This is a genomic window from Kribbella sp. NPDC059898 (assembly GCF_042730855.1).
GTDB lineage: Bacteria > Actinomycetota > Actinomycetes > Propionibacteriales > Kribbellaceae > Kribbella.
In genome coordinates, this window is record NZ_JBHWKR010000028.1 from 1 (window position 1) to 52,218 (window position 52,218).

General features: G+C 69.1%; 49 protein-coding genes. 32 read left to right on the forward strand and 17 right to left on the reverse strand.

Features of this window, described 5'->3' with window-relative positions:
* Positions 1-440 precede the first annotated feature (440 nt).
* Genes ACFV9C_RS43325 through ACFV9C_RS43335 form a run of 3 tightly spaced genes read right to left on the reverse strand, consistent with a single transcriptional unit; the run spans position 441 to position 2,035 of the window.
* Entirely contained in the window at positions 441-887 is a 447-nt protein-coding gene (locus ACFV9C_RS43325) for an Imm1 family immunity protein (RefSeq protein ID WP_380203700.1), read from the reverse strand.
* A gap of 17 nt (positions 888-904) precedes the next feature.
* Entirely contained in the window at positions 905-1,756 is an 852-nt protein-coding gene (locus ACFV9C_RS43330) for a DddA-like double-stranded DNA deaminase toxin (protein ID WP_380203702.1), read from the reverse strand.
* Positions 1,757-1,774: 18 nt separating this feature from the next.
* Positions 1,775-2,035, reverse strand: coding sequence for a hypothetical protein (locus ACFV9C_RS43335; RefSeq protein ID WP_380203705.1), 261 nt, complete (start codon positions 2,033-2,035; stop codon positions 1,775-1,777).
* Positions 2,036-2,672: 637 nt separating this feature from the next.
* On the opposite strand from ACFV9C_RS43335, the gene ACFV9C_RS43340 reads away from it, so the two are divergent.
* Positions 2,673-3,986: a hypothetical protein gene (locus ACFV9C_RS43340; RefSeq protein WP_380203707.1), complete on the forward strand. Its 1,314-nt coding sequence runs from the start codon at positions 2,673-2,675 to the stop codon at positions 3,984-3,986.
* Here ACFV9C_RS43340 and ACFV9C_RS43345 read toward each other — a convergent pair.
* Together ACFV9C_RS43345 and ACFV9C_RS43350 are read right to left on the reverse strand one after the other, a co-directional pair.
* Positions 3,972-5,033, reverse strand: a complete 1,062-nt coding sequence (locus ACFV9C_RS43345; protein ID WP_380203709.1) for a hypothetical protein — start codon at positions 5,031-5,033, stop codon at positions 3,972-3,974. The two genes, ACFV9C_RS43340 and ACFV9C_RS43345, sit on opposite strands and share 15 nt — an antisense overlap.
* A 316-nt stretch (positions 5,034-5,349) precedes the next feature.
* Entirely contained in the window at positions 5,350-5,973 is a 624-nt protein-coding gene (locus ACFV9C_RS43350; protein ID WP_380203711.1) for a hypothetical protein, read from the reverse strand.
* 421 nt (positions 5,974-6,394) lie between these two features.
* On the opposite strand from ACFV9C_RS43350, the gene kdpF reads away from it, so the two are divergent.
* The 9 genes from kdpF (at position 6,395) to ACFV9C_RS43395 (ending at position 16,581) form a co-directional block, all read left to right on the forward strand.
* Positions 6,395-6,475, forward strand: coding sequence for a K(+)-transporting ATPase subunit F (kdpF, locus tag ACFV9C_RS43355; RefSeq protein WP_329006097.1), 81 nt, complete (start codon positions 6,395-6,397; stop codon positions 6,473-6,475).
* Positions 6,475-8,136, forward strand: coding sequence for a potassium-transporting ATPase subunit KdpA (gene kdpA / locus ACFV9C_RS43360; protein WP_380203713.1), 1,662 nt, complete (start codon positions 6,475-6,477; stop codon positions 8,134-8,136). Before kdpF ends, kdpA begins: the two co-directional genes overlap by 1 nt.
* Positions 8,137-8,225: 89 nt before the next feature.
* Complete coding sequence (kdpB, locus tag ACFV9C_RS43365) at positions 8,226-10,226, forward strand: potassium-transporting ATPase subunit KdpB (protein WP_380203795.1); 2,001 nt, start codon at positions 8,226-8,228, stop codon at positions 10,224-10,226.
* A 13-nt stretch (positions 10,227-10,239) separates the two neighbouring features.
* On the forward strand, positions 10,240-10,863 hold the full coding sequence (gene kdpC, locus ACFV9C_RS43370; protein ID WP_380203715.1) for a K(+)-transporting ATPase subunit C: 624 nt from the start codon (positions 10,240-10,242) through the stop codon (positions 10,861-10,863).
* Between the two features lie 7 nt (positions 10,864-10,870).
* Complete coding sequence (locus ACFV9C_RS43375) at positions 10,871-13,429, forward strand: DUF4118 domain-containing protein (RefSeq protein ID WP_380203717.1); 2,559 nt, start codon at positions 10,871-10,873, stop codon at positions 13,427-13,429.
* On the forward strand, positions 13,426-14,103 hold the full coding sequence (locus ACFV9C_RS43380; protein ID WP_380203719.1) for a response regulator: 678 nt from the start codon (positions 13,426-13,428) through the stop codon (positions 14,101-14,103). Before ACFV9C_RS43375 ends, ACFV9C_RS43380 begins: the two co-directional genes overlap by 4 nt.
* 144 nt (positions 14,104-14,247) lie before the next feature.
* Complete coding sequence (locus tag ACFV9C_RS43385) at positions 14,248-15,090, forward strand: hypothetical protein (protein ID WP_380203721.1); 843 nt, start codon at positions 14,248-14,250, stop codon at positions 15,088-15,090.
* A gap of 52 nt (positions 15,091-15,142) precedes the next feature.
* Complete coding sequence (locus ACFV9C_RS43390) at positions 15,143-15,721, forward strand: TetR/AcrR family transcriptional regulator (RefSeq protein ID WP_380203723.1); 579 nt, start codon at positions 15,143-15,145, stop codon at positions 15,719-15,721.
* The gene (locus ACFV9C_RS43395) at positions 15,721-16,581 is read left to right on the forward strand and encodes an alpha/beta fold hydrolase (RefSeq protein ID WP_380203725.1); all 861 of its coding nucleotides are present in this window, start codon (positions 15,721-15,723) and stop codon (positions 16,579-16,581) included. The genes ACFV9C_RS43390 and ACFV9C_RS43395 overlap by 1 nt, the downstream gene beginning before the upstream one ends.
* Here ACFV9C_RS43395 and ACFV9C_RS43400 read toward each other — a convergent pair.
* From ACFV9C_RS43400 to ACFV9C_RS43410, 3 genes are all read right to left on the reverse strand, one after another.
* Positions 16,532-17,953 carry an aromatic amino acid ammonia-lyase gene (locus tag ACFV9C_RS43400; protein ID WP_380203727.1) on the reverse strand — a complete coding sequence of 474 codons (1,422 nt, stop codon included), beginning with the start codon at positions 17,951-17,953 and terminating at the stop codon, positions 16,532-16,534. The genes ACFV9C_RS43395 and ACFV9C_RS43400 overlap by 50 nt on opposite strands.
* 140 nt (positions 17,954-18,093) lie before the next feature.
* Complete coding sequence (locus ACFV9C_RS43405) at positions 18,094-18,339, reverse strand: type B 50S ribosomal protein L31 (protein ID WP_380203729.1); 246 nt, start codon at positions 18,337-18,339, stop codon at positions 18,094-18,096.
* Positions 18,336-19,409 carry a GTP-binding protein gene (locus ACFV9C_RS43410; RefSeq protein WP_380203731.1) on the reverse strand — a complete coding sequence of 358 codons (1,074 nt, stop codon included), beginning with the start codon at positions 19,407-19,409 and terminating at the stop codon, positions 18,336-18,338. Before ACFV9C_RS43410 ends, ACFV9C_RS43405 begins: the two co-directional genes overlap by 4 nt.
* A 54-nt stretch (positions 19,410-19,463) precedes the next feature.
* Here ACFV9C_RS43410 and rpmG point away from each other — a divergent pair, with 54 nt between their 5' ends.
* Together rpmG and rpsN are read left to right on the forward strand one after the other, a co-directional pair.
* Complete coding sequence (gene rpmG / locus ACFV9C_RS43415; protein ID WP_380203734.1) at positions 19,464-19,631, forward strand: 50S ribosomal protein L33; 168 nt, start codon at positions 19,464-19,466, stop codon at positions 19,629-19,631.
* Entirely contained in the window at positions 19,631-19,936 is a 306-nt protein-coding gene (gene rpsN / locus ACFV9C_RS43420) for a 30S ribosomal protein S14 (protein WP_380203736.1), read from the forward strand. Before rpmG ends, rpsN begins: the two co-directional genes overlap by 1 nt.
* Positions 19,937-20,024: 88 nt before the next feature.
* Here the strand turns inward: rpsN and ACFV9C_RS43425 are convergent, their stop codons facing one another.
* From ACFV9C_RS43425 to ACFV9C_RS43435, 3 genes are read right to left on the reverse strand one after another with little or no spacing between them, the layout of a single operon-like run.
* Positions 20,025-20,783: an IclR family transcriptional regulator gene (locus ACFV9C_RS43425; protein ID WP_380203738.1), complete on the reverse strand. Its 759-nt coding sequence runs from the start codon at positions 20,781-20,783 to the stop codon at positions 20,025-20,027.
* A gap of 16 nt (positions 20,784-20,799) precedes the next feature.
* On the reverse strand, positions 20,800-20,991 hold the full coding sequence (locus tag ACFV9C_RS43430) for a hypothetical protein (protein WP_380203740.1): 192 nt from the start codon (positions 20,989-20,991) through the stop codon (positions 20,800-20,802).
* On the reverse strand, positions 20,988-21,878 hold the full coding sequence (locus tag ACFV9C_RS43435) for a GNAT family N-acetyltransferase (RefSeq protein WP_380203742.1): 891 nt from the start codon (positions 21,876-21,878) through the stop codon (positions 20,988-20,990). Before ACFV9C_RS43435 ends, ACFV9C_RS43430 begins: the two co-directional genes overlap by 4 nt.
* A 106-nt stretch (positions 21,879-21,984) precedes the next feature.
* Here ACFV9C_RS43435 and hutH point away from each other — a divergent pair, with 106 nt between their 5' ends.
* The 8 genes from hutH (at position 21,985) to ACFV9C_RS43475 (ending at position 31,136) form a co-directional block, all read left to right on the forward strand.
* Positions 21,985-23,526, forward strand: coding sequence for a histidine ammonia-lyase (gene hutH / locus ACFV9C_RS43440; RefSeq protein ID WP_380203744.1), 1,542 nt, complete (start codon positions 21,985-21,987; stop codon positions 23,524-23,526).
* A gap of 15 nt (positions 23,527-23,541) precedes the next feature.
* Positions 23,542-25,197 (forward strand): urocanate hydratase, encoded by a 1,656-nt coding sequence (gene hutU, locus ACFV9C_RS43445; protein ID WP_380203746.1) that lies wholly within the window; start codon positions 23,542-23,544, stop codon positions 25,195-25,197.
* A 136-nt stretch (positions 25,198-25,333) separates the two neighbouring features.
* Complete coding sequence (locus ACFV9C_RS43450; protein ID WP_380203748.1) at positions 25,334-26,335, forward strand: ABC transporter ATP-binding protein; 1,002 nt, start codon at positions 25,334-25,336, stop codon at positions 26,333-26,335.
* Positions 26,332-26,985 (forward strand): ABC transporter permease, encoded by a 654-nt coding sequence (locus ACFV9C_RS43455; RefSeq protein ID WP_380203751.1) that lies wholly within the window; start codon positions 26,332-26,334, stop codon positions 26,983-26,985. Before ACFV9C_RS43450 ends, ACFV9C_RS43455 begins: the two co-directional genes overlap by 4 nt.
* An 11-nt stretch (positions 26,986-26,996) precedes the next feature.
* On the forward strand, positions 26,997-27,692 hold the full coding sequence (locus ACFV9C_RS43460) for an ABC transporter permease (RefSeq protein WP_380203753.1): 696 nt from the start codon (positions 26,997-26,999) through the stop codon (positions 27,690-27,692).
* Between the two features lie 18 nt (positions 27,693-27,710).
* Positions 27,711-28,643, forward strand: coding sequence for an ABC transporter substrate-binding protein (locus ACFV9C_RS43465; protein WP_380203755.1), 933 nt, complete (start codon positions 27,711-27,713; stop codon positions 28,641-28,643).
* The gene (locus tag ACFV9C_RS43470; RefSeq protein WP_380203757.1) at positions 28,636-29,829 is read left to right on the forward strand and encodes an allantoate amidohydrolase; all 1,194 of its coding nucleotides are present in this window, start codon (positions 28,636-28,638) and stop codon (positions 29,827-29,829) included. Before ACFV9C_RS43465 ends, ACFV9C_RS43470 begins: the two co-directional genes overlap by 8 nt.
* Positions 29,826-31,136, forward strand: coding sequence for a formimidoylglutamate deiminase (locus tag ACFV9C_RS43475; protein ID WP_380203759.1), 1,311 nt, complete (start codon positions 29,826-29,828; stop codon positions 31,134-31,136). Before ACFV9C_RS43470 ends, ACFV9C_RS43475 begins: the two co-directional genes overlap by 4 nt.
* Here the strand turns inward: ACFV9C_RS43475 and ACFV9C_RS43480 are convergent.
* Together ACFV9C_RS43480 and ACFV9C_RS43485 are read right to left on the reverse strand one after the other, a co-directional pair.
* Positions 31,073-31,684, reverse strand: coding sequence for a hypothetical protein (locus ACFV9C_RS43480; RefSeq protein WP_380203761.1), 612 nt, complete (start codon positions 31,682-31,684; stop codon positions 31,073-31,075). The genes ACFV9C_RS43475 and ACFV9C_RS43480 overlap by 64 nt on opposite strands.
* A gap of 12 nt (positions 31,685-31,696) precedes the next feature.
* Complete coding sequence (locus ACFV9C_RS43485; RefSeq protein ID WP_380203763.1) at positions 31,697-32,326, reverse strand: matrixin family metalloprotease; 630 nt, start codon at positions 32,324-32,326, stop codon at positions 31,697-31,699.
* A 110-nt stretch (positions 32,327-32,436) separates the two neighbouring features.
* Here ACFV9C_RS43485 and hutI point away from each other — a divergent pair, with 110 nt between their 5' ends.
* Positions 32,437-33,594, forward strand: a complete 1,158-nt coding sequence (gene hutI / locus ACFV9C_RS43490; protein WP_380203765.1) for an imidazolonepropionase — start codon at positions 32,437-32,439, stop codon at positions 33,592-33,594.
* Positions 33,595-33,681: 87 nt separating this feature from the next.
* Here hutI and ACFV9C_RS43495 read toward each other — a convergent pair whose 3' ends face one another.
* Positions 33,682-36,543 carry a helix-turn-helix transcriptional regulator gene (locus ACFV9C_RS43495; RefSeq protein ID WP_380203767.1) on the reverse strand — a complete coding sequence of 954 codons (2,862 nt, stop codon included), beginning with the start codon at positions 36,541-36,543 and terminating at the stop codon, positions 33,682-33,684.
* Positions 36,544-36,661: 118 nt separating this feature from the next.
* On the opposite strand from ACFV9C_RS43495, the gene ACFV9C_RS43500 reads away from it, so the two are divergent.
* From ACFV9C_RS43500 to ACFV9C_RS43510, 3 genes are all read left to right on the forward strand, one after another.
* Complete coding sequence (locus ACFV9C_RS43500; protein WP_380203769.1) at positions 36,662-37,870, forward strand: SGNH/GDSL hydrolase family protein; 1,209 nt, start codon at positions 36,662-36,664, stop codon at positions 37,868-37,870.
* 46 nt (positions 37,871-37,916) lie between these two features.
* Positions 37,917-38,759, forward strand: coding sequence for an NAD(P)H-binding protein (locus tag ACFV9C_RS43505; protein ID WP_380203771.1), 843 nt, complete (start codon positions 37,917-37,919; stop codon positions 38,757-38,759).
* A gap of 247 nt (positions 38,760-39,006) precedes the next feature.
* Positions 39,007-39,396 (forward strand): phosphoribosyltransferase family protein, encoded by a 390-nt coding sequence (locus ACFV9C_RS43510; RefSeq protein WP_380203797.1) that lies wholly within the window; start codon positions 39,007-39,009, stop codon positions 39,394-39,396.
* On the opposite strand, the gene ACFV9C_RS43515 is transcribed toward ACFV9C_RS43510, so the two are convergent.
* Positions 39,393-39,869 carry a GNAT family N-acetyltransferase gene (locus ACFV9C_RS43515; protein WP_380203773.1) on the reverse strand — a complete coding sequence of 159 codons (477 nt, stop codon included), beginning with the start codon at positions 39,867-39,869 and terminating at the stop codon, positions 39,393-39,395. The two genes, ACFV9C_RS43510 and ACFV9C_RS43515, sit on opposite strands and share 4 nt — an antisense overlap.
* A gap of 244 nt (positions 39,870-40,113) precedes the next feature.
* Here ACFV9C_RS43515 and dnaK point away from each other — a divergent pair, with 244 nt between their 5' ends.
* The 5 genes from dnaK to ACFV9C_RS43540 all read left to right on the forward strand — a co-directional run bounded on the left by dnaK (position 40,114) and on the right by ACFV9C_RS43540 (position 45,056).
* Positions 40,114-41,973 (forward strand): molecular chaperone DnaK, encoded by a 1,860-nt coding sequence (dnaK, locus tag ACFV9C_RS43520; protein WP_380203775.1) that lies wholly within the window; start codon positions 40,114-40,116, stop codon positions 41,971-41,973.
* Positions 41,970-42,644, forward strand: a complete 675-nt coding sequence (grpE, locus tag ACFV9C_RS43525) for a nucleotide exchange factor GrpE (RefSeq protein WP_380203777.1) — start codon at positions 41,970-41,972, stop codon at positions 42,642-42,644. The genes dnaK and grpE overlap by 4 nt, the downstream gene beginning before the upstream one ends.
* A 30-nt stretch (positions 42,645-42,674) precedes the next feature.
* Positions 42,675-43,838, forward strand: coding sequence for a molecular chaperone DnaJ (gene dnaJ / locus ACFV9C_RS43530; protein ID WP_380203779.1), 1,164 nt, complete (start codon positions 42,675-42,677; stop codon positions 43,836-43,838).
* Positions 43,838-44,293: a heat shock protein transcriptional repressor HspR gene (locus tag ACFV9C_RS43535; RefSeq protein WP_380203781.1), complete on the forward strand. Its 456-nt coding sequence runs from the start codon at positions 43,838-43,840 to the stop codon at positions 44,291-44,293. The genes dnaJ and ACFV9C_RS43535 overlap by 1 nt, the downstream gene beginning before the upstream one ends.
* A 235-nt stretch (positions 44,294-44,528) precedes the next feature.
* A complete protein-coding gene (locus ACFV9C_RS43540) occupies positions 44,529-45,056 on the forward strand; it encodes a GNAT family N-acetyltransferase (RefSeq protein ID WP_380203799.1) in 528 nt (175 codons plus the stop codon).
* Here the strand turns inward: ACFV9C_RS43540 and ACFV9C_RS43545 are convergent.
* A complete protein-coding gene (locus tag ACFV9C_RS43545; RefSeq protein ID WP_380203784.1) occupies positions 45,002-46,159 on the reverse strand; it encodes a glycosyltransferase 87 family protein in 1,158 nt (385 codons plus the stop codon). The two genes, ACFV9C_RS43540 and ACFV9C_RS43545, sit on opposite strands and share 55 nt — an antisense overlap.
* 167 nt (positions 46,160-46,326) lie before the next feature.
* Between ACFV9C_RS43545 and ACFV9C_RS43550 the strand changes: the two genes are divergently transcribed.
* The 3 genes from ACFV9C_RS43550 (at position 46,327) to clpB (ending at position 51,535) form a co-directional block, all read left to right on the forward strand.
* Positions 46,327-48,138, forward strand: a complete 1,812-nt coding sequence (locus ACFV9C_RS43550) for a sensor histidine kinase (protein ID WP_380203786.1) — start codon at positions 46,327-46,329, stop codon at positions 48,136-48,138.
* Complete coding sequence (locus ACFV9C_RS43555; RefSeq protein WP_380203788.1) at positions 48,135-48,839, forward strand: response regulator; 705 nt, start codon at positions 48,135-48,137, stop codon at positions 48,837-48,839. The genes ACFV9C_RS43550 and ACFV9C_RS43555 overlap by 4 nt, the downstream gene beginning before the upstream one ends.
* Positions 48,840-48,949: 110 nt before the next feature.
* Positions 48,950-51,535 carry an ATP-dependent chaperone ClpB gene (clpB, locus tag ACFV9C_RS43560; RefSeq protein WP_380203790.1) on the forward strand — a complete coding sequence of 862 codons (2,586 nt, stop codon included), beginning with the start codon at positions 48,950-48,952 and terminating at the stop codon, positions 51,533-51,535.
* 33 nt (positions 51,536-51,568) lie between these two features.
* On the opposite strand, the gene ACFV9C_RS43565 is transcribed toward clpB, so the two are convergent.
* Positions 51,569-52,120, reverse strand: coding sequence for a dihydrofolate reductase family protein (locus tag ACFV9C_RS43565; RefSeq protein WP_380203792.1), 552 nt, complete (start codon positions 52,118-52,120; stop codon positions 51,569-51,571).
* Positions 52,121-52,218 lie beyond the last annotated feature (98 nt).

Below are 52,218 nucleotides of genomic sequence, written 5' to 3' on the forward strand. Positions count from 1 at the left end.
ACCCGCGACCGTTCACCTGGACCAAGACCGCCGACCAGATCTTCGAACGACTCAACGCATATATTCAAAGGATTCCTGGCGGGGGACACTAGTACACCCCACGCGTGCTCCGCAGGTGCTCCGGTCGCTGCCGCTCCCTCCCGCACCTGCTCCGCGCGCTCCCACCCACCCCACCGGCTTAGCGCCGGCTCTTTGCCCGCTGCCGCGGGCGGGTTGCGAGCTGCCGCTCGCGAGTGACTGCTTGGCGAGCGCACTCTGTTGAGCCACTCGTGGTGAGTGGCGCGGGTACCTCCAGCTCGCCTGCGATCGGGCAACCGCGCGCTGGCCGCCGCAGTCGCCCACGGCAACTCAGACGGCAGCGGTCGCTGATCCCACGAACTCTGCTACGGCCCCTGATGAGTATTCACGGCCGTGGCTGCCAGTCGCCAAGGTACAAGCCGTCAGCTGACGGCCTCGGGCCATGCTCGCCACTCGAATGATCCCGGTCGTGCGCCGTTGCCGGAGACGAATTCCCGTGCCGCCCGGCGCACCTGCTCGATTGTGACTTCGGAGTCCTGCGGCCAGCCCTGGTCATGACCCGCGTAGTAGTAGAAGACCTCTTCGCGGCTGCTGACCTGCCCAGGTACGTACCAGCTGCCTTCCTGCGCACCGTCGTCACCGGCGTATCGAATGCCGCCGACGTTGGCCTCGGCGTGGAGGGCGACTCGCAACTCGTGGTCGGGTACGCCGGCCGCCACCAGAGGGCGGGCAGCGCTGTAGAGCGCGATGACTGAGTTGCCGAACGGTTCGGCCAGAACGGTATCGATCAGGGCGTCGACGTCGTCGGCATTCTTGAGCAGGGTCGGTCCGTCGCTGGGTCTGTAGTACGCCTCTACGGTCTTCGACATCTGTCGGTCGTCCGTTCTCACTCAGGTTTTGGATAGGTCTGCTTGAAGCCGTCTGGGCCGAAGATGGTCAAGGTACCTCCCGGTGGCAGGAACAGTTTCAGCAACTGGTCGCAGCCGAATCGGCCGGGACATGGGACCTTGTTGACTACGATCGTCTCGTGCATTAGTCCGCGCTCGCGCATGAACAGCGCGAACTTGGCCTCGACGTGCGATGCCACCATAGGGTCGGCGTCCTGGCGGCCGATCCGGTGCTCGCGCATGAACTCTTTGACCTGTTGGTAGTACGGGTCGTCGCCACTGCTGTCGCTGTTGCGTCGGCCGCTGGTGAGCGGGTGTTCTTTGTCATCGGCATCTTTCCAGATGCCTCGCGTCTTCGGACGGCCAACAGCCGACTCCTCCCGCTTCGGCAGCTTGCCGAACAACCGCCGTCCTTCTTCGTCGCTCACCCGCGCCGTCGGCGACTCGTCCTCGGGCCCCACCTCGTCGCCAGTACCTGCGGACTTGTTGGCTTTGGGCTCTTCGTGTCGCGGTTGTCCAGGAGACTGCTTTCGACCTGGGAAGAGCGGTCGGTTGTCCGCTGATCTTCGGGTTGGTTCGACGGTTCGGATGCCGCTGACCATCTGTTCGACCCACTGCTTGGCGCGAGCCTCTGCCATGGACAGGTGATGAGCAGCCTCCTCGCACCGCCGCGCTGCGTCATCGAGCTGCATGGCGGCCATGCGGGCGTTCGGGTTGCTGCTCTGGTTGCCGATCCAGGCCGCGGCGTCGCGACACTTCCTGGCTCGGTCATGCAAGTAGCCCACTGCTCGTGGTGCCTCGGTGAGACAGGCGAGCATCCGCTCAGCTACCCGCTGCAACTCGGACTGCATGCGCGCCGCCTCGGGCGGCTAGATCTGATCGGCGTAGCTACGGCACCCGGCTTCGGCGATCTGCAACGACTGAACAGCTTGGTCAACCGACTTCGCGGCGGCATCCAGCATGATGGCGATGTCTTGGTCTGCCCGCGTGGCGGTGCCGCGGATCAGGGCGTGAACCTGCTGGCTGGACTGCTCGAACCGCTGCTTGAACCCAGCCAGACTGGCTGCGCCCTGTCGCGACTGATCTGCTAGCGCATGCAACTGCATCTTCATCTGCTCGACTTGGGACATAACGGCCTGCCTCACTCGTGGTCATGTGTGGACGGGGCTGACCGGATGGCTTCTCGCCCAGGCACACTGCGCCCAACCACCCGGTCAGCCACGTGGCCGAGGAACCCGTCCGGACCTCGGCGTGGAGCGGCTGGCGCAGGACGGACTCGCTTCACGTCCCGCGCCAACCGGCTTGAGATCCCTGGCCGAGTCCTCCGCAGGGGACGAGACGGCTCGGACAGGGACCGATCCGAGGCGAATGTCGCCACAGGATTGCCGTTCAGGGGCCGGCTACGGCGGCGGCCGTCGTCATTCGCCGCGTAACTCTTCGGCGATGTCCCGCAGCATGAACAGGTACAAGACGGCTGCAAGCAGCCAGAGAGACCACATTTCCGGTATCACGTAGCGTCACCCCGATGTCACGGTTGCACTGTTGGTGACGAGAAGCTTGATGCCGTGCCAACTGACATCACCATGAATGACACAGGACAGATCTCTGCCATCCGACTGCCATTAGGTCGTGGGCGGCATCTGAGGGCATCTGGACGCCGACACGCCAGATGTCAGTCCTGACATTCGGCTGCCATCCGGCGGACGTTCGGCTGCCACAGCACGCGAGACCGACACATCGGGGACCTGGCTGACGTACGGTGAATGGGTGGCTACGGCGCAGCACAGAACGCTGCTCGAACAGATCGTCCACGAAGGATCGTGGACGATCGACGAGACATGCAGGGCGTTCGAGCGCAAGGCAGCGGAGATGGGCGAGTCGGCAACGCTCTCGCCCCGCCATCTTGCTCGGTGGATGAGCGGCGAGGTCGGCCAGGCACGACCGGCCACACGCCGCGTCGCCGAGGAATTCTGGGGACACCGTTTCGAGGTTCTGCTTGGTTCGGCCCAAGATTCGTTCGAGTTCGAGCGCTCCTGCGGAACGGCCGCGCCTGGCCTGTCCGTTGACGTCGAATCGTTGGAGGCAGCGGCAGTCATGGCCGCCCACGAGAGTTTCGAACACGCAGCCCGAACCGCCGGCACCGTCGACTCAGACGACATCGCGATGTTGCAGGAGTCGGTCCTGGCATTGGCCCGCGACTACCAGATCAAACCGCCGTTGCAGATGCTCATCGAGGCACGCCATATCCGTGATGTCGCCTATCTGTTGCTCGACAAGACTCGCATGCCGGCCCAGACCAGCGAGCTGTACCAAGTCGCCGGACAAGCCTGTGGCCTGCTCTCGGTCGTGTCGTTCGACCTCGCCCGCTGGGACGCTGCCGAGGAGCAGGCCCGCTCGGCACGTACATACGCCGAGCTGATCGGTGATGCCCACCTGCAAGCATGGGCACGTGGCACGCAGGCCGTCATTGCCAACTGGCGCGGGCAAAGCCGACGAGCGATCAGCCTGATCGAGAGCAGCGTTGAGAATGCGCCGGACGGAACCTCGACGGCGAGGTTGCGTGCCATCGAGGCACGAGCTTGGGCCGAACTCGGAAATCCGGATCGGGTCAAGGCTGCGTTGCGGCTGGCAGATGTCGAGATGGGTCGTGCACGCGACAACGAGCTGTATGGCGCGTCAGGTGGCGAGTTCGGGTGGGGACCTTCTCGGCATGCAGCCTGTGCCGGGACGGCGATATTGACGGTCGGCCAAGGCGAGGCTGCGGTGACTCGGATCAGCGATGCCATCAGCCTCATCCCGGAGGACCCGTTCGGTGGCCTTGCGCCGGCCCGTGCGCACGTCGATATGGCCGCCGCCGAGCTTCTGGCGGGGCGTCTTGATGCCAGTGCCGGCGCGCTCGACGCCGTATGGACGATCCCTGCGGCACTGCGCCGCCAAGGACTCACCGGAAGGATGGGACTCCTGTCACGCCAACTCGCGGGTCGGAACTGGCGTGACACCCCCGAAGCGATCGAACTGCGGGATCAGATCGAGGTCTTTACCGCAGAGGCTGCTTCTCAGCTCGCGCTACCCGGTGCGTGACGCCTGAGCTGCGTCCCAGGCGGCAAGGAGTTCAGCTTCTCGCTCGGGAGGCAGGCCGAGTTGGGATTGGCGCGGGTGGTCGATCAGTCCCTCGCGGTCGAGCGCTTCCTTGAAGTCTCGCATCGTGTCGCCGAACGGTCGGCAGACAAGCCCTGTCTCGGCCGCACGTCGACCGTCGACCTGCCAGGTGCCTCTGGCTGTTCGCCACAGCGGGACAGCGGTCCACTGACGGACGCCTTGCTCATCCAGCCATTGGGGATCGACCCAGACCGGTTGCGCACGGCGTCCTGTCAGCTCGAGGCAGGTGTCGATCAGCTCGCCGTAGGTTGCATGGCCGACTGGAGCCACCAGATTGAATGCGCCGTCCCGCTTGGTCTCGATCGCGTCGAGGATGAAGGTCGAGACGTCGCGAACGTCGATCGGCTGGATGGGTTCATCGGACGGTCCAGGTAGCAACCATCGGCCGCCGCGCTCAGCTCGCTGCACCAGCTTGAGTCCGCGTCCGACGTACTCACCTGGGCCCAGAATGACGCCTGGCCGCACTATCAGGCTGCGTTCGGCGCCTTGTACGGCGGCCGCCTCACAGCCTGACTTGAGCGTGCCGTACCGCTCGCCGATGGACATGCCGGCCAGCTCCGGAGAGGCCTCCGTGAGCGACGGCGAGGAAGGCCAGAGCGGCGATGATTCGTTCACCACGGATGCCGGCCAATCCCGATAGGCGCTGACGGTCGAGACGAGTACGTACTGGTCCACTCGTCTCGCCAACGCGTCAGTGACCAGCGCGATGTCAGGCGGCTCGTAGGCGCTGGTGTCGATCAAGGCGTCCCACGAACCGGACTCGGCCAGATGCCGAAGGCCTTCGGGGTTCCTGCGGTCGCCTCGGATGTGCAGGGCTCCCGCCGGGGGTCGGCCGCTCTGACCGCGTGAGAAGGCCGTCACCTCCCACCCGCGAGCCAACGCGTCGTCGATAAGTCTCTTCCCGAGGAACCAGCCGCCGCCGAGAACGAGGAGGCGCATCGCGGGGTTGGGTCGCCGATGGTTGCCCATGCACTGGAACTTACCTGTACGGCACGTCTGCCGCGCGCGGGAGCGGCCCCGTCATCTCATCACCACCCGCGCCACCCACCACACGGGTCTTCGTGCACCACCTCCGCCTAGTTGTCACTCGCGAGCGGCAGCTCGCAACCCGCCCGCGGCAGCGGGCAAAAGGGCCGGCGCTAAGCCGGTGGGGTGGGTGGGAGCGCGCGGAGCGGGTGCGGGAGGGAGCGGCAGCGACCGGAGCACCTGCGGAGCACGCGGGGGGCTAACCGCATCCTCCTTGGAGCGCGACCGATCCCTCACCGCGTTCGTTTCAGGCGGGGAGTTAGGCCCAGGTTTCGGCGTGGGTGGCTGTGCCGTTGGGGGCGATGAGTTCGGTGATGACGTCCTCGGCGTCCGCGTCGAGGGGCTCGAAGGGGGGTTCGGGGACTACGTAGGCGCGGGCGCCGGCGATGAGTTCGGTGCCGGGGAGGTCGAACCAGGCTTCGCCGACCTCGCGGCTGATTTCGTAGATGGCCTGTTCGGCGTTGTCGACGGGCTCGCGGTCGCCGGACTCGTCGAGTTCGGCGGGGTGGCGTTCCTGGGCGGCCCGGCCGGCTTCGAGGAGTTCGTCGAGGTCGACGATCCGGAGGTCGAAGCGCGAGACCACGCTGATCAGCTGGTCCGGCTCGGTCGCCTCGTCGTCTTCGTCGTCGGTCGAGTCGTCGAGCAGCAGGGCCGTCGTACCGGTGTGTTCGAAGACGGCGTCGTTCCAGTCCTCGACGACGCCTTCGAGGGCCGCGTTGTGCTCGAACAGGGTGGTGTGGTCCTCGTCGCCGGTCATCGCGAGCAGCGCGTCCGTGTGCGCCTGCAGTCGCTCGGCGAGTGTGCGGCTGGCCTCGGCCAGCGCGGCCCGGGTCTCCGCGGAGAAGAACTGCTCGGCGGGGGCGGGGGTGTCCAGTTCAGTCACGTGCGGAATCTTTCCTTCGCTCTCGGGTGGAGATGCCAGCCGTAAGTATGTGAGAAGCCTGTGAGAGGTGTGTCGGCGGGTGTGAGAGACCTGCGAGAACCCTCCTGACGGGGCAGTCAGCGGTGTGCAGTGAAGGCATGAGGAATTCTGCTGCGAGGTGGTGCCGTCATGGGTGACGTCATCTATCTCGCCGTCACCGTCGTCGTCTTCGCGGCCGTCTGGCTCGCGTTGCGTGGAGTGGAGAAGCTGTGAGCGCCGAGACTCTACTAATGCCGCGACTCCGTCGCGGCGCGTCATTGGGCTGTTGCTCCCGTCCTTCCCTCGTCGCTCCGGTCGCTCCGGTCGCTCCGGTCGCTCCGGTCGCTCCGGTCGCTCCGGTCGCTCCGCTCCCTCCGCTCCTCAGTCCAGGACGGGAGGCCCAATGACGATCGCCGGCCTGGTCGTGGCCGTTGCTCTGGTCCTCTATCTGATCGCCGCCCTGGTCTTTCCCGAGAGGTTCTGATGTCCGACACCGCAGCCGGCCTGTTACAGGTCGGCCTCCTACTCGCGTGCCTGGCGGCGGTGTACCGCCCGCTCGGTGGGTACATGGCCAGGGTCTACTCGTCCGGCAAGGACCTCCGGGTCGAGCGTTGGGCGTACAAGCTGTTCGGCGTCGACTCCAAGGCCGACCAGACGTGGGCCGTGTACGCCCGCTCGCTGCTCGCGTTCTCCGCCCTCAGCGTCGTGCTGCTGTACCTCCTGCAGCGCCTGCAGCACTGGCTGCCGCTGTCGCTCGGCCTGCCGAACGTACCGTCCGGCCTGGCGTTCAACACCGCCGCGTCGTTCGTCTCGAACACCAACTGGCAGAGCTACGTGCCGGAGGCGGTGATGGGCCACCTGGTCCAGTTCGCCGGCCTCGCGGTGCAGAACTTCCTGTCGGCGGCCGTCGGTATGACCGTCGCGGTCGCGCTGATCCGCGGGTTCGCCCGGTCGAAGACCGACCGGCTCGGCAACTTCTGGGTCGACCTGACCCGGACCTCGCTGCGGATCCTGCTGCCGATCGCGGTGATCGGCACGGTGGTGCTGGTCGCGACCGGCGTCGTACAGAACTTCTCCGCGGGCCACGAGGTCACCTCGGTCGTTGGTCAGACCCAGCATCTTCCCGGCGGCCCGGTGGCCAGCCAGGAGGTCATCAAGGAGCTCGGCACCAACGGCGGTGGCTACTACAACGCGAACTCCGCGCACCCGTACGAGAACCCGAACGGCCTGTCGAACCTGTTCGAGATCTTCCTGCTGCTGGTGATCCCGGTGTGCATCACCCGGACCTTCGGCCTGATGGTCAAGGACAAGCGCCAGGGGTACGCGATCCTCGGCGTGATGGCGACCATCTGGTCCGCGTTCGTCGTCCTCGCGACGCTCTTCGAGGTCCAGGGAGCGGGGACCGCGACCCAGGCGGCCGGTGCGGCGATGGAGGGCAAGGAGACGCGCTTCGGTGAATGGGCGTCGTCGCTGTTCGCGGTGTCCACGACCGGTACGTCGACCGGCGCCGTGAACTCGATGCACGACTCGTTCACGCCGCTCGGCGGCGGCGTACCGCTGTTCCACATGATGCTCGGCGAGGTGACACCGGGCGGTACCGGCACCGGGTTGTACGGCATCCTGGTGCTCGCCATCCTGACGGTGTTCGTCGCGGGGCTGATGGTCGGCCGTACGCCGGAGTACCTGAAGAAGAAGATCACCGCGCGCGAGATGAAGCTGGTCTCGCTGTACATCCTCGCGACGCCGACCGTCGTACTCGTCGGTGCGTCGATCGCGATGGGACTGGCGACCGCCCGGGCGTCGATCCTGAACACGGACAGCCCGCACGGCTTCTCCGAGGTGCTGTACGCGTTCACCTCGGCCGGTAACAACAACGGCAGCGCGTTCGCAGGGATCAGCGCCAACATCCCGTTCTACAACACGGCTCTCGGGCTGGTGATGCTGCTCGGCCGGTTCGTGCCGATCGTGTTCGCGTTGGCGCTGGCGGGATCGTTCGCCCAGCAGCAGCCGGTACCGGTGACCCAGGGCACGCTGCCCACCCACAAGGCCTTGTTCGTCACCATGCTCGTCGGTGTCGTACTGATCGTGACCGGCCTGACCTATTTCCCTGCACTGACTCTTGGACCCCTCGCGGAGGGACTGTGACCATCCAGACGATGACCCCGGCTCCGGCGCCGAAGCAGACTGCCGAGCAGGTGGTGAAGAAGGCGCCGTCGGGTGCGTTCGACCCGAAGATGCTGCTGACGTCCTTGCCGGACGCCCTCCGCAAGCTCGATCCGCGGGTGATGTGGAAGAACCCGGTGATGTTCGTGGTCGAGGTGGGCGCGGTGGCGTCCACGGTCAAGGCCGTCACCGACCCGAGTGTGTTCGTCTGGTGGATCGTGGTCTGGCTGTGGCTGACCGTGGTCTTCGCGAACCTCGCCGAGGCCGTCGCGGAAGGCCGGGGCAAGGCCCAGGCGGAGACCCTGCGCCGGGCCAAGACCGAGACCACCGCCCGCAGGCTGACGAAGGACGGTGCCGAGGAGGAGGTTCCCGCCACCCAGTTGCAGCTCGGCGACCGGGTCGTGGTCGAGGCCGGCCAGATCATCCCCGGCGACGGAGACGTCATCGAGGGCGTGGCGAGTGTCGACGAGTCGGCCATCACGGGCGAGTCGGCCCCGGTCATCCGGGAGTCCGGTGGCGACCGCAGTGCGGTCACCGGCGGTACCAAGGTGCTGTCGGACCGGATCGTCGTGAAGATCACCACCAAGCCCGGCGAGAGCTTCATCGACCGGATGATCGCGCTGGTCGAGGGCGCCTCGCGGCAGAAGACGCCGAACGAGATCGCACTGAACATCCTGCTCGCCAGCCTGACGATCGTGTTCCTGATCGCGACCGCGACGCTGCCGACGTTCGCGAACTACGCGCACACGAACCTGAGCATCGTGATCCTGGTGGCCCTGCTGGTCGCCCTGATCCCGACCACGATCGGCGCCTTGCTGTCCGCGATCGGGATCGCCGGCATGGACCGGCTGGTGCAGCGGAACGTACTGGCGATGTCCGGCCGCGCGGTCGAGGCCGCGGGTGACGTGAACACGCTGCTGCTGGACAAGACCGGCACGATCACGCTGGGCAACCGGCAGGCGGCCGAGTTCATCCCGGTCGCCGGGGTGTCCGACACCGAGCTGGCCGATGCGGCGCAGCTGTCCAGCCTGGCCGACGAGACGCCGGAAGGCCGGTCGATCGTCGTACTGGCGAAAACGGGTTACGGCCTGCGTGAGCGGCACACCGGAGAGTTGCCGCATGCAACGTTCGTGGAGTTCACCGCGCAGACCCGGATGAGCGGGGTCGACGTCGACAACCGGCAGGTCCGCAAAGGCGCAGCGGGCGCGGTCAACGCCTGGATCGGCGAACACGGTGGTACGGCGGATGCCAAGCTCGGCGAGATCGTCGACGGTATCTCCGCGTCCGGCGGTACGCCGCTGGTCGTTGCCGAGAGCATCGACGGTACGGCGCGGGCGCTCGGCGTGATCCACCTCAAGGACGTGGTCAAGGCCGGGATGCGGGAGCGGTTCGACGAGATGCGCCGGATCGGCATCCGGACCGTGATGATCACCGGCGACAACGCGCTGACCGCGAAGGCGATCGCCGACGAGGCCGGGGTCGACGACTTCCTGGCCGAGGCGACGCCCGAGGACAAGATGGCGCTGATCAAGAAGGAGCAGGAGGGCGGTCGGCTGGTCGCGATGACCGGTGACGGCACCAACGACGCGCCCGCGCTCGCGCAGGCCGACGTCGGCGTCGCGATGAACACCGGTACGTCGGCCGCGAAGGAGGCCGGCAACATGGTCGACCTGGACTCGAACCCGACCAAGCTGATCGAGATCGTCGAGATCGGCAAGCAGTTGCTGATCACCCGCGGTTCGCTGACCACGTTCTCGATCGCGAACGACGTGGCGAAGTACTTCGCGATCCTGCCGGCGCTGTTCGCGGCGGCGTACCCGGGTCTGGACAAGCTGAACGTGATGGGGCTGCACTCGCCGAAGTCGGCGATCGTGTCCGCCATCGTGTTCAACGCGATCATCATCGTGCTGCTGGTGCCGCTGGCGCTGCGCGGCGTCCGGTACCGGCCGTCGTCGGCCTCGGCCATGCTCCGCCGCAACCTGCTGATCTACGGCATCGGCGGTCTGGTCAGCCCGTTCATCGGCATCAAGCTCATCGACCTGGTGATCTCGCTGATCCCGGGTCTCCGCTGAAAGGTATTTGTCAATGGCAAGCAATCTCCCCGGCTCGGTACGGCAGTTCGGGGTCGCGATCCGGGCCCTGCTGGTGTTCACCGTGGTCCTCGGCATCGCCTATCCGCTGGTCATGACCGGCGTCGCCCAGGCACTGTTCCACGGGAAGGCGAACGGCTCGGTCATCCAGGTGAACGGCAAGGACGTCGCGTCCGGCCTGATCGGTCAGGCGTACACGATGGACAGCGGGAAGAAGGACGACAAGGGCAACGCGATCATGGTCGCCGACCCGAAGTGGTTCCAGACCCGTCCGTCCGCGAGCGCGTATGACGGGGCCGCCAGCGGCGGGTCGAACCTCGGTCCGAACAACGCCGACCTGGTCTCGGCGATCGACGAACGGCGCAAGGCGGTCGCGGCGCTGGACGGCGTCGAGGAGTCGCAGGTCCCGCCGGACGCGGTGACGGCCAGCGGCAGCGGTCTCGACCCGGACATCAGCCCGGCGTACGCCGCGATCCAGGTCGATCGGGTGGCGCGCGAGCGCGGGTTGTCCGTGGACCAGGTGAAGCAACTGGTGAAGGACAACACGCACGGTCGCGTACTGGGCTTCCTGGGGGAGCCTTACGTCAATGTCGTCACGCTCAACGCGGCGCTGGCATGATCGCAGTATGAAGCGCGGGCACCTACGGGTCTATCTCGGTGCCGCGCCCGGTGTCGGCAAGACGTACAAGATGCTGGGCGAGGGCCAGCGCCGGCGTGCCCGCGGGACCGATGTCGTCGCCGGGTTCGTCGAGACGCACGGCCGGGAGCACACGGCCGAGATGCTCGACGGGATCGAGGTGGTGCCGCGGCGGATCGTCGACTACCGCGGTGCCAGCTTCACGGAGATGGACCTGGACGCCGTCCTCGCCCGGCGCCCGGAGGTCGCGCTGGTCGACGAGCTGGCGCACACGAACATCCCGGGCAGCCGAAACGAGAAGCGCTGGCAGGACATCGAGGAGCTGCTGGCCGCCGGGATCGACGTGATCTCGGCCGTCAACATCCAGCACCTCGAGTCGATCAACGACGTGGTCGAGAAGATCACCGGCGTACCGCAGCAGGAGACGGTCCCGGACCGGGTGGTCCGGGCCGCGGACCAGATCGAGCTGGTCGACATGACGCCGGAGGCGCTGCGCCGGCGGATGGCGCACGGCAACGTGTACGCCGCCGACAAGATCGACGCTGCCCTGGGCAACTACTTCCGGGTCGGCAACCTGTCCGCGCTCCGGGAGCTCGCGCTGCTCTGGCTGGCGGACCGGGTGGACGCCGGCCTGCAGCAGTACCGCGCCGAGCACGACATCGACTCCACCTGGGAGGCCCGGGAGCGGGTCGTGGTCGCGCTCACCGGTGGTCCCGAGGGCGAGACGCTGATCCGGCGGGCTGCCAGGATCGCGGCACGGTCCTCCGGCGGGGACCTGCTCGCCGTCCATGTCGCCCGCTCCGACGGGCTGACGGGCGCTAACCCGAGCAAGCTCGCCGAGCAACGGAACCTGGTCGAGCAGCTCGGCGGCACCTATCACCAGGTGGTCGGCGACGACATCCCGGCCGCGCTGCTGACCTTCGCGAAGGCCGAGAACGCGACCCAGTTGGTGCTCGGCGGCAGCCGGCGTTCGCGGTTCGGGTCGCTGTTCACCGGGCCGGGGATCGGCGCCACCACGATCCGCGACTCGGGCGAGATCGACGTACACATCGTCACGCACTCGCTGATGGGCCAGGGGCGGCTGCCGCGGCTGCGGGGGAGCTTGTCGCGGAAGCGGAAGATCCAGGGGTTCGTACTGGCGATCGTCCTGCAGCCGCTGCTCGCGCTGGTCCTCGGGCTCGGCGGCGACACGCTGAACCTGACCAGCAACGTGCTGGCGTTCCTGCTCGCGGTCGTGATCGTGGCCCTGGTCGGCGGTATGTGGCCGGCGATGCTGACCGCGATCGCGGGATCGCTGGTCCTGAACTGGTTCTTCACACCGCCGAAGCGGACATTCACGATCGCCGAGTTGAACAACGCGCTGGCGCTGCTGATCTTCATCCTCGTCGCGGCGATGGTGAGTACGGTCGTCGACCGGGCGGCGCGGCGGACCAGACAGGCGGCCCGGGCGGCCGCGGAGTCGGAGACTCTGGCGACCCTGGCCGGTTCGGTACTGCGGGGCGAGACCGCGCTGCCCGCCCTGCTGGAGCGGGTGCGCGAGGCGTTCGGGATGACCGGCGCGTGCCTGATGGAACGGGTCGACGAGGACGAGCTGACCGAGGAATGGCGGCCGATCGCGTCCACCGGCGTACTCACGTGCACCCGGCCGGAGGAGGCCGACGCGGAGATTCCGGCGCGCGACGACCTGGTGCTGGTGCTGCAGGGGCATCAGCTGGAGGCAGATGAACGCCGGTTGGTCGGCGCGTTCGCGGCGCACGCGGCGGCGCTCGTCGATCGGGCCCGGTTGAGCGAGGCGGCCGCGGAGGCGAAGCCGCTGGCAGAGGCCGACAAGCTGCGTACGGCGTTGCTCCGGGCGGTCGGGCACGACCTGCGCTCCCCGTTGGCGTCGGCGAAGGCGTCGGTGACGTCGCTGCGCAGCGACGACGTGGAGTGGAGCGAGTCCGAGCGGGCCGAGCTGCTGGAGACCGCGGACGAGTCGCTGGACCGGTTGTCGCGGCTGGTGGACAACCTGCTGGATCTCAGTCGCCTGCAGGCCGGCGTACTGCCGGTGTTCACGCGGCCGATGGCGCTCGACGAGATCCTCCCCGGCGTACTGTCCGAACTCGGGGACGACGCGGACCGGGTGACCGTCGACATCCCGCACACGCTGCCGCTGGTCGAGGCGGATCCGGCGCTGCTCGAGCGCGTGGTCGCGAACCTGCTCGCGAACGCGATCCGGTACTCGCCGCCCGGACGGCCGCCGCTGGTCACCGGGAGCGCGCTCGGCGCCACCGTCGAGGTCCGGGTGATCGACCGTGGTCCGGGGATCCCGCGGCAGGACCGGGACCGGGTGTTCGCGCCGTTCCAGCGGCTCGGCGACACCGACAACACGGTCGGCGTCGGGCTCGGGCTGGCCCTCGCCCGCGGACTCGCCGAGGCGATGCACGGCACGCTGCAGCCGGAGGACACGCCAGGTGGTGGACTGACGATGGTCGTCTCGATCCCAGCAGCCCAAGCACCGGACGCCCCGGTTCCAGGCGTCCGCGAGAGATCAGGGGAGATCGAGTGACCAGGGTTCTCGTGGTTGACGACGAGCCGCAGATCGTGCGGGCGTTGCAGATCAACCTGAAGGCACGGGGGTACGAGGTGCACCTGGCCGGCACCGGTACGTCGGCGTTGAAGGTGGCGGCGCAGCACCCGCCGGAGCTGGTGATCCTGGACCTCGGGCTGCCGGACTTCGACGGCGTCGACGTGATCCGCGGGCTGCGCGGGTGGACCGACGCGCCGATCCTGGTGCTGTCCGGGCGGACCGACCAGACCGACAAGGTGGAGGCGCTGGACGCCGGCGCCGACGACTACGTGACCAAGCCGTTCGGGATCGACGAGCTGCTCGCCCGCATGCGCGCCGTACTGCGCCGCAGCAACATCGCCCAGGACCAGCCGATGGTCACCGTCGGCGGCATCGCGGTCGACCTCGCCGCGAAGCGCGTCACGCTGGAGAACGGCGAGGACATCCGCCTCACCCCGACCGAGTGGCACCTGCTGGAGGTGCTCGTCCGCAACCCCGGCAAGCTGCTGTCGCAACGCCAGCTGCTCACCGAGGTCTGGGGCCCCGGCTACGAGACCGCGAGCGGCAACCTGCGCTTCTACATGGGCCAGCTCCGCCGCAAACTCGAACCCGACCCCGCCCGCCCGAAGCACCTCCTCACCGAACCAGGCATGGGCTACCGCTTCGAGCCGTGATGCGGATCCCCAGGCCATCACAACCGCGTTCGCCGTGTGATCGCCACGCTCAGCAGATGCTGGACGGGCCGATTGTGATGGCCTGGAGATCCGCTGTCCGATTCGTTCAAGACAGTGCGGGACGTTTCGGGGCAGGGTTAGGCCATGGACATGTACACGGCAGCACGGGACTTCGTACGGCGGGATGCTCGACTGGTCGAGCGGCGGCTCTTCGCGACGGTCTTCGAGGGGGCTGATCCGACCGGCGTGGTGGATGCGTTGCGCGGGTTCCAGAACGCCGACGGGGGCTTCGGGTGGGGGCTGGAGCCGGACAAGCGGTGCCCGGACAGCCTGCCGCTCGACGTCGAGGTCGCGTTCGACACGCTGCTCGCGGCCGGTGCCCGTGACGACGACATGGTCCGGCGGGCGGCCGACTGGCTCGCCACGGTCGCGACGCCGGACGGCGCCGTACCGCTGTGCGGCCCGGCCGTCGAGGGGTACCCGCGGGCCGAGCACATCACCGAATGGACGTACCAGCCCGGCCTGAACCCGACCGCTGGACTCGTCGGCCGGCTGCACCAGTTGGGCATCGAGCACCCGTGGCGCGACAAGGCCGCCGCCTGGTGTGAGGCCGAGCTCGCGAACGGCCTCCCGGAGGACGCGCACGGCATGAGCGAGGTACTCCAGTTCCTCGCACCCCAGGAGGACGTCGACCTCGACCGGATCCGCGAGTGGCTCCCGAAGCTCGCGCACTTCCGCGCCGACGCGGCCGACCCGTCGTACGGCGTGACGCCGCTGGGGTTCGCGCCGACGCCGGACAGCGTCTGGCGACCGCTCTTCACCGACGAACAGCTCGACGCCCACCTCGACCGCCTGATCGCCGACCAGCAAGCCGACGGCGGCTGGGCCATCACCTGGGAACCGCCGGGCCCCGCCGCGGTCCTCGAGTACCGCGGCATCGTCACCGTCGGCGCCCTCCGCACACTCAAGGCCTACAACCGCCTCTGACCGCTATAGTGCGTGTTGCGCATAATTGCGTGCCACGCACTATAGTGGTGGCATGACCGGTCTTCGGGAACGCAAGAAGCTCGCCACCCGGCGGGCGATCGGGATCGCGGCGATGCGCCTCGCGGTCGAGCGCGGCCTGGAGAACGTGCTCGTCGAGGACATCGCCACGGCGGCCGGTGTGTCGCCGCGGACCTACAACAACTACTTCGCGAACAAGTACGAGGCGATCTGCTCGCTGGCGGCGGATCGCGCCACCCGGACCGGCTGGGCGCTGCGTGCGCGCCCAGCCGGCGAGCCGTTGTGGGACGCCATCCGGGCGAGTGTGCTCGCGGAGTACGAGGCCGGTGACCCGGACCCGGAGTGGGTTGCCGGTGTCCGGCTGGTCACGAGTGCGCCGGAGTTGCAGGGGGAGTACCTCAAGGCCCGGAACGCGATGGAGCGTGAGTTGGCCGCCGCCATCGCCGCCCGCGCGGGCGCCGGGCTGATGCCGGTCGTCGTCGCCGCGGCGGTCAATGCCACGGCCGAGCTGGCCGTGTCGCGCTGGCTGGACGCGGGCGGCGCGGAAACGATCCACAGCTCCGTCGAGAACGCGTTGGACGAACTCGAATCGATCATCGGAAGGCCGCAATGATGCTTGCCGTACCTGGTGCCGAGCTGTACTACGAGACCGCGGGCAGCGGCCCGCTCGTCCTGCTGATCCCGGGCGGCAACGGCGACACCCTGCCGTACGCCGGCCTGCTCCGGCTGCTCTCCGACGAGTACACCGTCGTCGCGTACAACCGCCGCGGGTTCTCGCGCAGCCCGATCGTTGGTCCGGTCAACGCCGAAGGCAGGCTGGACGCGGATGCGGACGATGCCCTGGCGCTGATCGGGCACCTCGGCTCCGGACCTGCGCACGTGTTCGGCAGCAGTTCGGGCGCGATCGTCGCTCTGCGGCTGCTCACCCGTTCGCCGGAGCACGTCGCGACGTTGATCAGCCACGAGCCGCCGCTCGCCAAGCTGCTGCCGGACGGCGACGAGTGGCTCGCGTTCCTCGACGAGCTGTACGACGCCTGGCGCGCGGACGGCCCGGCCGAGGCGATGCGCCGGTTCGGTGAGCGCATCCTCGGGGTGACCGAGGACGACTCGTCCGACCGGTTCGCGGCGCTCCCCGACGAGCAGCGCACCGAGCTGATGCAGCGGATGGGTGCGAACCTGAACTTCTGGTTCGAGTACGAGCTGAAGACCTACCCGCGCTACGAGCCCGACCTGACGGTGCTGTCCGGGCTGACGGATCGGCTGGTGCTTGCCGGGGGCAAGGAGTCCCGCGGGCTGTTCCCGTACCGCCCGAACACCGTGCTCGCCGAACGCCTCGGGCTGCAGGTCGTGGACTTCCCCGGCAACCACATCGGGTACGCCACACACCCGGTCGAGTTCGCCGCGCAGCTCCGCGCGCTGCTGGCTAGCCGGACTCGGCCGGATGCTCGACCTGCCGATCGCCCCACTGGGTGAGCAGGCCGCGGGCGATCTCGAGGTCCTCGCGGAGGGAGCGGTCGGTGAGGTCGCCCGGGAGCGCGGCGAGCGCGTCGGCCAGCCACGGGCCGACGGACGCGGGGGACAGGTCGTCGGGGGTGAGTCCGGCGAGCCGGATCGCGCGGACCGCGGTGACGAGTTCGCTGGCGAGGACCTCGCGGAGCGCGTCCAGGAGCTGCTTGGTCAGTACGGCGGCCTGCGGGGCGAAGCTTGCGTGCAGTTCGGCGCCGCGGGACAAGGTCGCCGTACCGAGGGTTGCGGGCTGGGCGGCGGAGCGGACCGCGGCGAGCGCGTCGTGCGCGACGTACTCGATCATCATCACGCCCGAGCTCGCCTCGGCGCCGCTGGCGAGGAAGCGGCTGAGGCCGGTGTAGTCCGGGTCGACCAGGTTCGCGACCCGGGTGGTGGAGAGGGTCGCGACGCTGTGCAGACTGAGCCGGAGCGAGTCCAGCGCGAGCGCGATCGGCATCGCGTGCCAGTTGCCGTTGTGCAGCACGGTGTCGCCGGCCACCAGCGGGTTCTCCGCGGCCGCGTTGATGTCGATCCGCACGCTGTTGCCCAGGGCATCGGAGTGGTCGACGGCCGGTCCTAGTACCTGCGCGAAAGCCCTTATTCCGAAGGGGTCCTGGATGCGGGCGGGTGTGAGCGGCAGGCCGTCGAGCAGCTCGCGCATCCGGCGGGCGACGCGCAGCTGCCCGGGTTGCGGACGGGCCTCGTGGACGCGGGCGTCGTACACCTCGGCGTTGCCGCGGAGCGCGACGTGTGACAGGGCGCCGACCAGCGGTACGACCTCGATCAGCGTGGACGCCTCGACATACGCGAGGCAGCATTCCGCGAGCGTGAACGCGTTGCTGGACAGCAGCGGGAGTGCGCTGGTGCCGTCGATGACGTCGCCGAGCGCGAGCCCGAGTTCGGCGAGCGGGCCGAGGTCGCCGGTGCCGATCGCGCCGCCACGGTGCAGGTCGGGCAGGTCGTCGTCGTTGAGCAGGCCAACGATCGCGTCGGCGACCGCCGGGTCGAGTCCCGAGCCGCCGGCCGCGAGCTGGTTCAGCCGGATCAGCAGCCCGAGCCGGACCACGTCCTTCGGGTACGACGTCGTACCGGTCGTCGAATGCGACGCGAGCAGCCGCGCGCCGTGCTCCGGGTCGGACGTGAGTACGTCGCGGTTCGCCCCGACCCCGGTGGTCCGCCCGTACACCGGCCGCCGCGCCGCCACCTCGGCGACCACCTGCGCCGACTCGCGCATCCGTTTCCGCGCGTCGTCGCTCAGCCGCACCGCCGTCCGCCGCTGCCCCAGCGCGACAGCGTCGAGCGGCGCCAAGCCGGCACCCGAGAGCTCGACCGGTTCCATCTGCACAGTGTGGAACCGGCAGCCGCCCCGCGACACCCGGCGCGCGGGTTCCTCCGTCTCGAATCCGAGACGCCCAGGGTTGGGGGAAAAGAACAGCCCGTCATCCTCGGGTGGGATGACGGGCTGGTTGTTGGCGCGGGTTACTTCTGGCCGTAGCGCCTCTTGAACTTCTCCACGCGGCCCTGGGTGTCCATCACGCGCTGCTGGCCCGTGTAGAACGGGTGGCTCGCGGACGAGATCTCGACGTCGACGACGGGGTAGGTGTTCCCGTCCGTCCAGACGACGGTCTCGGTGCTCTGGCGGGTCGAACCGGTGAGGAAGCTGAAGTTGCCGGACTTGTCCCGGAAGACGACCCGGCGGTAGTCGGGGTGGATGTCCTTCTTCATGCTGCGGTACTTCCTTCCAAGTAGGGAGCGAACGGGTCGGTCAGGGGGTGGACCGCTTCGTCCGCACGGAGTACACAACCGTCGAGGAGGCGCTGTAATTCCCGGACGTCCAGCGCGGGACCGGTCAGCGACAGGTACGACGCGCGGTCGCCGTACTCGGGGTGCCACTCGAGCGCCGACCGGGCCTGGTGCTGCTGCCCGACGGAGGGCCAGCGGTCCGCCGGGAGGTCGGCCAGCCACGGGCCGAGTACGCCGAACACGACGTTCGTGCCGAAGCTGTCCCAGCTGACGCGGTGCCGGTGCTGGGTCGCGATCCAGAGCGTCCCGCGGCCGCGGACCGTACCGGCGACCAGGTCCTCGAGGGCGTCGTACAGCCGCTCCGGATGGAACGGGCGCGCCGCCTGCCAGACGAGCGTCAGCCCGTCCGCCGGCGCGGCGACAGAGCCGGGCTCGATGGTCCGGGGGAGCTGGGGGCGTACGTCGAGGAGCCCTGCCGGGCTGGTGCGGGTCGTGAGGCGCGGGTTGATCGCCTGGAGGAGTCGGGCGGTGGGTTCGTCGGCGGTGCTGAGGACGGCGGCGTCGGCGTACTCGAGTTGCCGTACGACGACCTCCGCGGTCGCGCGCCCGTCCTCGGCAGCGGTCGGGATGCCGCGCTCGCGGAGCAGGTCCTCCCCTTGCAGGTCCGTCAGGACAGTTGCGGTGTCGACGCTGGTGAGGACGCGGTCGAGGCGGAGGTCGGGGTGCTGGTCGATCTCGGTCGCGATCGCGTGCGTGTCGCCGGCGGCCGGTACGTTGACGATCGCGACGGCGTACCGCTCGACGGCCGCGATGCTCGCGAGCAGCTGGACGAGGGACCCGCGCATCGCGCAGGAGACGCACGGGTGGGCCATCGTGATGACCTCACGGTCGATCACTCCGGTGGCGGTCCGGGCGGTACGGACGACCGCGGTCAGGTCGCGTACGTCGTACTCCACCAGCACGCCGGCCGGCCCGGCCTCGGCCAGCAGGTTGCCCGCGACGGCCCCGCGGAACCCGTCGTCGAGCCCCGTCAGCAAGGTCACCGGCAGCATCGACTCTCCTCGTCTTATTGAAAACGATAACCAGTGCAATGTACCCTGTGCGGTATGGCAAAGCGCAACGACCTCCGGCCCATCGTCAAGCTCCGCAGTACGGCGGGCACCGGGTACACCTATGTAACGCGGAAGAACCGCCGGAACAATCCCGACCGGTTGGTGATCCGCAAGTACGACCCCGCCGTTCGCACCCACGTCGACTTCCGCGAAGAGCGGTAATGGCGACCGCGGCGAAGATCGCCAGGAACAACCACCGCCGCCGCGTCGCGTCCCACCACGCCGCCCGGCGTGCGTCCCTCAAGGCGATCATCGCCGTCCCCACGACGTCTGACGCGGCCCGCGCCGAGGCCGTCACCCGCCTCCAACAACTCCCTCGAGACGCCAGCCCCACCCGCATCCGCAACCGAGACACCCTCGACGGCCGCCCCCGCGGCTACGTCGGCAAGGCCGGCTTGTCCCGCATCCACTTCCGCGAACTGGCCCACCGCGGCGAACTCCCCGGAGTCACAAAGTCCTCCTGGTAGACGCGGCTCCCTCACCGCCCGCCGACTCCCACGATTCAACGAACGGCGGGGTGTTCCTGCGCGGGTTGCACCTCGCCTGTTGGTTGGGCTAGCCGTGGAGGCGGCGGGTTAGGGCTTTGGCGGCCTGGCGGATCTTGTGGGCCAGGTGGGGGCGGTCGGTGGGTGGGACTGTGTCGGTGCGGAAGGTTACCGAGATGGCGGCTACCGGGTGGCCGGCGTGGTCGACGGCGGCGCTGGCTACTGAGGCCATGCCGGGGGTGATGAAGGAGTCCTCCACGGCGAAGCCTTGGCGCTTTTCGTCGGCGAGGATCCGGCGGAGTTGGCTCAGTGACTGCGGTCCGAGATCGGTTCGGCGTACGAACGACTCCGTCGACGGGAACAGCGCCCGGACCTGAGCCGGCGGAAGCTCGGCGAGCAGCGCCCGCCCGGACGCGGTGAGCGTGGCGGGGAGGCGTACGCCGACGTCGGTCACCAGCGTTACCGGCCGCGGCGGCTGCTCCTTCAGCAGGTACACCAGCTCTCGACCATGCAGTACGCCGAGATGCGCGGTCTGCCCCACCTCGTGCACCAGCTGCACCAGCAACGGCCGCGCCAACCGTTCCAGCGGGTCATGTCGCAGGTACGCGGACCCGATCTCGAACGCCGCCACCCCCAACCCGTACCGCTTCTCCTCGGGCAGATGGACGACGTACCCCTCGTCGATCATTGCCCGCAGCAAGTGGTACGTCGAGGAGCGCGGCAGCCCGACCGCGGAGGCGATGCGCTCCATCGGTACCGGCCCGGGCTGGGTGGCCAGGAACGTCAGCACCCGCAGCGTGCGGGTCGAGGCGGGAACGTTGCCGCTCACAACGGCAGCGTAACCCTCAAACGCCGGACGAATCCTGCTTCTTGGCGCGGCTGCGGGACAGCCAGAAGCGGAAGCTCTCCCCGGCGACCGCGATCGCGAACAGGCCGACCGCCACGCCCCAGTCGATGAAGTCCGGCCCGGAGACCGCCATCCCGACCCCGAACGACAGCACCAGGAACACCATCAGCGAGACGACGAACCGCTTCACAGCGGCTTCTCCGCGGTCCACGCGCCCGACGTCTCCCGGTACCCGAGCCACCGGTTGACCGCCAGCATCGGCTCGTTCGCGGCGTCGTTCCCGGTGGAGGCGACCGTGAACCCGGCGTCCCGCGACCGCGCCAGCGCCGCGGACTTCGCGACCTTCGCGAGGCCGCGCCCGCGCGCCGATGGGATGGTCCCGGTCAGGTTCGACCAGATCACCCGGCGGTCCGGGTCGGCGGTCGTGGTCACGAACGACAGCACCCGGTCCCCGTCGAGTACGGCGACACTCAGGTCGTACCGGTTGTCCGGGTTCCCCCACGTCGTACGGACCCATTCCTCGTACGCCGGCCCGCCGGACAGCCCGCTCGGGTCGTCGTCGCGCACCTGGACCTCGGCGTCGTACAGCTGCCGCGGCTCGAGCTCGTCGTACGTCGCCAGCCGCAGCCCGTCCGGCACCGGGAGCGGCTCCCGTACGGCGGTCAGGTCGGCCGCGGAATGCGTCATCCGCCGCCCCACCGTGAACCCGTGCCGCTCCGCGAACCCGGTCGAGTCCTCGGCCACCGCGGTCAGCAACCGCCCGGCGCCGAGCTCCCGCGCTCGCGTGGTGATCGCCTCCAGCAGGGCGGTCCCGATCCCACGACCGCGGTACGCCGACGGCACCTGCAGCGTGATCCGTACCCGCGGCGCCGCGGCGTCCGCGGGCGGCCGGTACAGGTTCGCGTACCCGACCACGTCGGGCCCGTCGACGGCGATCAGCACCTCTTGCGAGTGACCGTGCCGCAGCTGCAGCTCGACGGCCCGCGCCGTCTTCACCAGGTGCGGCATCGTGGCGGCCCAGACCCGGGCGATTCCTACCGCGTCTTCCGGCTTCGCCGTCCGGATCTCGAACACCATGTCAAAACCTTACGGCTACTGAGGGTCGCCACCCTTGTCTCGGATTCGAGACGGAAAGTCCGCGCCGCTGCTGTCCGGCACCGACGGAGCGCGGTGCAATGTTCGGGTGGAACACACGGTGATTGTCGGCGTCGGCCCGCTGACCCCGGCCCAGGTGGTCGCGGTCGCGCGGTACGGCGCGCAGGTACGGATCGACGACCAGGCCCTCGAGGAGATCGCGAAGTCACGCGCCGCGATCGAGGCGCTGGCCCACGCGGACACTCCGCACTACGGCGTCTCGACCGGGTTCGGCGCGCTCGCCACGCGGCACATCGCGCCGGAACTGCGGGCGCAGCTGCAGCGCAGCCTGATCCGGTCGCACGCGGCCGGCTCCGGCCCGGAGGTGGAGACCGAGGTCGTCCGCGCGCTCGCGCTGCTCCGGCTCTCCACCCTCGCCACCGGCCGCACCGGGGTGAAGGTCGAGACGGCCCAGGCGTACGCCGGTCTGCTGAACGCGCACCTCACGCCGGTCGTGCACGAGTACGGCAGCCTCGGCTGCTCCGGGGACCTCGCGCCGCTGTCGCACGTCGCGCTGGCGATCCTCGGCGAGGGCAAGGTCCGCGATGCCGACGGCAACCTTCTCGACGCCGGCGAAGCGCTGCGCGAGCACAACCTGACCCCGGTCGTGCTCGCGGAGAAGGAAGGCCTCGCGCTGATCAACGGGACCGACGGCATGCTCGGCATGCTGGTCCTCGCGCTCGCCGACCTCGACCGGCTGTTCAAGACCGCCGACCTGGCCGCCGCGATGAGCGTCGAGGCCCAGCTCGCCACCGACCGCGTGTTCGCCGCGGACCTGCAGGCCCTGCGCCCCCAGCCCGGTCAAGCAAAGGCCGCGGCCAACCTGCGCGCGATCCTCAAGGACAGCGCGATCGTCGCCAGCCACCGCGGCCCCGACTGCAACCGCGTCCAGGACGCGTACTCGCTGCGCTGCTCGCCCCAGGTCCACGGCGCCGCCCGCGACACCGCGGCCCATGCGCTGAACGTGGCGACCAACGAACTCGCCGCCGCGATCGACAACCCGGTCGTGCTCCCGGACGGGAGGGTCGAGTCGAACGGCAACTTCCACGGCGCGCCGATCGGGTACGTCCTCGACTTCCTCGCGATCGCCGTCGCGGACCTCGCCAGCATCAGCGAACGCCGTACCGACCGTTTCCTGGACGTCTCCCGCAACCACGGGCTGAACGCGTTCCTCGCGGACGACCCGGGCGTCGACAGCGGCCACATGATCGCGCAGTACACCCAGGCCGCGATCGTGTCCGAGCTGAAGCGGCTCGCCGTACCGGCCAGCGTCGACTCGATCCCGAGCAGCGCGATGCAGGAGGACCACGTCTCGATGGGCTGGTCCGCCGCCCGCAAGCTGCGCAAGGCTGTCGACGGTCTGCAGCGCGTCCTCGCGATCGAGATCCTCACCGCCGCGCGGGCGCTCGACCTGCGCGCCCCGCTCACCCCGGCCCCGGCGACGGCGGCCGCCCGGGCGGTCCTGCGGGAGTACGTCGACGGCCCGGCCACCGACCGGTACCTCGCCCCCGAACTCGAGCACTCCGTCCAACTCGTTGCCAACGGCACCTACGTCGAAGCGACCGAGGCCGTCACCGGCCCGCTGAACTGAAAGGCTGGATCACCCATGTCCGGACCACGTCCTGTCCGCGCACCCCGCGGTACCACCCTGACCGCCCGCGGCTGGCAGCAGGAAGCCGCGCTGCGGATGCTGCAGAACAACCTCGACCCGGAGGTCGCCGAGCACCCCGACGAGCTGGTCGTGTACGGCGGTTCCGGCAAAGCGGCACGGGACTGGAACTCGTTCGACGCGATGGTCCGCACGCTGACCACGCTGAAGGACGACGAGACGATGCTCGTCCAGTCCGGCCGCCCGGTCGGCGTGATGCAGACACACGAGTGGGCGCCGCGGGTGCTGATCGCGAACTCGAACCTGGTCGGCGACTGGGCCACCTGGGAGGAGTTCCGCAAGCTGGAGGCGATGGGGCTCACGATGTACGGCCAGATGACGGCCGGGTCGTGGATCTACATCGGCACCCAGGGCATCCTGCAGGGCACGTACGAGACGTTCGGCGCGGTCGCGGAGAAGAAGTTCGGCGGCACCCTCGCCGGCACGATCACGCTGACCGCGGGTCTCGGCGGCATGGGCGGCGCGCAGCCGCTGGCCGTGACGATGAACGACGGTGTGGCGATCTGCGTCGACGTCGACGAGTCCCGGATCCAGCGCCGCATCGAGCACCGGTACCTCGACGTACGGGCGTCGTCCGTGGACGAGGCGCTGCAGCTGGCCGAGGAGGCGAAGAAGGCGCGCAAGCCGTTGTCGATCGGGGTGCTGGGCAACGCCGCGACGATCGTTCCCGACCTGCTGCGTCGCGGCGCTCCCATTGACGTGGTGACCGACCAGACGTCGGCGCACGACCCGTTGATGTACCTGCCCGTCGGGGTCGAGTTCGAGGACTGGGCGACTGCGCGGGAGAAGGACCCGGCCGGGTTCACCGAGCGCGCGCAGGAGTCGATGGCCAAGCACGTGCAGGCGATGGTCGAGTTCCAGGACGCGGGCGCCGAGGTGTTCGACTACGGCAACTCGATCCGGGACGAGGCGCGCAAGGCCGGGTACTCCCGGGCGTTCGAGTTCCCCGGCTTCGTACCGGCGTACATCCGGCCGCTGTTCTGTGAGGGGAAGGGCCCGTTCCGGTGGGCGGCGCTGTCCGGCAACCCGGCCGACATCGCCAAGACCGACCAGGCGATCCTCGATTTGTTCCCGGACAACGAGCACCTCGCGCGCTGGATCAAGCTGGCCGGTGAGCGGGTCGCGTTCCAGGGGCTGCCGGCACGGATCTGCTGGCTCGGCCAGGGCGAGCGGGACAAGGCCGGCGTCCGGTTCAATGACATGGTCGCCTCCGGTGAGCTCGAGGCCCCGATCGTGATCGGCCGCGACCACCTGGACACCGGCAGCGTCGCGTCGCCGTACCGGGAGACCGAAGGCATGCTCGACGGCTCGGACGCGATCGCGGACTGGCCGTTGCTGAACGCGATGGTGAACGTGGCCAGCGGCGCGTCCTGGGTGTCGATCCACCACGGCGGCGGCGTCGGCATCGGCCGGTCCATCCATGCCGGCCAGGTGTCGGTTGCCGACGGCACCGACCTGGCCCGGCAGAAGCTCCAGCGGGTACTCACCAACGACCCGGCGATGGGTGTGATCCGTCACGTCGACGCCGGCTACGACACGGCGGTCGAGGTCGCGGACGAGCGCGGGGTGCGCGTCCCGATGCGGGAAAGCTGACTGTCTGCGACCAAGATAATCTGTAGCGCTACGGTACAGATTCCCGCAGTGCGAGAAACCGTGCGACCGCGTGGTTTCGGTCTTTCGTTCCGCTAGGGTCTTTCGGGCGACCGGACGACGAGCGCGAAGGGGCGCCATGATCGAGTTCGAGGACGTCACCAAGCAGTATCCGGACGGCACCGTCGCCGTCGACACACTGTCCCTGCGGATCCCGAGCAACCAGATCACCGTGTTCGTCGGCCCGTCCGGCTGCGGCAAGACCACCTCGCTGCGGATGATCAACCGGACGATCGAGCGCACCTCCGGGACGATCTCGATCGACGGTACCGACATCAACTCGCAGGACGCCGTGACGCTGCGGCGCGGGATCGGGTACGTGATCCAGAACGCCGGGCTGTTCCCGCACCGGACCGTGGTGGACAACATCGCGACGGTGCCGAGGCTGCTCGGCTGGGACAAGCGCAAGGCCCGCGACACGGCGATGGAGCTGCTGGAACGCGTCGGCCTGGACCTGAAGATGGCCGAGCGGTACCCGGCCCAGCTGTCCGGTGGCCAGCAGCAACGAGTCGGCGTCGCGCGGGCGCTGGCGGCGGACCCGGCGATCATGCTGATGGACGAGCCGTTCAGCGCCGTCGACCCGATCGTCCGGCACCAGCTGCAGGAGGAACTGCTCCGGCTGCAGCGCGACATCGGCAAGACGATCGTCTTCGTCACGCACGACATCGACGAGGCGATCAAGCTCGGCGACAACGTCGCCGTACTGCAGGTCGGCGGCAAACTCGCCCAGTTCGCCCCGCCGGCCGAACTGCTCGCGAACCCCGCCGACGACTTCGTCCGCGGCTTCGTCGGCCAGGACCGCGGTTACCGCGCCCTCACGTTCCTGCCGGCGGACCAGCTGGAACTGGGCCCGTTGCCGGAGAATCTCGCGCTCGGATCGGGCGGCGAGCCGCTGGGCTGGCGTGACGGGACGATGGAGCTACTGCCGGTCGGTGCCACTTTCCGCCGGGACGACTCGCTCCGGCTGGCCCTCGACGCGGTTCTCACCTCGCCGAAGGGACTCGGCGTGTGCGTCGACGACGCCGGCAAAGCAGTCGGCGTGGTCGACCAGACCGCGGTTGCCGGGGTGCTGGCGTCGTGACCTGGATCGGCCAGAACCTCGACATCATCTGGGCAGCCCTGCGCGAACACGTCTACCTGGCCGTGGTGCCGGTCCTGCTCGGCTTGATCATCTCGTTGCCGCTCGGGTACGTCGCGACGCGGTACTCCTGGCTGGCGAACCCGCTGGTCGCGCTGGGCGGGGTGCTGTACTCGCTGCCGTCGATCGCGCTGTTCATCGTGCTGCCGGTGATTCTCGGTACGAAGGTGCTGTCCCCGATCAACATCATCACCGCGCTGACGATCTACACGGTGTCCCTGCTGATCCGGAACGTCATCGACGGCCTGCGGTCGGTGCCACCGGAGGTACGCCAGTCCGCCATCGCAGTGGGGTACGGAACCTTTCGCCGGGTGCTCACGGTGGACCTGCCGATCGCCGTACCGGTCATCTTCGCCGGCCTGCGGGTGGTCACGGTGGCCAACATCTCGATGGTGAGCGTCGGTGCGATCATTGGTATCGGCGGTCTGGGTGACCTGTTCACCGATGGCTTCCAGCTGAACTTCCTGACTCCGATCGTGGTGGGGATCGTGCTGTCGCTGGCCCTCGCGCTGCTGGCCGACCTGATCATCGTCGGTCTGCAGTGGCTGCTCACCCCCTGGGACCGGGCAGCCACCGTACGGAAGGCCGGCTGATGCTCCAGGGAATGTTCGAGTTTCTGACCGATCCCGCCAACTGGCGGGGAGCCGAAGGCATCGGCACCCGGCTCGGAGAACACGTCTGGTACACCTTCCTTGCGCTCGCTCTGGCCCTCTTGGTGGCGTTCCCGGTGGGAGTACTCATCGGACACACCCGGCGCGGCGCGTTCCTGGCCATCAACCTGGGAAACGCGGCGCGAGCTCTGCCGACCCTCGGGCTGTTGACCATGGTGGTCCTGCTGATGGGCAAGATCGGCTTGCTTCCGGTGCTGATCGCGCTCGTCGTGCTCGGGATCCCGCCGATCCTGACCGCGACGTACGCCGGGATCGCCGGCGTCGATCCGGTCACCGTCGACGCCGCCCGCGGCATGGGGATGACCGAAGGCGAGATCCTCCGCCAGGTCGAGCTGCCGATCGCGCTGCCGCTGATCATCTCGGGCATCCGCAGCGCGACCCTGCAGATCGTCTCGACGGCGACGATCGCCGCGCTGGTCGCGCTCGGGGGGCTAGGCCGGTATGTCGTCGACGGGCTCTCCCTGCGAGACTTCCCGCAGATGCTCAGCGGTGCGGTCCTGGTCGCGTTGCTCGCGATCGTCCTGGATCTTCTGTTCGCCCTGCTCACCAGGCTGACGGTCTCCGTCGGTCTGACCGGGCGGGTCGTCAAGACCACAACTCACACCACGCCGGCACCCGCCGGCACCTGACGGACCCTGGAGGATCCCGTGCTTCAACGTGCAGCCATCCGCACCGCGATCGCCGGTTTGGCGATGGCACTACTCGCCGCGTGCGGCGGCGGTGGTGGCAACCCGCTCGACAGCGGAGCGTCCGGGGACGGTAAGGCCCCGGCGAAGGTCACCAGCATCACGGTCGGCTCGGCCAAGTTCGCCGAAAGCGAACTGCTGGCCGAAATGTACGCGCAGGCGCTGCAGGCCAAGGGTCTGACGGTGAAGAAGCAGCTGAACATCGGTCAGCGCGAGGCGTACATCGCGGCGATCAAGGACGGCTCGGTCGACGTGCTGCCGGAGTACACCGGCGCTGCGCTCGACTACTTCAAGAAGGGCGCCGAGACCGGGGACGCCGACGCGACGTACGCGTCGCTGAAGCAGGCTCTGCCGTCCGGCCTCGAGTTGCTGGACAAGTCGCCGGCGGCTGACGAGGACACCGTCGTCGTCACCAAGGCAACCGCCGACAAGTACCACCTGAAGTCGATCGCGGACCTGAAGCCGGTGGCGAAGGACCTGGTGGCCGGTGGCGGTGCCGAGTTCAAGATCCGGCGCTCCGGGCTGGCCGGGATGAAGGATGTCTACGGCGTCGAGTTCAAGGAGTTCAAGACACTGGACTCGGGTGGGCCGCTCAGCCTGCAGGCGCTGAAGAGCAACCAGATCCAGGTGACGAACTTCTTCACCACCCAGTCGGTGATCAAGGAGAACAACCTGGTTGAGCTGCAGGACCCGAAGCTGATTCTCCCGCCGAACAACGTCGTCCCGCTGATCCGCACGGACCACAAGGACAGCACCGTCGCCGACGCACTCAACGCGATCTCCGCCAAGCTCACCACCGAAGAGCTGACGGATCTGGTCAAGCGTGTCGAGGTCGGCAAGGAACGTTCCGAGGACGTCGCCAAAGAGTGGCTGACGAAGAACAGCCTTGTCTGACTCATTCGAATCCCTGTGGGCGGACCAGTCCGCCATCGGCCGTGACCCGGAAACAGGCGGGTACACCCGTGGCGGCTGGTCCCCGACCGAACGCGAAGCAACCCACTGGTTCCTCGACCAGTGCGCCACCCGCAACCTGTCGGTCGAGTCCGACCCCATCGGCAACCTCATCGCCTGGTGGGGTGCGTCGGACGGTCCCGGCGTGGTCACCGGGAGTCACTTGGACTCGGTGATTGATGGTGGGGCGTTTGATGGGCCGCTGGGGGTGGTTTCGGCGCTGGCGGCGGTGGATCGGTTGCGGGCGGAGGGGTTCGAGCCGGGGGTGCCGATCGGGATCGGGGCCTTCGTGGAGGAAGAAGGGTCGCGGTTCGGGATGCCCTGTTTGGGGTCCCGGGTCGCGGCTGGGGTGCTGTCTGCGGAGAAGGCTCTGCAGTTGAAGGACCGTGCAGGTGTCGGGCTCGCGGAGGCGCTGGAGAAGGCCGGGCTCGACCCGGCCGGCCTGGGGCCGTCGCCGCTCCTGAAGCGGATGGGGACGTTCGTAGAGCTGCACGTAGAACAAGGCCGCGGACTGACCGCACCAGTGGGTGTGGCGAGCTCGATCTGGCCCCACGGGCGGTACCGGTTCACGTTCGGTGGTGAGGCCAACCACGCCGGTACGACGCTCATGGAGGACCGGCACGACCCGATGCTGACGTACGCGATGACCGCCCTCGCCGCGAACAAGCAGGCCCGCCTCGCCGGCGCCCGCGCCACCTTCGGCCGGGTGTCCGTCGAGCCGAACGGCACCAACGCCGTACCGTCGGTGGTCACCGCCTGGCTCGACGCCCGCGCCGCCGACACCGCCACGCTGGAATCGTTGCTCGCGGCAATCACCAGACAAGCGACCGAACGCGCCGAGCGCGACGGCACCACCCTCGAGGTCATTCCCGAATCCGTCTCGCCGATCGTCGACTTCCCGGCCGGCCTGCGCGACCGCCTGGCCGCCGTACTCGACAACGCCCCGGTGCTGCCGACCGGCGCCGGCCACGACGCGGGCGTGTTCTCCGACGCCGGCATCCCGACCGCGATGCTGTTCGTCCGCAACCCGACCGGTGTCTCGCATTCACCCGCGGAGTACGCCGAGATGGACGACTGCCTCGCCGGCGTGGACGCCCTGGCCGCAGTACTGAAGGACCTCGCGAAGTGACTTTCTGGTGCGAAACCGCGCTCCTCCCGAGTGGTCTCGCCTCGCGCGTCCTGCTCACCGCCGTCGACGGCCGGTTCACTGCTGTCGAACCGGACACCGACCCCGGCGCCGCGACGGTCCTGCGCGGGCTGGTGATCCCCGGCCTCGCGAACTGCCACAGCCACGCGTTCCACCGCGCGCTCCGCGGCCGCACGCAGACCGAGCGCGGCACGTTCTGGACCTGGCGCGAGCAGATGTACGCCGTCGCCGCCGCGCTCACGCCGGACACGTACTACGACCTCGCGAAGGCCGTGTACGGCGAGATGCTGCTCGCCGGGATCACCGCGGTCGGCGAGTTCCACTATCTGCACCACGCGCCCGGCGGCCGCCGGTACGACGACCCGAACGCGATGGGCGCCGCCCTGATCGCGGCCGCGCGCGACGTCGGGATCCGGATCGCGCTGCTCGACACCTGTTACGTTGCCGGCGGCATCGACCGGCCGCTGAACGAAGTACAGCAGCGTTTCAGCGACGGCGACGCGACCGCCTGGGCCTCCCGGGTCGCCGGGTTGAGCGGCGGCGACGACGTGGTGATCGGCGCGGCGGCGCATTCGATCCGGGGCGTGCCGCAGGACCAGCTCGGCGCGGTCGCCTCGGCGTTCCCCGACGTACCGCTGCACATCCACCTGTCCGAACAGGTCGCCGAGAACGAGGCAAGCCTCGCGGCGTACGGGCGTACGCCGACCCAGGTGCTCGACGAGGCGGGCTTCCTCAGCGGCCGGACGAGCGCCGTACATGCGACGCACCTGACGTCGGTCGACGTCGGCCTGCTCGGGAGCTCCGCGACGTACTCCTGCTTCTGCCCGACCACCGAACGGGACCTGGCCGACGGCATCGGGCCGTCCGTACAGCTCCGGGACGCGGGCTCGCCGCTGACCCTCGGCTCGGACAGCCACGCGATCATCGACCTCTTCGAGGAGATGCGCGCCGTCGAACTCGACGAACGCCTCGCCACCCAGGAACGCGGCCACTGGTCCGCCCCCGAACTCCTGAAAGCCGCCACCACCGACGGCCACCGCTCCCTCGGCTTCCCCGACGCCGGCACAATCGCACCCGGCTCTCGCGCCGACCTGGTCGCAGTGGATGTGCAGAGCGTTCGGACCGCCGGCACCGGCGGCGGTGGCGAGACGGTCGTCTTCGCCGCAGCCGCCGCCGATGTCACGGACGTCGTCAGTTCCGGCCGGCATGTAGTGGCCGGACGGCGTCACTTGGCGATCGACGTGCCCCGAGCGTTCGCCAGCGCCCTCGAGAAGGTCTTGGCCGACTGAGACTGGGCAGGGTCGCTGATGTTGAACACGGTCCCGCGCTGATCGTCGAAGCCCAGCAGATAGTTCGGTGTCACTGCCTGGACGCCGTCGCCGGCATCGACCGACCGCGCCGTCATCAGCAGCAGGTGGCGGCCCTCGCGGTACTCCGCCAAGTCCGGTGAGAGCCTGCTTACGGTTCGTTCGTTCGCGATCGTTCCGCCGAGGGCGCGTACGGTGACCGTCTGGCCGGCGGCAAGACCACCCCGAACACTCCTCTCGACCTTCATCAGAACCGGTGTGTAGATGTAGGCCGGTCCGTTGCCATTGGCCACGACTTTGCGTGGCGCTTCGGTCCGTACGACCCGAGCCTCGAAGATCAGCTCGTTGCCTGGGAACGCCGTTGCCGCGGTCAGGCTGGGGTCGAGCTCGTAGCCGTCGATCACGGTGGTGGCCGGCTCAGCCTGGGCAGTCTGTGGCGCGACGCCTCCGGCCGGGCGCCCGACGGTCAAGGCGGTTACGGCGGCCGCGGTCGCGGCGATGCCGGCGGCGAGGATGAGAATCTTCTTCATGGTCGGCTCCTCTCAGTAGATCGCCGCGATGCCGGCACGGTCGTCGGAGTTCGGCACGCGCTTACGTGTCCAGTTGACGTACATCACGGACGCACGCTCCGCGGCGGTGACCGGCCCGCAGTTCGAGTACGGGTGTGCCAGCCCTGAGGCGTGGCCCATCTCGTGAACGGCGATCGTCCAGACGTCGACCCGGCGCTGTGCCTGGTTCATCGTGCCGGCGGTGTTCCAGCTGAAGCGGCTGTTCAGCAGCACCTCAGCGGTACGGTGCGTGCCCGACGATCCGCTGACACCAAGCGTGATCCCCGGCACGTCGGGCAGGCCGGAGTTGGCGAAGTTGTTGAGGTACAGCAGGTACTCAGGGTTCGCGACGCCGCTGCGGAACTGCGGACCGTAGTACCTGAGCGCGGAACCGGGAATGCCGCTCCATTGCCGCATCGCGCTGGTGATCGACGAGTTGAAAGACGCCGGGATGCTCGAGCGGACATGCATGGTGTAAATGGTGTAGGTCCACCGCGTGATGCCCAGCCGGCAATATTCCGCTCCGGATTCGGCGGCGACCGCCTGCGGGCTCGCCGTCACCAGCGAGGCAGCGATGCTCGCCACCGCCACTACTGCGGCCAGCACTGTTCTTGCCCTGTACATGTGATTCCCCCTTGTCATCACTGAGGTGATCAGCTGAACACAGTGCGTGATCGGCGGCAATGCTCCGAGCGATGTCAAAAGGTGCAATTTCGGTCGACTAAGCTGAGGCGGTGACGTCGATGCTCTTGACCGGAATCGGTTCGCTGGTGACCAACGACCCGGCCCGCGGCGGCTTGCTCGGCGAGCTGCACGACGCCGCACTGGTGATCGACGGCAGCACGATTGGTTGGGTTGGCCAACGAACGGAGGCGCCGTCAGCCGACAGCTCAGTCGACCTCGGCGGCCGTGCGGTTGTCCCCGGCTTTGTGGATTCCCACTCGCACCTCGTCTTTGCTGGTGACCGTGCCGAGGAGTTCGCTGCCCGGATGACCGGTACGCCGTACTCCGCCGGTGGTATCCGGACCACCGTCGCCGCCACTCGCGCCGCCACCGACGAACAGCTGACCGCGAACGTGTCCCGGCTCGTCACCGAGATGCGCCGCCAGGGCACCACGACCGTCGAGATCAAGTCCGGCTACGGCCTCACCGTCACCGACGAGGCGCGGGCGCTCCGCATCGCGGGCCTGTTCACCGACGAGACCACTTACCTGGGCGCCCACGTCGTACCGGCCGACCAGGATCCCGTGGCGTACGTCGACCTGGTCACCGGGCCGATGCTCGACGCGGCCGCGCCGTACTCGAAGTGGATCGACGTCTTCGTCGAACGCGGCGCCTTCGACGCCGACCAGGGCCGGGCGATCCTCCAGGCCGGCATCGCCCGCGGCCTCCAGCCCCGCGTCCACGCCAACCAGCTCGGCGAGGGCCCCGGCGTACAGCTGGCCGCCGAGGTCGGCGCCGCGTCCGCCGATCACTGCACGTACCTCACCGACGCCGACGTGGACGCCCTGGCCTCCAGCGGCGTGGTGGCCGGGCTGCTCCCTGCGATCGAGTTCTCCACCAGATCGCCGTACCCTGACGCCCGCCGCCTCCTCGACGCCGGCGTCACCGTAGCCCTCGCCACCGACTGCAACCCCGGCTCCGGCTACTCCTCCTCGATGCCGTTCTGCATCGCCCTCGCGGTCCGCGAAATGCACATGACCCCCGCCGAGGCCCTCTGGTCCGCCACCGCCGGCGGCGCCACCTCCCTCCGCCGCCCCGACCTGGGCCACCTGACCCCCGGCGCCCCGGCCAACTTGGCAGTCCTCGACGCCCCCACCTACCTCCACCTCGCCTACCGCCCCGCCGTCCCCCTCATCACCCAAACCTTCATCGCCGGCCGCCTGGTATAGGGCGAACCCGCACGCCATCACCGTTGCGCCGGGACAGCTCGGAGTGTGCTCGGCCGGCGGAATCGATCACCTGCTGCCGGTCGCGAGTCAGTTGAACAGGGCCGTGCGGTGGGCTACCGCGGCGGCTTCGGTCCGGCGGGAGACGCCTAGCTTGGTGAGGATGCGGGAGACGTGAACTCCGGCCGTGCTCGGGGACATGAAGAGCTCGGCGGCGATCTGGCTGTTGGTGCGGCCGTCGGTCAGTAGGCGCAGCACGTCGAGCTCACGGTTGGTGAGGCCGAACCGGTCCTCCGTCTTCGGCTGGGGCGACTCCGGCACGGCGAGGTCGAGCCGGCCACGGACCGCCAGTTGCTCGATCTCGCGGCTCAGCGGCGCGGCCCCGAGCTCCTCGGCCAGGGAGGCCGACTCCCGTAGTCGTTCCCCAGCCGCCGCCCGCTGCCCGGCGGCGACCGCCGCTTCCGCCGCACCAAACAGCGCCTGCGCCAACCGATACGGCTGGGACAGGACCCGCCACGCGGCCACCGCCGCGTCCCAGGCGGCCACATCGGCGGCACCATCGACCTCGGCGTCGAATGACAGCCGTTCGGCAAGCTGCGCAGGCCGGTCGGCCGTGCACTGCCGAGCCAACTCCCGAAGCTCATCCTCGCGTTGCGCGACGCGAACCCCCGATGACCGTTGAAGCTGCACACCCGCGTGGAGTACCGACCAGGGATCACCGAAGAATCCGGGATCGCCCAAGGCGTCCGACAGAATCCGGTCCGCGGCGGCGAAATCCCCTTGTGCAAGAGCAACCCGGCAATGAACCCCGGCCACGAACACGGGCACCGTGGTCCGGCCGGCCTCACGCGTCAGCAACGGCGTCGACCTCGACACAGCATCCGCCGCGACAACCGGCTCGCCTTGCGCGAGAGCGATCTCCGCCAACTGGTCGAGCAGGATGCCGGCCATCATCGCCGGCGGCTCCTCCGCGAGTGTGTCCTCGACGACCTCGCGTGACTCCGGCCACCGCCCGAGTAGCCACAGTGCCTGAGCCAGTACGGCGGCCAGGTCGGCGCCCCTCGAACGCCCCTGCCCGACGCGATACGCCAGCGACCGCCCCTCACCCGCGACGACCGCGGCCTGTGCGTAATCGCCGGAACCCATCAACGTGTAGGCCTCGGCCAGCAAGGCGGTGAGCAGGGTGTATTGATCGTTGGCGGACCTCGCGACCCGGCCCGACTCCTGGAACAGCCGGAGCGCCTCGTCGGACTTGCCGGCGAGCGCGGCGGTTCGCGCGGATGCGATCAGCGCCGTCGCCTGGACGGCGAGCAGCCCATGATCGCGACCGATCCGGAGTGCCTCCTCGGCGTACTTCGTGCTTTGTTGTGCATCCCCGTCCCACCGGCTCGCGTTGACCGCCAGTTGCGCGAGGATCTGCCCTCGGAGGTCAGCGGACGCGTCGGCGGGCATGGCATCAAGGGCCGCCTCGAGATCAGCGTCTCCGGCCCGGCCGGCTCGGCGGTTCAGGAAGCCGCGGACGGCCAGGACCCTGGCGCGCAACTCATCCACCTGAGCGAGCTGGTCGAGCGCCGCCGTCGCATGGGCGATGCCTTGCTCAAACTCGCCCGCCGAGCTACAGGCCTCGGCCGCGCGATGGAGCACTACTGCCTGCGACACCCCGAGTCGCGTCGCGGGCTCAGGGACCTCGTCCCACCAGGCCAGCACACGGGTGAGCATCCGCAACTGCTGCTCGTAGGCGTACGAGCGCTCAGCCTCGTCGGCTGCCTCCCACGCAGGAGCCAGCGCCCGCTCAAGATCTCCAGCCGCGCCCCACCGCAGCGCCAACTCAGCCGCCGGCTGGGACACCAAGGAACGGTTCTCGGCTATCGCCTCGGCACAGCGCGCGTTGAGTCTGCGGCGCTCGCCCGGCAGTACGTCGTACAGAACCGCGTCGCGGAACAACGCATGCCGGAACGCGTACCCGTCCTCCCGGACAACCAGCAGCTGGCGGTCGACCAGCTCACGCAGAGCGGGTTCGAGCTCGGAGTCCACCAAACCGGACGCGGCCACAAGCAAGGCGTGCCGTACCTCCTGGCCGGCGACCGCGGCAGCGCGAAGTAACGAGCGGGCGGTTTCAGGGAGTTTTGCTATTGCCGCGGCCAGCCAGTCCCGCAGTGGCGCAGGGGCGACGGCGGCGGGATCGGCGGCGAGTGCCTCGACGAACAGCGGATTTCCGTCGCTACGATCGTGCACTCGCGCGACCAGACCGCGGTCCGGCTCACGACCGAGCAGTCCGGCCAGGAGTTGCGCGGTCTCGACCGCACTCAACGGCTGAGGGTCGATGAAGTGGTGGCTCGGACGTCGAGCGAGGTCCGCGAGCACGGGACGCAGCGGGTGCGCAGCGCCGACATCGGTGGGCCGATAGGTGCAGATCACGAACAGGCCGGCCTGTTCGAGATTGCGGACCAGGAAAGCCAGCAGATCGACGCTCGCCGGGTCCGCCCAATGCAGGTCTTCGAGCACCACGACGAGAGGCCGAACCGCCGCTGCCCCCTCCAGCACCGTCAGCACTTCTTCGAACAGCCGCGACCGGCCCTGGAGCGCATCGTGATCGGCTGCCGCCGGACCGAGTTCGGGGAGCCAGCGTGCCAGCGTCAGCTCACCCGGCGGAAGGAGTTCCCGGATCGTCTCCACGCCGAGGTCGCGGCGCAGCCGGCGTAGCACGGCGCGGAAGGGCGCGAACGGCAACTGGTCCGCCCCCAGCTCCAGGCAATCGCCGGTGACGACCGTCACGGCGGAATCGAGCCCGGTGGTGATCTCGCCGACCAGCCGGGATTTCCCGATACCGGCCTCACCGGCGACGACCGCGAAAGTGGCGCCCCCGGTGACGGCGACCCGGTACGCCGCGACCAGATCCGCCGACTCGGCCGCCCGGCCGACGAAGACTGGGCTCGTCCCTCGCGTGGTCACCGCAGTCATGATGCCAGTGCCCGGCTAAAGACCCGCACGCGGACAGGTAAAGAGCCGAGCCGCGGATACTGACAGTTCTCCCGATGTCCGGGCGGCCGGATCACGACAGATTTGCCCTATGAGAATCCACCGCCTGGTCGGCACCCTCCTCGCAACCGGCATCATCACCGCACTGCTTGCTCCGGCCCCCGCTTCCGCATCCACCAGCCGCTGGACCGCCGCCTGGACCACCCCGGTCCAGCGCCCGATGGGCGAGACCTGGCAGGGCAAGAACTGGTCGCTTGACGGCTTCGCCGACGAGTCGATCCGCCAGGTCGTCCGGATCAGCGCGGGCGGTTCCCACCTCCGCATCCGCCTGTCCAACCGCTACGGCAGCACCCCGCTCCGGCTGACGGGTGCGACCGTGGCGAAGGCCGGCTCGGGCGCCTCGGCCGTGGCCGGCACGACGCGCGACCTGACCTTCCGGCGCGTACGCTCCATCGCCGTGCCGGCCGGTCAGGATGCGGTCAGCGATGCGATCCCGCTGCGAACGTCTGCCCTCGAACGCCTCACCATCACCCTGTACTTCGCTACGGCCACCGGTCCGGCCACCTTCCACGAATCCGCGGCCGCGACGACCTACAAGGCGACTGGTGATCACCGGTACGACTCGGGCGTCACCGCCTTCACCGGGGAGAGCCACTCCTCGTACTACGTGACCGGCGTCGACACCTCCGGCAGCTCGGCCCGATCGACCGTGGTGGCATTCGGCGACTCGATCACGGACGGGGTCAGTTCGACCCATGACGCCGACAACCGCTACCCCGACCAGCTCGCCGAGCGGCTGGCGGGCTCACGCCTCAGCGTCGTGAACGCCGGCCTCTCCGGCAACCGCGTATTGGAGGACTCGGACTGCTGCGGAGACAGCGCGTTGAGCCGGTTCCGCCGCGACGTACTCGACCAGCCGTCCGTCCGTACGGTCATCGTGTCCCAAGGCCTCAACGACCTCGGCTTCAACCCCGAGGTGACCGCCGACCAGCTGATTGCCGCGCATCGCCGGCTGATCAAGGCCGCGCATTCCAGCGATGTGCGGATCGTCGGCGGCACGATCACGCCGATGAAGGGCTCCATGCTCGACTCGCCGCACGGTGAGCTCGTTCGCCGGCAGGTCAACCAGTGGATCCGCACCAGCGGCGAGTACGACGCCGTCGTCGACTTCGACGCTGTCTTGGCCGATCCCGCGGACCCCGCGGCGCTCCGGTCCGCCTACAACGCCGGCGATGCGCTGCACCCCAACGATGCCGGCCTCGAAGCGATGGCCGCCGCGATCGATCTCGCCTCCCTCTGAACGACCCCGCAGAACTCTGAACGCCATACAGAACAAGGAGAACATGATGATTCTGGTCACCGCCGCCACTGCCCCCGTCGGCCGCTCGATCGTCGAACAACTCGTCGCCGCCGGCCGCCAGGTCCGCGCCCTGACGCGCGATCCGGAGAAGTCCGGTCTGCCGGCCGCTGCCGACGTGGTCGCGGGCGACCTCAGCGATCCGGAGTCCATGCGCCTGGCGATGGAGGGCGTCACGTCCGTGTTCCTGCTCGCCGTCGTACCGGGGTTCGCTCCGGCATTCATCGCCGCTGCCAAGGACGCCGGAGTACGCCGGATCGTCTTCCAGTCCTCGGGATCGGTCGACGACGAGGCTCAGGAGCAGCCGCACGTGGTCGCCGCCTTCCACCACGACATCGAGCAGGCGCTGCGAGAGTCCGGCCTGGAATGGACGTTCCTGCGGCTGGAGCTGTCCGCTTCGAATGCCCTGCAGTGGGCCTTCGATGTTCCGGCGCAGGTCAAGGCCGGGGACGTCGTACGCGGGCCGTACGCAGAAGCGGCCGGCGCGCCGATCCACCCGGCCGACTTCGCCGGGGTCGCTGTCGCCGCTCTGACCGACGACAAGCACGCGGGACAGACCTACCAGATCACCGGTCCGGAGTCGTTGACTCATGCCGAGCAGATCAAGCTCTTGGGCAAGGTACTGGGCAGGCCATTGCGATACGAGGAGCTGTCGGCCGACGCAGCACGGGAAGCGATGGGCCCGTACGCACCGGCGGACGTACTCCTCGACGACTGGGCGGCGCACGTGGACAGCGCCGCGCCGGTGACCGACGTCGTCCAGACGATCACCGGCCGGCCAGGCCGCTCCTACACCCAGTGGGCCGAGGACTACCGGGCCGACTTCAGCTAGGGCCAGGCGTCACCCTTCGCGCCATACGCGAACAGCTTCTTGCCGCCGCGGTCGGCGAAAACCACGTGCGGCACTCGGCGGGGTGCGGGAGGCTGGAGGTGTGGACACCAAAGCACGGCTCCGGAGCGCCTTCCGGTGGCAGACAGATCGCGGCGCCTGAAGCAGCTTCGCCGATCTCACCGGATGGTGGCGGGACGCCGAACTGCTCCGGGAGCTCGGTCCAGCGCTCGCGGGGTTGTACGACGAGGTGCCGACGGTGGTGCTGGGACCGGTGTCGCGGGGGTCGCTGGTGGGGGCTTTGACGGCGGCTGCACTGGGTGTGGGGTTCGTGGAGATGCGGAAGGAAGGCGGGAGCTCGGTCGACAGTGAGCGGTGGGTGCGGCGGACGAGTGGGCCGGACTATCGGGATCGGCAGCAGGTGTTCGGGTTTCCGCGCCGGCTGGTGCGGGCCGGGGACCGGGTGTTGATGGTCGACGACTGGGTCGAGACCGGCGCGACGGCGCGGGTGGCTCGCGGGTTGGTCGAGGACTGCGGGGCGCGATGGGTCGGAGTGGCCGCTGTCGTCGACGGGTTGACCGAGCCGCGGGTGCGGCACGAGTTGCCCGTGCGGGCGCTGCTCGACGTACGGCGGCTCTAGGCGGTGTCTGGCAGTTCCTTGGACAGTAGGGCGGTGGAGGTGCCGTTGGCTAGGCGTTGGCTGGCGACCTCGTGGTAGCCGCGGGTGGTGTGGAAGGTCAGGCCGGCGGAGTCGAGCGAGTCGGAGCGGACCCGGGCGACGGCGCGGTCGAACGGCTTGGCGGCCCGTTCGATCGCGTTGTACACCGTCGAGGCGATGCCCTGGCGGCGGTGCTCGGGGTCGACGACGATCCGCTCGATGTACAGGAAGCGGTCGGCGTAGGTCTGGGTGAACCATCCGAACTCGGGGCCGTCGTACGCCGACCCGGGGGTGAAGGTGAGGACGAAACCGGCGGGCCGGCCGTCCACGTCGACCACGACGGCGTGGGCGGCGATCAGGCGGAGCCAGTCCAGGCGGTCCGGGCCGAGTGGTTGGACCAGACCCTCCGCGGCGGCGTTGAGCGCAAGTACCGCGACGAAGTCAGCGGCGGTCATCGGGCGGAGTCTCACCGGCACACCATCCCATGGAAAACCCTGACTGAGGCAGGGGCAGTTTCTGGATGCTCCCTGGCCCGACCCTGGCCCGGACCCGGAAAATCGGGGGTGGCCTTGGGAATGACCTGGGCGGTGTGCAATGTTGAGCCTAGTGAACTCAAGTTTGTTGCGTCACGGATTTGAACCGAGGCGGACGAACGGGCAACATTGAGTCTGCATCACTCAACTTCGTGGAGGTAACAGCATGGCCCGCGCGGTCGGAATCGATCTCGGTACGACGAACTCCGTCATCGCCGTACTGGAAGGTGGCGAGCCCACCGTCATCCCCAACGCCGAGGGAGCGCGTACGACGCCCTCGGTGGTGGCCTTCGCCAAGAACGGCGAGGTCCTGGTCGGCGAGGTGGCGAAGCGCCAGGCCACCACGAACGTCGACCGGACGATCCGCTCGGTGAAGCGGCACATGGGTGAGAACTGGTCCGTCGACATCGACGGCAAGAAGTTCACCCCGCAGCAGATCAGCGCGTTCGTGCTGCAGAAGCTGAAGCGGGACGCCGAGGCGTACCTCGGGGAGCAGGTCACGGACGCGGTCATCACCGTGCCGGCCTACTTCTCCGACGCGCAGCGCCAGGCGACCAAGGAGGCCGGCGAGATCGCGGGCCTGAAGGTGCACCGGATCGTCAACGAGCCGACCGCGGCCGCGCTCGCGTACGGCCTGGACAAGGGCACCGAGCAGACCATCCTGGTCTTCGACCTCGGTGGCGGCACGTTCGACGTGTCGTTGCTGGAGATCGGCGACGGCGTCTTCGAGGTGAAGGCGACCAGCGGTGACAACCACCTCGGTGGTGACGACTGGGACAACCGGATCGTCCAGTGGCTGGTGACCCAGTTCAAGAACAAGAACGGCACCGACCTGTCCGGCGACAAGATGGCCATGCAGCGGCTGAACGAGGCCGCCGAGAAGGCCAAGATCGAGCTGTCCAGCGCGGCCGAGACCACCATCCACCTGCCGTACCTGAGCCTCACCGACTCGGGCCCGCTGCACCTGGAGGAGAAGCTCTCCCGCGCCGAGTTCCAGAAGATGTCGAACGACCTGCTGGAGCGCGCCCGCGCCCCGTTCAAGGCCGTCATCAAGGACGCCGGTATCGACGTCAGCAAGATCGACCACGTGATCCTGGTCGGCGGTTCGACCCGGATGCCCGCGGTGGCCGACCTGGTCAAGGAGCTGACCGGTGGCAAGGACCCGAACAAGGGCGTGAACCCGGACGAAGTTGTGGCAGTCGGAGCGTCGCTTCAAGCCGGTGTGCTGAAGGGTGAGGTCAAGGACGTCCTGCTGCTCGACGTGACCCCGCTGAGCCTCGGTATCGAGACCAAGGGCGGCGTGTTCACCAAGATCATCGAGCGGAACACCACGATCCCGACCAAGGGCTCGGAGATCTTCACCACGGCCGAGGACAACCAGCCGTCGGTGATGATCCAGGTGTACCAGGGCGAGCGCGAGATGGCCCGGGACAACAAGTCGCTCGGCAACTTCGAGCTGACCGGCCTGCCGCCGGCGCCGCGGAACGTGCCGCAGATCGAGGTCACCTTCGACATCGACGCGAACGGCATCGTGCACGTGAACGCCAAGGACCTGGCCACCGGCAAGGAGCAGCGGATGACGGTGACCGGTGGCTCCGCGCTGCCGAAGACCGACATCGACCAGATGGTCCGCGACGCCGAGCAGTACGCCGAGGAGGACCGCAAGCGCCGCGAGGCGGTGGAGAACCGCAACCAGGCGGAGTCGCTGGTCTACCAGACCGAGAAGTTCCTGCAGGAGAACGAGGACAAGGTTCCGGACGACGTCAAGACCGAGGTCAAGGACGCCGTCGCCGAGCTGAAGAAGGCCCTCGAGGGTGACGACGCCGACGCGGTCAAGGCCGCCTCGGAGAAGCTTGCCCAGTCCAGCCAGAAGATGGGTGCCGCGATGTACGCGAACGCCCAGGCCTCCGGCCAGACCGAGGACAGCGCCACCTCCGAGGACACCAGCTCGAGCACCGACGACGACGTGGTCGACGCGGAGATCGTGGACGAGGACCGGCCGCAGGACAAGACGGAGGACAAGTGACGGATCGACCGACGGGCAGCGAGTTCGGCGACGGTGAGCCCGTCGTCCGCGACAAGCGCCGGATCGACCCGGAGACCGGCAAGCTGCGGGAGCCCTCGGAAGGGGGCCCCGCGGCCGGTGGCCAGCCGCCCAGGGACCCGTCGGACCTGATCGGTCCGTCCGCCCAGGAGGCGCTGCTGACCGAGGCGCTCGCTGAGCGTACGGCGGACCTGCAGCGGCTGCAGGCCGAGTACGTGAACTACAAGCGCCGGGTGGACCGGGACCGCGAGGCGGCCCGGGAGCTGGTGGTCGGCACGGTGCTGACCGAGCTGCTGGGGATCCTGGACGACATCGGCCGGGCCCGCGAGGCCGGTGAGCTGGAGGGTGCCTTCAAGGCGGTCTCCGAGTCGCTGGAGCGGGTCACCGAGAAGCTCGGCCTGGTGAAGTTCGGCGAGAAGGGCGACACCTTCGACCCGCGGATCCACGAGGCCCTGCTGCACAACTACTCCGACGACGTCGACGGCCCGACCGCGACGATGATCATGCAACCGGGCTACCGGCTCGGCGAGCGGATCCTGCGGGCGGCCCGGGTGGCCGTGTCGGAGCCGACCGAACAACTGCCGGCCGACGCCGCCAAGGCCGACGTACCGGTGGAGAGCACAGATGAAGACGCGGACGGTTCCGCGGAGTAACAGCGGCCACGACGGGAGGGGAGGCGCCGGATGAGCACGAAGGACTGGATCGAGAAGGACTTCTACAAGGTTCTCGGCGTCTCCAAGACCGCCGAGCCCGACGAGATCAAGAAGGCCTACCGGAAGCTGGCACGCCAGTACCACCCGGACTCGAACGCCGGGGACACCAAGGCGGAGGCCAAGTTCAAGGAGGTCTCCGAGGCGTACGACGTGGTCGGCGACGCCAAGAAGCGCAAGGAGTACGACGAGGCGCGCCGGCTGTTCGGCAGCGGCGGCTTCCGGATGCCGAGCGGCAGCGGTCAGGGCGGTGGCTTCGACTTCAACGTCGGGGACCTGTTCAACCGCGGCGGTCAGAACACCGGCGGCGGGCTCGGCGACATCCTGGGCGGGATGTTCGGCGGCGGTGGCCGGACCACGACCACGACGACGGCCCGGCCGCGGCGCGGCCAGGACATCGAGACCGAGGCGACGATCGAGTTCGCCGAGGCGGTGAACGGTGTCACGGTCGGCCTCCGGATGACCAGCGACGAGCCGTGCCCGACCTGCCGGGGGACCGGCGCGAAGTACGGCACGGTGCCGAAGGTCTGCCTGAAGTGCGAGGGCACGGGTATGCAGACCTCGGTGCAGGGCGGTGTGTTCGCGATGACCGAGCCGTGCACCGAGTGCAAGGGCCGCGGTCTGGTCGTCGACCAGCCGTGCGAGACCTGCCACGGCTCCGGCCGCGGCCAGTCGAGCAAGACCATGCAGGTCCGCATCCCGGCGGGCGTGCAGGACGGTCAGCGGATCCGGCTGAAGGGCAAGGGCGCGGCCGGCGAGCGTGGTGGACCCGCAGGCGATCTGTATGTCACCGTGCACGTCAAGCCGCACCGGATCTTCGGCCGGCAGGGTGAGCACCTGACCCTGAACGTCCCGGTGAGCTTCACCGAGGCGGCGCTCGGCGCGGAGATCAAGGTCCCGACCTTGGACGGTCTCCCGGTCACGGTCCGGATCCCGGCCGGTACGGCGAACGGCAGCAAGCTGCGCGTCCGCGGGAAGGGTTCGGTACGCCGGGACGGGACGAAGGGCGACCTGCTGCTCACCCTCGAGGTGCAGGTGCCGCACGAGTTGACCGACGAGCAGAAGGAAAAGCTGCAGGAGTTCAACTCGGCGTCCGACCATCCTGATCTGCGGGCCGGGTTGTTCGGGAGTTCCTGATGGGCATCCCGTTCAGCCAGGTGCCGACCTGGGACGACCGCACCCCGATCTACGTGATCTCGGTCGCGGCCCAGCTGGCCGGCATGCATCCGCAGACGTTGCGCCAGTACGACCGGCTCGGCCTCGTGGTGCCGAGCCGGGCGTCCGGCCGCGGCCGGCGGTATTCGGCGTACGACGTGGCGCGGCTGAGGTATGTCCAGCATCTCAGTCAGGAAGAAGGCGTCAACCTGGCGGGAATTCGGCACATTCTCGCGCTACAGTCCGAAGTGGAGGACCTGCGTAAGCGGGTCAACCAGCTACTGGCAGAGGTCCAGCGCGGTGTCGGCGTCTCGCGACGTCCCGCCGCCAGCCGGGTCTTCTCCGCCGGTCCCGCGGGCGACGTGATCGCCATGGGCCGGCAGCAGACGACCACCCGGTGGATCCGCACCCAGCCTCTGGAACTCGGCTCGCGCTGATCCCCCGCCACAACAAGGCCACCGGAGACGTCCGAAAACCCACCCCTCGGAGTCTCCGGCCTGGTGGAGGTCGTCGTTCCCCCTCGACGCCTCCGCAAGTCGAAGGTGCGTCACCCCCCGGCGCCCTTCGGCCACCGCAGGGTGGTCCCGCAAGGACCGCCCTGCGGTTCTTCAGTTCACCCGCCGTTCCTGTTGCGTACGGCGACCGACCGCATACGCTGGCCAGGTGACGCTGATGCTGGAGACGGACCGGCTCGTGATCCGGGACTGGGAGGAAGATGACGCCGACGCCGCGCTGGAGATCTACGGCTCCGCCGACGTGGCGCCCTGGCTGTCACCCGCCATCGACAAGGTGCCGGATGCCGCAACCATGCGTTTGATCCTGCAGTCCTGGATCGAGGCGCAGCCGAACTTCGTGGTTCCGGCCGGCCGCTGGGCGGTGGCCCGCAAGGACGACGGCGAGGTCGTCGGCGCGCTGCTGATCCGGTTGCTCCCGCCGTACGAGGAGGATCTGGAGATCGGCTGGCAGTTGCGGCCGAGCGCCTGGGGGCACGGGTACGCGACCGAGGCGAGCCGCGGGCTGATGCGCTGGGCGTTCAGCGGCGGCGAGGTCGACGAGCTGTTCGCGGTCGCGCGGCCGAACAACAAGCGCGCGATCGCGACCGCGAAACGTCTCGGCATGGAGTGGGTCGGCGAGACCGACAAGTACTACGACCTCACTCTCCAGGTGTACCGGATCCGCGCGTCCGAGTTCAGCGCCTGACCGATCAACCCGACAGCGCAGAGCAGGTACGCGTTCGCGACCACTGTCTGTACGGCGTTGTAGTGGAACTCCTGGTCGTGCGCGAACGGCAGCCACCACGGCAGCCCGGTCACGAACACCGCCGTCAGTACGACGGCCCACGCCGTACGCCAGGACAGCACCGCGGAGCAGCGCGACCAGGCGAGCGCGGTCGCGGGCACGATCCACACCCAGTGGCCGGTCCACGAGATCGGTGAGACCAGCAGACCGGTGAGCGCGGTGACGACGACCGCGTCGAACTCCAGGCCGCGGTCGTGGAGCCGGCGCGCGATCAGCAGTCCGGCGACGCCGACAACAGTTGCTGTAAGCAACCACAGTGGTACGGCGGAGTTCCCGGAGAGGCGGGCGATCGCGCCGTGCAGCGACTGGTTGCTGATGTAGTGCGGCGGACCCGGGCGACTCGGGTCGAAGACGTACTTCGTCCAGAAGTCGATCGTTGCCCGCGGCATCACGACGTACGCGAGCAGCAGGGTGCCGGCCGTCGTACCGCAGGCGATCGCCGCCTCGCGGAAGCGTCTGGTCATCAGCAGGTACAGGATGAAGATGCCCGGGGTGAGTTTGATGCCGGTGGCAACGCCGATCAGGACGCCCCGGAACCGCGTCCGCCCGACCAGGGCCGGCATCAGCAGCGCGAGCAGTACCAGGTTGATCTGGCCGAGGCCGAACGTCGACCACACCGGCTCGAAGGCCAGCGCCGCGAACGCGATCCCGACTGCGGCGAGCGGACCCCAGCGGAGCGCCCTGGCCGTGGTCCAGCCGATCACCAGCAGCGAGGCCGCGGACGCGAGCGTGATCAGTACCCGGGCGAAGCCGGCGCCGAGCGCGAACGGCGCGAACAGCAGCGCGGCGAACGGCGGATAGGTGAACCCGAGGCCCAGGCCGGGGATGGTGTAGATGTCCTGGCCGTGCACGAACGCCCTGGCGGCCGCGTGGTACACCCGCAGGTCGCCCATGGTCGCGTTCCACGGATGCCACAACAGCAGGCAGAGGACGGGCAACATCGTTGCCGCGAGCACCGGAATGGCCTGCCGTCGGACGCGTGCCGGTTGAAGGTCGATCGTCATGTCCTCGACGATTCCGCCGACCCCTGCCCCGGCACATCGCCGGTGAGAGCCAACCCGGATCGCCGCCGCGAGCCACCTCGGCGGGCCCGGGATGACACTCGAGAGTGACCCGGGTGTCATTCCTGAGAGTGACGGCAGGCGGCGCTGCGGCATCGCACAATGGGTGCGTGCAGCGGCTGTGGCGAACTCTGTGGCCGGACGTCGCGCTAGCGGTGGCCGCCCTCCTGAGCCTGCAGTTGCGGGCGACCAGCAGCAGCGCCCGCGGCTGGCCGGACGCGCCGTTGTGGATCCGGCTCGTGCTGATGGCGGTGCCGCTGGCGATCGCGATCCGGCGGATCGAGCCGGCGCTGGCGCTACCCGTTCTGATCGCCGGCGCCTACTTCGCCGGTCTCGTCGGCCAGCCGGACTGGTTCCTGCTGGGCGGTGCCGTGCTCGCCCTGTGGTCGCTGGCAGGTCGCTGCCGCGTACCGGTCGTACTCGTCGTCGCCGGGTTCTCCGCCGCGTTGCCGCTGCTGCTGAACCAGGTCCGCGCCAGGCTGATGGACTTCCTGTATGCCCCCGCCGACAACGGCTACAAGTACCTCAGCATCCACGGTTGGCAGCGCTGGCAAGCGATTCTCGTGATCGTCGTCGCGCTCCTCTTCCTGACGATCCGCCGTCGCAGTTGGGCGCAGGCCGTCACGGCGACGACCCGGCTGCGGGACCTGCGCACGTTCTTGCGCGATCCGTCGTACAGCCGTCAGCGCGACGTACTGCTGGCCGTCGCCGCGTCGGGCCTGGTCCTGGCCGAGATCGGCGAGGACCTGATCGAGGGCAACTGGTGGAGCGCGCCACGCTGGATGCCGTACGCCGTCGCGTACGCCTGCCTCACGTTGGTACTGCGGCGCGTCCCGGTCGTCCCCGTGGTGGTCCTGGCTGCCGCTTCGCTGATCGCCAACTGGCAGGCCTCCACGCCGATCCTGACCCTGTACGGCGCCTTCGGGCTGGCGCTGTACCGGCTGGTCGTCGTACCGACCGGGAACCGCAGCTTGCGCTGGACGGTGCCGACCGCTGTGGGCGTCCTGATCGCGATGCCGCTGATCACCTGGCGGATGCGGTACGTGGTGATGGTGCTGATCTTCCCGAAGATCAAGCAGGGCGGCCTGGAGCAACGGGCCGACGGGATCCTGCACAACCTGGACTACGAGGCGATCGTCCGGCACCAGTGGCCGATCAGCTTCGCGCTCACGTTGCTGCTTCCGGTCTGTGCGGGCGTCGCGGTCAGGCTCTACCGGCGGAACGTCCAGGCTGCCGAACGGGAGGCCGAGCTCGAGCGGACCGCGACCGAGCGTGAAGCCGCTCGGGTGGTGCTGACCGAGCGTTCGTACATCGCACGCGACCTGCACGACGTGGTCGCGCACGCGGTCAACCTGATGGTGATCCAGGCGGAGACGGGCCCGGACCTGGTACGCCGGGGCGATGACGACGTACTGGCCGGATTTCAGCGGATCGGGGACGCCGGGCGGCGGGCGTTGAGCGAACTGGACCGGCTGCTGTCGGCGCTGCGGGACGCGGACGGCGTACCGGATCCGCAGCTGGCGCCGCAGCCCGGGCTGGCCGATCTGCCACAGTTGGTGGCGGACGTGTCCGACGACCACCTGCCGATCGAGCTCGACCTGCGGGGCGATCCGGACGGTCCGCCCGAGGGGCAGCAGTTGGCGGCGTACCGGCTGGTGCAGGAGGCGCTGACGAACGTCGTACGGCACGCGAAGGCGTCGGCGGCGCGGGTACTGGTGCAGGTCGAGGAGACGGGGGTGCGGGTCGAGGTGAGCGACGACGGGAGCGGGTTCGACGTCGAGGCCGCCGCGCGCGGCACCCGGCACGGGCTGGCCGGGATGCGCGAACGGGCCCGGATCGAGGGCGGCACGCTGGACGTCCGCAGTACGCCGGGCTCCGGCACGACCGTCACCGCCTGGTTCCCGGTGGGCGGCGGCCGGTGAAGCCGACCCCGCCGCCACCCGCGCCGCCCGTGCCGGCCGAGGACGGGCAGCCGATCAAGGTGATGGTGGTCGACGACCAGGACCTGGTCCGGGACGGGATCGCGATGATCCTGGACGGGCAGCCGGACATCGAGGTGGTCGCGCAGGCCGCCGACGGCGCGGACGCGGTCCGGCAGGCGGCCGCGATCCTGGACCTGGCCGTCGTACTGATGGACGTCCGGATGCCGGTGATGGACGGCATCGAGGCCACTCGCCGGCTGGCCGGCGGCCCGCGGGTGGTGATCCTCACCACGTTCGACCTCGACGAGTACGTGTACGACGCGCTCCGCGCCGGCGCGAGCGGCTTCCTGCTGAAGCGCTCCTCGCGGGACGAGCTGATCAACGCGGTGCGGGTGATCGCCGCCGGTGACGCGCTCCTCGCCCCACCGGTGACCCGGCGGCTGATCGACCGCTTCGCCGAGAACCACGTCGACCCCGAACTGACCGCCAAACTCGACGTCCTGACCGCGCGCGAGCGGGAGATCCTGGTCCTGGTCGCCAAGGGCAACTCGAACGCCGAGATCGCCGCCGAGCTGCACCTGACCGAGCACACGGTGAAGACCCACGTCAGCCGCATGCTCGCCAAGACCGGCACCCGGGACCGTGTCCAGGCGGTGATCCTCGCCTACAACGCCGGCCTGGTGACCGCCGGCCGCGGTTGAGGACCCTGGTTCGGCCCTGAGATTTTCCAGAGTTGAGTGGAATGGACTCAAGTTTGGATAAGTTGTGTCTAGTGACTGTCTTGTTGCTGGAAACGAAAGGCTGGAACTAGATGGACGTTCAGCGGTTGACGACGCTGGCCCGGGAAACCCTGTCGGTCGCGATCCGTCAGACCTCCGCGGCGGGCAACCCGACCGTGGAACCGATTCACCTGCTGTCCGCGCTGCTCGCGCAGCCCGAGGGTACGACGATCGGCCTGCTCGAGGCGGCCGGCGGCGACCCGGACGCGGTACGCCGCAGGACCGCCGAGCAGCTGAACCGGCTGCCGAAGGCGAGTGGTGGCAGCGTGCAGGCGCCGAGCCTGTCGCCGAAGACCTCCGACGTGCTGAATCAGGCGGAACAGCGGGCGCTCGGACTGGGCGATGAATACGTATCCACCGAACACTTGCTGGTCGCGCTCGCGGCTGTCGAGAGCAGCGCGCAGAGTGCGCTCGGCGTGACGCCGGACGCGCTGCTGACCGCGTTCGGCGAGATGCGCGGCAACCGGCGGATCACCTCCCCGGAGGCCGAGGGCACCACCAAGACCCTGGAGAAGTACGGCGTCGACCTGACGGAGCGCGCGAAGGACGGCAAGCTCGACCCGGTGATCGGGCGGGACTCCGAGATCCGGCGTGTCGTGCAGGTGCTGTCCCGGCGTACCAAGAACAACCCGGTGCTGATCGGGGAGCCCGGCGTCGGCAAGACGGCCGTCGTCGAGGGGCTCGCCCAGCGGATCATCGCGGGCGATGTGCCCGAATCGCTGCGCGGTCGCCGGCTGATCAGCCTGGACCTCGGCGCGATGGTCGCGGGAGCGAAGTACCGCGGTGAGTTCGAGGAGCGGCTGAAGGCGGTGCTGACCGAGATCAAGGAGTCCGACGGTCAGATCATCACGTTCATCGACGAGTTGCACACGGTCGTCGGTGCCGGTGCGTCCGGCGAGGGCGCGATGGACGCCGGCAACATGCTGAAGCCGATGCTGGCCCGCGGCGAGCTGCGGATGATCGGCGCCACCACGCTGGACGAGTACCGGACCCGGATCGAGAAGGACCCGGCGCTGGAGCGGCGGTTCCAGCAGGTGTTCGTCGGTGAGCCGTCGGTCGAGGACTCGATCGCGATCCTGCGCGGTCTGAAGGAACGCTACGAGGCGCACCACAAGGTCGCGATCTCCGACTCCGCGCTGGTCGCCGCGGCGACGCTCTCGAACCGGTACATCACCGGCCGGCAGCTGCCCGACAAGGCGATCGACCTGGTCGACGAGGCCGCGTCCCGGCTGCGGATGGAGATCGACTCGTCCCCGGTCGAGATCGACTCGCTGCGCCGTACCGTCGACCGGCTGAAGATGGAGGAGCTCGCGCTGTCCCGCGAGGAGGACGCCTCGTCGCAGGAGCGGCTGGAGCGGCTGCGTGCCGACCTGGCCGACCGCGAGGAGGAGTTGCGCGCGCTGGAGGCCCGCTGGGAGCGGGAGAAGTCCGGACTGAACCGGGTCGGCGAGGTCAAGGAGCGGATCGACGAGCTCCGCGGCCAGGCCGAGCGCGCCCAGCGTGACGGCGACCTGGAGACCGCGTCCCGGCTGCTGTACGGCGAGATCCCGCAGCTCACCAAGGAGCTTGAGGAGGCCGACGCCGAGGAGGAGGTGGCCGAAGGCCCCGAGGCGATGGTGAACGAGGAGGTCGGCCCGACCGAGATCGCGGAGGTGATCGCGATGTGGACCGGCATCCCGACCGGCCGGCTGCTCGAGGGCGAGACCGGCAAGCTGCTCCGGATGGAGGACGAGCTCGGGCACCGGCTGATCGGTCAGCGCGAGGCGGTCAAGGCGGTCAGCGACGCCGTACGCCGTGCACGGGCGGGCATCTCCGACCCGGACCGGCCGACCGGAAGCTTCCTGTTCCTCGGTCCGACCGGTGTCGGCAAGACCGAGCTGGCGAAGGCGCTCGCGGACTTCCTGTTCGACGACGAGCGGGCGATGGTCCGCATCGACATGTCGGAGTACAGCGAGAAGCACAGCGTCGCGCGGCTGGTCGGCGCCCCGCCCGGCTACGTCGGGTACGAGGAGGGCGGCCAGCTGACCGAAGCGGTCCGCCGGCGTCCGTATTCGGTGATCCTGCTCGACGAGGTGGAGAAGGCGCACCCCGAGGTCTTCGACATCCTGCTGCAGGTGCTCGACGACGGCCGGCTGACCGACGGCCAGGGCCGGACGGTCGACTTCCGGAACGTGATCCTGATCCTGACCAGCAACCTGGGGTCGGCCTACCTGGCCGACGTCACGCTGGACGACAAGATCAAGCGCGACCAGGTGATGGCGACCGTGCGGCAGTCGTTCAAGCCGGAGTTCATCAACCGGCTGGACGAGATCGTGCTGTTCGACGCGCTCGGCAGCGAGGAGCTGACGCAGATCGTCGGGCTGCAGATCGGCAGCCTGCAGCGGCGGCTCGCCGACCGGCGGATCACACTGGACGTCGACGAGGGTGCGATGGAGTGGCTGGCGATGACCGGGTACGACCCGGTGTACGGCGCCCGTCCGCTGCGCCGGCTGGTGCAGTCCGCGATCGGCGACGAGCTCGCCCGCGGCCTGCTGGACGGCTCGATCCGCGACGGCGAGGCCGTCCGGGTGACACTCAACGAGTCCAAGGACGCGCTGGAAGTCGCTGCCACCCGCTGAGACAAGGGGCCCGGTTGTCGCCAGGCCCCTTACTCATGCGGGTTTGTAGCTGAGCGCGAGGACGCCCGAGGGCAACGTGTCCTGCTGGACCAGCTCCAGCCCGGTGCGGGGACCCGAGAGCTTCGTCCCGGTGCCGAGCACCACCGGGAGTAACAGGATATCCATTTGGTCGACCATCCCGTTCTCCAGCAGGGTGTACAGCAGCGCCGGGTTGCCGTACATCATGATGTCGCCGCCGCCCTCCTCCTTGATCCGCTTGAGCGCCGCGATCGCGTCGCCTTCCAGGAGCGTCGCGTTCCAGGTCAGCTCACCGGTCAAGGTGCTGGAGGCAACGAGTTTGGGAAGCTCACGCAGCCGGTCCGCGTACGGGCCGTCCGCGTCACCCCAGGCGGCCGAGAACATCTCATAGGTACGGCGCCCGCACAGGAAGTAGTCGCACGACGCGAGCTTCTCGATGGACCGCCGCACCGCCTCCTCGCCGAAGTACGGCTGCGCCCAGCCGCCGAACGACGTACCGCCGAAGCCGCCCGGGTCCTCCACCACACCGTCGAGTGTCATCAGGGTCGAAGCAATGATCTTGCGCATGATTCTCCTAATCAGTTTTTGGGAGTGAGCCATCCGGCAAACTCCTGGTGGTAGCCGGCTGGTGGGTGAGCACTCTTTTCTCCTGGACCCTGGAGTCC

What these genes read in the sequence shown, in the direction of transcription:
- ACFV9C_RS43400 (WP_380203727.1), bottom strand. Translation starts at nt 17,953, where the DNA reads ATGGAACCGGTCGAGCTCTCGGGTGCCGGCTTGGCGCCGCTCGACGCT.
- kdpC (WP_380203715.1), top strand. Translation starts at nt 10,240, where the DNA reads ATGGCAAGCAATCTCCCCGGCTCGGTACGGCAGTTCGGGGTCGCGATC.
- ACFV9C_RS43450 (WP_380203748.1), top strand. Translation starts at nt 25,334, where the DNA reads ATGATCGAGTTCGAGGACGTCACCAAGCAGTATCCGGACGGCACCGTC.
- ACFV9C_RS43405 (WP_380203729.1), bottom strand. Translation starts at nt 18,339, where the DNA reads ATGAAGAAGGACATCCACCCCGACTACCGCCGGGTCGTCTTCCGGGAC.
- ACFV9C_RS43390 (WP_380203723.1), top strand. Translation starts at nt 15,143, where the DNA reads ATGACCGGTCTTCGGGAACGCAAGAAGCTCGCCACCCGGCGGGCGATC.
- ACFV9C_RS43435 (WP_380203742.1), bottom strand. Translation starts at nt 21,878, where the DNA reads ATGGTGTTCGAGATCCGGACGGCGAAGCCGGAAGACGCGGTAGGAATC.
- ACFV9C_RS43480 (WP_380203761.1), bottom strand. Translation starts at nt 31,684, where the DNA reads ATGAAGAAGATTCTCATCCTCGCCGCCGGCATCGCCGCGACCGCGGCC.
- ACFV9C_RS43375 (WP_380203717.1), top strand. Translation starts at nt 10,871, where the DNA reads ATGAAGCGCGGGCACCTACGGGTCTATCTCGGTGCCGCGCCCGGTGTC.
- ACFV9C_RS43335 (WP_380203705.1), bottom strand. Translation starts at nt 2,035, where the DNA reads ATGTCCCAAGTCGAGCAGATGAAGATGCAGTTGCATGCGCTAGCAGAT.
- ACFV9C_RS43410 (WP_380203731.1), bottom strand. Translation starts at nt 19,409, where the DNA reads ATGCTGCCGGTGACCTTGCTGACGGGGCTCGACGACGGGTTCCGCGGG.
- ACFV9C_RS43515 (WP_380203773.1), bottom strand. Translation starts at nt 39,869, where the DNA reads ATGACCGCCGCTGACTTCGTCGCGGTACTTGCGCTCAACGCCGCCGCG.
- ACFV9C_RS43505 (WP_380203771.1), top strand. Translation starts at nt 37,917, where the DNA reads ATGATTCTGGTCACCGCCGCCACTGCCCCCGTCGGCCGCTCGATCGTC.
- clpB (WP_380203790.1), top strand. Translation starts at nt 48,950, where the DNA reads ATGGACGTTCAGCGGTTGACGACGCTGGCCCGGGAAACCCTGTCGGTC.
- dnaJ (WP_380203779.1), top strand. Translation starts at nt 42,675, where the DNA reads ATGAGCACGAAGGACTGGATCGAGAAGGACTTCTACAAGGTTCTCGGC.
- ACFV9C_RS43385 (WP_380203721.1), top strand. Translation starts at nt 14,248, where the DNA reads ATGGACATGTACACGGCAGCACGGGACTTCGTACGGCGGGATGCTCGA.
- hutU (WP_380203746.1), top strand. Translation starts at nt 23,542, where the DNA reads ATGTCCGGACCACGTCCTGTCCGCGCACCCCGCGGTACCACCCTGACC.
- kdpB (WP_380203795.1), top strand. Translation starts at nt 8,226, where the DNA reads ATGCTGCTGACGTCCTTGCCGGACGCCCTCCGCAAGCTCGATCCGCGG.
- rpmG (WP_380203734.1), top strand. Translation starts at nt 19,464, where the DNA reads ATGGCAAAGCGCAACGACCTCCGGCCCATCGTCAAGCTCCGCAGTACG.
- ACFV9C_RS43565 (WP_380203792.1), bottom strand. Translation starts at nt 52,120, where the DNA reads ATGCGCAAGATCATTGCTTCGACCCTGATGACACTCGACGGTGTGGTG.
- ACFV9C_RS43345 (WP_380203709.1), bottom strand. Translation starts at nt 5,033, where the DNA reads ATGGGCAACCATCGGCGACCCAACCCCGCGATGCGCCTCCTCGTTCTC.
- ACFV9C_RS43325 (WP_380203700.1), bottom strand. Translation starts at nt 887, where the DNA reads ATGTCGAAGACCGTAGAGGCGTACTACAGACCCAGCGACGGACCGACC.
- ACFV9C_RS43500 (WP_380203769.1), top strand. Translation starts at nt 36,662, where the DNA reads ATGAGAATCCACCGCCTGGTCGGCACCCTCCTCGCAACCGGCATCATC.
- ACFV9C_RS43330 (WP_380203702.1), bottom strand. Translation starts at nt 1,756, where the DNA reads ATGCAGTCCGAGTTGCAGCGGGTAGCTGAGCGGATGCTCGCCTGTCTC.
- ACFV9C_RS43535 (WP_380203781.1), top strand. Translation starts at nt 43,838, where the DNA reads ATGGGCATCCCGTTCAGCCAGGTGCCGACCTGGGACGACCGCACCCCG.
- ACFV9C_RS43540 (WP_380203799.1), top strand. Translation starts at nt 44,529, where the DNA reads ATGCTGGAGACGGACCGGCTCGTGATCCGGGACTGGGAGGAAGATGAC.
- ACFV9C_RS43460 (WP_380203753.1), top strand. Translation starts at nt 26,997, where the DNA reads ATGTTCGAGTTTCTGACCGATCCCGCCAACTGGCGGGGAGCCGAAGGC.
- ACFV9C_RS43395 (WP_380203725.1), top strand. Translation starts at nt 15,721, where the DNA reads ATGCTTGCCGTACCTGGTGCCGAGCTGTACTACGAGACCGCGGGCAGC.
- kdpA (WP_380203713.1), top strand. Translation starts at nt 6,475, where the DNA reads ATGTCCGACACCGCAGCCGGCCTGTTACAGGTCGGCCTCCTACTCGCG.
- ACFV9C_RS43485 (WP_380203763.1), bottom strand. Translation starts at nt 32,326, where the DNA reads ATGTACAGGGCAAGAACAGTGCTGGCCGCAGTAGTGGCGGTGGCGAGC.
- dnaK (WP_380203775.1), top strand. Translation starts at nt 40,114, where the DNA reads ATGGCCCGCGCGGTCGGAATCGATCTCGGTACGACGAACTCCGTCATC.
- kdpF (WP_329006097.1), top strand. Translation starts at nt 6,395, where the DNA reads ATGACGATCGCCGGCCTGGTCGTGGCCGTTGCTCTGGTCCTCTATCTG.
- rpsN (WP_380203736.1), top strand. Translation starts at nt 19,631, where the DNA reads ATGGCGACCGCGGCGAAGATCGCCAGGAACAACCACCGCCGCCGCGTC.
- ACFV9C_RS43545 (WP_380203784.1), bottom strand. Translation starts at nt 46,159, where the DNA reads ATGACGATCGACCTTCAACCGGCACGCGTCCGACGGCAGGCCATTCCG.